This is a genomic window from Oceanobacillus caeni (assembly GCF_019037185.1).
Taxonomy (GTDB): Bacteria; Bacillota; Bacilli; order Bacillales; family Amphibacillaceae; genus Oceanobacillus; species Oceanobacillus caeni.
This window is the reverse complement of sequence record NZ_JAHHXM010000008.1, coordinates 1-57,671: the sequence shown is the minus strand read 5'-3', so window position 1 is coordinate 57,671 and position 57,671 is coordinate 1. Positions and strand designations below refer to the sequence as shown.

Genomic DNA, 57,671 nt, shown 5'->3' with positions numbered 1-57,671 from the left:
TACATGAAAAAACAACAAGCGCTATTAGTGGAAGCGGAAGAAAACTTTCAAAAGGCTTATAAGGAGTCTGTAACCATTGAGGAAAATATTAAAAAGATCAAAGACGAGAAGCAAAGAAAACAAGCATCAAAGCTAATAACGATTATGAACGAACGGAAAAAATTGATGGATACCTTTTTTAAAGACTACCATGAAAATTTAGAAATACAGAACACATTATATGAATATATTGAAGATGAAAATTTTGATTTAAAAAAACTAGATGAGCAGATTAATGATATAAATGAACATAGTCAAGAAATGGGTGAGATTATACAACAATTTAATCAATATACCAAACAGTTTGTTCAAGCAAAAAACGACTATTATCAAATGAATTAATTAAGTTGTGGGTAAAATAAAAGGGGACTAGAAAATTGCTTACTAGTCCTCTTTTATTTTAAAGTTACAAATTGCTGCTCATACTTTGCTTTTTTTATGCATCTTATATTCAATTAGCATTTCACAAACAACAGCCAATATAATAACGAATAGTGCATATATTACAGAAGTTAATAGCCATATTAAACCGAAAAGGCCCAAAGCTCCAACCCAAAGAGCGCCGGAGAGCAAGCCTCTTTTTGCAGTTAGTTCAGGATCACTATATCTTTGATAATAATCTTCCATTATGATTCTTTGTTCTTCCACAACCCAAGGTTTATAGCGCTTTTTCTCCGTAAGAAGTAAGAATGCAAGGATAGCCAGTGCTGGGATAGCAAACGGAATTAATATGCCAAGTATTTCAACCCAAGTATTTCCATCTAGATAATATTGAGATGTAGAAATAGTAATACCAAATAAAATAGATCCAACCGCCAATGCGTAAATCAGTGCACGTATCCATGACATTGGGTAATTTCTTGCTGTTTCCTGAGTAAGTCCAAGGAAAACAAAAGCAGCTCCTGTTGGAACAACAAAAGGTAATAGGGCGGAGATTCCATAAAATATATTATTAGTGGAGAAGTAGGTGATAAGGCTTGTTATTAATCCAAATAAGAGAACACTTCCCGCAACTGTATAACCAATTGCATGTTTTACCCCCACTTTATTGCCTTGTTGTATATACATTTCCCCGATCAATTCATTTCGTTTCTGCTTGCTAATCTCATCGGCAATTGTTGTAATATCGCCTAGTTCAGCCACGGCCTTTGTGAAAGCGTCATTTGACTGCATGCCCTTTTCCTCAAGATTAGAAATTCTAGCATGTAAGTTAGAAGTAATCTCTTCTTTAAAATCTCTAAGCTCGGGCGTTTCTTCATATCCGTGGAATAGGTCATCTACATACTTCTTAATAGTTATATTCATTTTACTCCTCCTCCAATAACTGATTTAGTATTTGTTGAGTAAATTCCCAATCTACTTTATTTTGACGGTAACGGTTTTTTCCTTTGTCAGTGATTCTATAATATTTACGTCGCCCACCTTGTGTCTCATCTCCCCAATAGCCGATAATGCATTCTTCCTTTTCCAGTCTTTTATAACTTGAATAAAGAGTAGCTTCTTTTAACTGATAGAGCCCTCCCGTTTTTTCCAAAATAGTATTATATATTTCATACCCATAGCTATCGCTCTTCATTAAAATACCGAGGACAATTGTATCTGTATGACCACGAAGTAAATCAGCGGATACTTTTCCTTTCATCGTGATACCTCCACTCACAATACTGTTATAAATAAATTACTGTAAATATAAATTACTATATCTGTCATAGTAAGTCAAGATCTAGGACAGTATTTTATCTTACTTCCTATTTTTTTCAATTTGTTGTACCCTTTTTATACAGCAACCTATCGAACGAAAGTCCCTGTCCTTTATATTAGAAAATAAAATATTTAGCTACCTTGACAATAGAGCTGATTATTACGGACTTTAACATTTGCAGGGAAGAGACTGAATGATAGGATGTCATTTAATTATTTTGGATGGAAGGGAATGATTGCTTAGAATATTTTCGGATTTAAAGGTAAAGGCAATGCCAACAAGAAAATCCATTGAAGGATGACATAATCTGCTATTTTCCTGTCTAAATTAAGTATTATTTATTTTCTTTGAATGAAGAATACTAGCAAAAGGAAGACAGAAGTCCGGATCATGGAGAGTTTTACAACAAGAGAAATAGTTGGAAAGAGGAATGAAATGAGTACAATTACGAAGCAAAAAAAGACCAATAAACTTAGAATGGTATTACGAGGATTATCAATTATTATCGGGGCATTTATAACTGCATATGGTTTAGAGGCAATATTAATTCCAAACAACGTATCAGATGGCGGTGTTACAGGTCTAAGTATCGTTGGTTCACAATTGATTGGATTACCTTTAGGGGTTCTAATTGCACTACTAAATATCCCATTTGTATTTTTAGGATATAAACAGATTGGGAAAAGTTTCGCTATTTATTCCGTTATAGGTATTGCTTCACTAGCATTTGGGACTAGCATTATGCACCATATACCAACCATTATTCAAGGAGATACGTTACTAGTAACCGTTATTGGTGGTATTATTATTGGTTTTGGTATGGGGTTGGCATTAAGAAATGGCGGAGCATTAGACGGTATTGATATGTTAGCCGTATTACTATCCCGGAAATTGCCTTTTGGAACGAGTGATTTAATTTTATTCTTAAACTTGTTTGTGTTTATTGTTGTTTCAACGGTCTTTGGTCTACAAGGAGCTTTCTTATCGGGAATCGCTTATTTTATCGCCTCAAAAGTAATTCATACCGTTGAAGAGGGTTTAAGTGGCTCGAAAACCTTTAAAATCATAACCAATCAACCTGAATTAATGGTAGAAACCATACGTGATCGCCTAGGTCGAAGCGCTACGTTTAATGAAGTTGAAGGCGGTTATTCAAATGAGAAATTCAAGGAAATAACTTGTGTTATTAACCGTTTAGAGGACAGTAAAATGAAAGAAATCATTTATGAAATTGACAAATTTGCTTTTGTTACGGTATATGATGTGGCAGAAGTTAAAGGTGGTAATTTTAAAAAGCACAATATTCATTAATTTGACTTATGAGGATTATTAAAAAATGACACATTCGATGAGACTATGTTTTCCAACTTTGAACTAGTAATTAAATACGTTTAAAGGGAGGAAACGGGATCGGCCTGTCCTTTTTTAATAATCTTCATCTCGTATTTACCCCTCCATATAACTAGCTTTTCACCTTCCTTATATAGTGCAAAAAAGTAACCCTTTCTAAAGAGAAAGGATTACTTAGGTATGTTTCTGATTTCAGTGCTGAATAGTTGCTATGATTAAGTTAATCCAATTAATTTCGATTGCTTTTTAAATCTTCTACTTCCTCTATGCTTAATTCCGTAACTTCAGCAATGTCTGCTAATGACATTCCTTTTAATAGCAGATGTTCAGCTACTTTGATTGCCTTTTCTTTGTTACCTTTCTCTATCCCTTTCTCTATTCCTCTTTCCATCCCTTTTTTTAAACCCCTAGCCTGAGCTTCATCGTAAAACCGCTTTAAGTCTTCTCCTAAGTTCGAAATCATTTGGTTAACCTCCTTTGGATTTGCTTGATCAATTGTTTGTTCCATTTTCCTATGCTGATCAACGGGGAAACGTTTCATAACAATCTGTTTAAACCAATTTTGAAATAATGTGAATTCCTTTTGCGTTAAGTTTTGTAATGCGCCAGTTAGCGCTTTTAGTTTTTTGTAAAGTTCGTTAGGATTCTTGTTTTTTTGATCCAAATAAAATATAGAAGAAATTAAATTAGATAACTCAAGTAATTCAATATCAGTATATCGATTCACGTCGAGTAGAATGTATTTAAAATTAAGTGTTTGGTCTCCAAACATAGTTGCTTTGCCGAGTGTTTGTTTGAACTCCAGTGGAACCGTCCAATTTCCCGCACCATTGTATAGTACAATTGGTACGATAACAGGAAGATGAAAATCCTTTTGTTTCACTTTACGGTCATCACTACTTTTTACAATTTCGCGCCAGACTTCAACCATGTAAAGTAATAAGCGATAGGGCATTTGATGATCTACGGTTGATTGTAATTCCATTAGCGTGTAAAAAATGACTTCTTGCTCTTTAAGTTTCATTTTATATACCAAATCAGCTTCTTTTTCCTGAAAATCTGGTAATATAAACGATTTGTCTATCAGTTCCGTATTTGCTTCATCAATTTGGTCTACCCAATCTTTGTCTACAAACGATTGGAGCAACTGGATAAATACTTGTTTTGTGGTTAATAAGTATTTATATCCGACATCATGTTCGTTATTAATCTTTCCCGATTTATTTACTTTTGACACACCAAATACCTCTTTTCTTTATTATATTCGATTAATCTGCAATTTCCATCATTATTGTTGAATTTTCAAAAATAAACAACTAGTTAAATTTGAAAATGGAGGATATGGTATTGGTCAGAAATGGAGTTTTACTTAAAGGAAAAAGGTATTTTGGTGAGGATAAATTGAACTGAAACGCAAATTTAGCATATATGGGCGACACAAGGGCAGTTTATTCTCCTAGTCTAAGTATAAACCATGTGGAGAGATACCTATCCTTGTGTCTCTTGTCCGCTTATTTCTCAGGTTTGATATAAGGAATCCTTTATAAAACTGGAAATTACTTTGCAGCAAAAAGTTCTACAAGACTTCCTTTTTCATAATTTGTCCTCCCTATACTTATACAACGAGTAAGTAATCATAAATGTATACACCTAAATAAAATTTTTTTCCCATCTATAGTAGAGTTTAACTTATAATAAATGAAGAAAATATTGAAACTTCAACGTGATTTTTTCGTAAGTATAAGTAGTTATACTTGATCACTCAGAATGGAGCGTTTTATGGACAAACTTGTTGAACTTGAAAATATTAGTAAAATCTATACGAATAAAAATGTTTTACGTAATATTTCATTATCGATAAATGAGAATCAAGCCATTGCAATTTTAGGTGGAAATGGGACGGGAAAAAGCACTTTACTACGGATCCTAGCGGGTATTGAACGACCAAGTTCTGGAAAGGTCCATTACCTTAACAAAAACATCAAAATCGGATATGTGCCCGAAAGATTTCCTAAAAATATTCGATTCACCCCAAGTGAATATTTACGTTACATGGGGGAGATGAGTGGAATCTCAAAGGATTACTTAACGAAAAGAATCAAGAACTTATTACACCGATTTCAGCTAGAAGGACTGGATAACCATCGAATCATGGAACTATCAAAAGGTAATATTCAAAAAGTTGGACTTATCCAGGCAATTATGCAGAAGCCCAACCTATTAATTTTGGATGAGCCATTATCCGGTCTTGATTTCGAATCGCAGGAAGAATTAGTGAAAATCATAGGGGAATTGAAAAGGCAAGGAACCACCGTATTGATAACGTATCATGAGTCTCATATTTTTGAGTCAATAGTAGATAACACTTTTTTATTACATAATGGAAGTATTTCAGTAACGGAATCTATTGAAAAACAATCTATAAAATTATTGGTAGTTCGAAATGTAGACAAATCATTTGTTAAAGAGTGGGGCGAGATACTTGAGTTGGAAGAAAAGGACCAACAATTATATCTTTATGTTCCAGTAAAAGAGAGCGATGTTATTTTATCTAGAGTTCTTCAATTAAATGGAAGTATTGAGGCGGTATCAACGGTAACATTAAATGATATGGAGAGATCGTTATGAAAGCATTAATAAAATATACTTTACACGATTATCTTCGTTCCCATAAGTATTTTCCACCTATTTCAACATTCATTATTTTGATTTTTGTCTATTATTCTTACACCCAAAATCCAGTAATTGATAGTTATGCTATATCGGCATTGATTGTATATATTATATCCGCCTGGTTATGTATGAGTGTTTTATCACTTGATTCACCTGTTCAAAGGCAAGTGATGATTCTTCATCTAGGTGGTAGGAATCGATATTATCTATCCAAATTAATTGCCGTTTGGATCATTTCTTTGATACTAATTCTCTATGCATTTATCTATCCAATTATTTTTGGTATGTTTGAGGAACCAGTAACTTTAAAAATTGGCCTAGTTTCCATTGTGAACCTTGTTTTTCTATCGATACTAGGAATAAGTGTTGCAAGTTTATTTAGTAAAGTGATAACGGAAAGCGCCGTTAATTCTTATGGGGGATTATCTCTTGCTATCGTCATATCTTTAGCAGCTTTAGGAATATATGATGCCCTTCCATTATATCTTAAGAACATAACTTGGATAATTCCCCCGGCAGCTAGTACACAACCTATATTATTTAATTGGAATGGTGAAAGTATCTTGGATCTTTCTTTATTTCCATTTTTATGGATTATCATTTATTCACTGCTTCTTTTATTTCTGTTCTTAACGTTAGCGAAGAGATTTCAAAAATGATTTGTAGCAGTGTATCAAGAGAACATTAAATTTTGAAGAAATAAACCATTATAGATAGTTCAAGGAGATTAGTTATGGAAATATCATTGATTAGACACGGAAGGTCACAACTCAATGAAAATGACAAGGTGATTTGTTCAGAGTTTAAGAAATGGGTAGAAAAATATGATTCCAATGGTGTATTTAAAGAGTTAACCTATCCTCTTGAGACGAGAGAGAAAGTAGAAAACGCCAAAATAGTTGTGACAAGTAATTTAGAAAGGGCTGTTCAGTCAGCTAAACTACTAAAACCGGAAGTTCAAACAATCTCCGACTCCTTATTTCGAGAAGCAGAATTACCAATTGCATCCATAAAATATGTGAAATTAAGACCGAGCACTTGGACGTTTTTTTTAAGATTATTATGGTTTTGTGGTTATTCTAACGGATGCGAGTCTTTAAGAGATGCAAAGATAAGGGCGGTAAAGGCTTCAGAGCAATTAATTGAGTATGTAGAAAAATATAAATCGGTAGTATTAGTGGGACATGGCTTTTTTAATATGTTAATAGCAAAGGAATTACAGAAAAAGAGATGGGAAGGGAAAAGAAAGACAGGTGCAAACATTGGAATTGTACAACCTATTCCCTGATACATTGATGAATGATTATTGGTGACAAAGGTAATCTAAGTTACCTACCTTAAGGGGTTGAGTTTTTTGAGTAATGAAGGTACTTCAAAGTTTACAAAATGGCGGGAAAAATATGGGGTGTTAGTCATTGCGTTAAGTTGTTTGTTAAGTGCAATTACAAGTTGGGGTAAAAGTTGGATTCTTACAGGTATTTTAGTATTAGGTGTATTGGTTTGTGGAACGATAGGGATCTTTAATATAAAGAATGAACGGAAGAAAAGTAAAAAGGAGCAGGCGTATGAAAAATTCATTAGAGATTGGGACTGATACATCTTTTGCTTTGAACTTTTTGATTTACATACAAAACATTTATCTAAATCAAGATCAAAATGAAGAAAAATTAAGGTTTCCTTATTTACCAATAACAGTGGTGTTTAAAGATGACTTTGAAATAAAGTTTAAAGAACTATGGAATGAAATATTTCAACAAATAGCCGAAGACAATAAAAACGGTGTCATTCCATTTTATGAAGATAAAGATTTGTATTATGAAAAGCTATTTGTGATTAATGAAAATAGTTCAAAGGCATTTAATCAAATATATAAAACATTCAACGTATGGTGGCATAGCTTCGCAGGTCACATTTCAGTAGAAAAGTCTGTCGATGAAATGGGGCAACAATTATATACAGAATTGGCCAATTTGCTCATTCAAAAAGGAGTAAAACCACAAAGGAGATTGAATATTAGTTTAATTTATGATAATTGTCTATTGGCAGATTCCCAAATCACTTCTTATTTTTCTGTTATTCCGATTAAGGACTTTTTTGCTAAATACAAAGAATTGGTTTCAAAATTAGAAGCTTGTATGGATTAAGTTATACTAAAAGGTGTGGAGAAGAAAATGCTGGATAGAAGAATAACAGAATTAGTTAATCTAACGAAAACGAAATTCGGCCTAGATAATTACTTCTTAAAAAGTCATAGTCTCAGAAGAAATGTAAATATTTTTAACGAGACGATTTTTACATTATCGATGGAGTGGTTCCCAAACCATGTCACCGTACCTGAAGATGATGATTCCAATCCAGAAGGTACAGCGGTAATTGATATAAATGTAACTACTCGAAAATACGAAAGTGTTATCTTTGTCATGGGTAAGACGTACGTAAATAATGGGGTTACATTCGCAGGCTTGGATAGAAACGACATGATAAAATGGATTGAGCGGGAAACCGGATTAACCTATGGTAAACAATTTCAGTTACATAAAGAAGAGGAAGGCAGACTTCTTTTCAATGAATGTATGGATGGTATCGCAGTATCACCTTCAGGGTCCATTGAAATTAAATTAGATAATGAAGGTAGGTTAACCTTTTTCTCCGTACTTGGTCAATTTCCTTCTAAAGAAATGGTAAAGGATGAAAAATATACACTTACTTTTGAAAGTGTCGAACATCTAGCAAAGGAACAACTGAAATTGGTTGAATTTCCTTCATTTGAACAGGAGAAGTTATTTCCTGTTTATGCCGTTGAAGAGGTCTATGTTACAAATGAGAATACATCTTTAATATCCTTTGAATTTATTGAAGATGTAAGGTCGTATCAAAAAATAGGAGAAACCATTCATTGGGATGAACCGGTTGATAAACCTTTTGATCGGAAAGAGGTTCATTGGTTGGAGGAAGCCACGGTAGAACAAGCCTTTACCTTGGAGCCGTCTCCTGATTCTTTTCCAATTACAAAGGTGGAAAAAGAGAAATGCCTATTAACAGTACGGGAATTATTGCGACAAGACTATCCAAAAGATACAGGAAAATGGATTCTTAAAATACTTCATCGTGAAAACGGATATATAAACGCCATATTAAGAATGAGTAATCAGACTAACCGTGTGTTTAAAAGAAAACTTGTCATCATCATTGATCCAAAATCATTCCAAGCAGTAAATTATGTGGATAACAAACCGATGCTGGAGATGTTTGATCATTTTTCCCCACCAGAAGAGGTTACTATAACAAGAGAAGAAGCGTATGAGAAAATAAAAGATAAATTCGAAATAAATCCCTATTATGTTTATGACTTTGATTGCGAGCAGTATGTTCTTTGCGGAAAGATTGACTGTGAATATGGAGTGAATGGATCAAACGGAGAAATTGTTGCATTAGGTGATTTGTAGTTAAATACGCAACGTTAATAATCACGCCTAATCTAATAAAGAAATGAAAGTAATTATCAAGTACGCATGCAGAGTGGATAAATTTGCATGATGAACGAAATCAATCCAAATAAAGATAAAGAGTGCTTCTTGTTGAAATTAATGTTACAGTTGGAGAGAATATTTTAAAAGTGAGTAGGTGAACAACATGATTGAAGTAAAGACATCTCCGCTAAGTGATGGAGAATTTAATAGAGGGGTATTTGCTACATGTGATTTCAAAAAAGGAGAGCTATTACATGAAGCACCTGTTATCGCTTATCCAAACGATCAGCATCAACACATTGAGAAAACGTTGCTAGCTGATTACGCCTTTGAGTATGGGATCAATCACACTGCTATCCTTCTTGGTTATGGAATGTTGTTTAACCATTCTTATGAACCAAATGCAACTTATGAGATTAACTTTGACAACCACACATTTAATTTTTATGCTTACACAGATATAAAAGCAGGGGACGAGATTCTAATCAATTATAACGGTGAAGTTGATAACAATGATCCACTTTGGTTTAATCAAGACTAAAAAGGTTTATATAAGTTGTTGCTTTATAATAAAAAGTATCCAATTTTGATGGTAGTTACTGTTGAGGAAAAATTTCAAAAAATGCATATTAGCCAATGATTAGTATAAAGAGGTTGGGACAAAAATGTTTATCAAAAGGGAAATCCGAACTTTGCAGAAGTTTGGAGTGGATAAACTGCTCCGGAAATTCTGCGGGATTGTTCGTCTTTTGAGTTAAACATTTCGTTATGTTCCAACCTCTTTTTGGTCTCTAGTATTTCTAATCTTGAATGGTCATTCATTAGACAAATGGGTGAATGTTCTCTAAGATTTCTGCGTTTAATATTACGCATAGATAGAGAGGGCGTTTTATCAGCACCCGGGCGTGAGATATCAGTAAAAGAAAGTTGAAGCTATATCAGCACATGGCATGGGATATCAGCAAAAATTGGAGCTATATCAGCGCTCGGGCGTGAGATATCAGTAAAAGTTGAAGCCATATCAGCACATGGCATGGGATATCAGCAAAAGTTGGAGCTATATCAGTATTCGGTAGAGATATCAGTAAAAGTAGGAGCTATATCAGCACATGGCATGGGATATCAGCAAAAGTTGGAGCTATATCAGTATTCGGTAGAGATATCAGTAAAAGTAGGAGCTATATCAGCACGGGCGTGAGATATCAGTAAAAGTAGGAGCTATATCAGCACACGGCGTGAGATATCAGTAAAATTTGATACTATATCAGCACACGGCGAGGGATATCAGCAAAAGCTGGTATTATATCAGCACTCGACGTTTATATTAGAGGCCAGACGCAAGTTCTCATCATATTTAAACAAAAAATAAGACTGATCATGGATACAGCCTTATTCTTTGTCGGTTGCTAATTTATTTCTATTTTTAGTTCCTGGTGGTTGTTCTAACCAATTGTTTGCAATCATGATGTCGGCTCCACTTTTGGCAAAGCGAGACACTTCTAGGGACAAACGTTCATAGTTTACCACTAAGTCACTGCGTTGGCTTTTGGCTGTAGAAGTGACGTAATTTCCTATTCCGGAAGACATGAGAAGAGACATTTGAAACATCGTTAATCTGTCTGAGAATGTTTGCGTTGTTGAGTCGCTGATTCCTACATCAGGTACCTGTGCTGCTTCAATATCGTCCTTCATTAATGTATCTACAAAAATCTTAATGTGTTTTTTCGAAATATCTCTTCCTCGTATCATAAAATCCTGTACTTCTTTTAATGGCGACGTTTGAGCAAAAGAAAGGCATAGTTTCATACCTACGGAGTTAGTTGTAACATTTTGATACAAATAAGTAATTTCAACAGCATTTAGAGGCCTTTTTTCACTAAAAGGATTTAACCCACTAAAATACTTCTTACTATCGATGTAGTCAACTTCTTTTGGAACTTGAATATACGGATGTCTAGCATTTAATCCTTTTAAAAGACTAGTATCAATCGATTGTTCGAAGAGAGTAGTGATTTCTGATAATGCCTTTATAAAATAATTACGTATGTCCTTTCTATAACTCAAGGAAATAAAATCACTATAAGCCTTCATGCCCACTTTTGCCATATGGTTCACGTAGCTTAAACAAAATAAACCAGTATAGAGCCAAGGAGCATCCATGTTAACGTCCTTTTCTTCGGTAAAACCATTAGGAAGAGCATATTCTTCTTTATTAAAAATGGTAACTAGCTGTTTTAAATGACTCGATGATATATCATAAGCATATTGAACAACAGGTTTTATATCTGGATCTTCTATATGCTTTAGCATAAATCCTAAAATACATTTTTCCATGCTATCATTCATGTACCCAGTCCAAAGTGAAGCAATTTCGGCAGAGGTTAGCTTTGCATTCATTTCACCATTCATTTAAATCCTCCTGTAAGCGTTAGGATATGTTTACTATCTACTATAATGAAGTAAATTATGAGTGTATTTTTACGAAACACTTATTTTCCCATTCGATAATTAGACAATGCCTCCATTACTTCCGATTGTCTCCGTTTCGCCAAATTAATATTGGCACCGTACACACTAGGTGATTGTGGTAAACCTGCCAAGAAAGTTGCTTCATCATAATCAAGTTCAACAGGTAATTTACCAAAATAGTAGGTACTTGCTTCTTTTATTCCGTAATTACCTTCTCCATAATAGATGATATTAACGTATAGTTCTAAAATATCATCCTTGCTATAGATTCTTTCTAGGTCAAAAGCAACAAAAAGTTCCGCTACTTTACGGATAAAATGTTGTTCATTACTAAAGTAAAGATTCTTAGCAACTTGCTGTGTTAATGAGCTACCACCCTCTTTAATTTCCTTTGCTTTTAAATTGACAAGGGCTGCGCGAACGAGTGAAATAAAATCAAAGGCACCATGTTCATAGAAACGATGATCCTCTACAGCGACAACCGCATCTGTGAAATCAGGAGAAATTTCACCCAATGGTACAAAGCTGTCAACTTTTTTAACCGATTCTACTTTTTCTGAGATAGGTATTTCGGAAATAGCTTCTTTGTATTGAAAGTAACCTATTAAACCGATTGCTATTACAAAAAGAATGACAAGGGCGATTCCTAGTTTGAATAGTTTTTTTATCCATTTCACTATCATTACCTCAACTTATTTTGATATATAATTTTAGTATAACCAACGTTCTGAAACTTGATAAATGATACGGTCGGAATGACTTAACTTATTCTCTAACAAAAAGTAGTGAAGATTGTAAACTCTTATAATAACATTGTTTTTGGTAAACTTAACTAATGGAGTTGAATGTCGAAACAAAGGAGTGAACGATAAATGAATCATATCAATTGGATGGAAGAAGTGCTAAAAAGAAAAGAAGATTTTATAAAGGATTTACAAGGACTTTTACGAATCAAAAGTGTGTTTAATGAAAACGATAAAAACCCTGAAGCTCCTTTAGGGCAAGGGATTAAGGATGCTTTGGAATATATGCTAAATATGGGGAGTAAAGATGGATTTATAACAAAAAATGTTGGCAATCTGGCAGGTCATCTTGAAATGGGACAAGGAGATAAACTTATCGGTATTTTAGGGCATGTTGATGTTGTACCAGAAGGAGATGGCTGGAGTGTCGATCCGTATGGTGCAGTAATAAAAGATGGAAAGATTTATGCTCGAGGTTCTAGTGATGATAAAGGCCCAACGATCGCAGCATATTATGGAATGAAAATTGTAAAAGAATTAGGTCTGCCACTAAACAAAAGAGTTCGTTTAATTGTTGGAACGGATGAGGAAAGTGACTGGAGATGTGTGGAACATTATTTTGCAGAAGAAGAAATGCCAGATATGGGCTTTGTGCCTGATGCGGATTTTCCTATCATATTTGCGGAAAAGGGAATTTCCGACTATGACATCGTCCAAGATATCGGTGCTAGTACAGCAAATGCCGACTTTAAATTGCTATCATTTCAATCAGGTCGAAGATACAATATGGTACCAGATTTTGCAGAGGTTCATGTACAAATAAACTCTGAGTTAGAAAAAATGGATCAGGAATATCGAAACTATCTTAAGGAGTGGGAATTAGAAGGAGACGTTTCAGCGAATGGGAATGAACTCACTTTGACATTAGTTGGTAAAAGTGCCCACGGTGCTGAACCACGAAATGGGAAAAATGCTGGTATTTTCTTGGCTAAATTTTTACAAAGCTTAGGGTTGGATGCACAAGGGCAAAAGTTTGTAGAAACTATTTCTTCCTTCTTTAATCAATCACGTGGGGAAGTCTTTGACATTTCTTATCAAGATGAAGAATCGGGAGAGTTGACCATCAATGTTGGAATCATAAATTATACAAAAGAAAAGGGCGGCCATATTGGATTAAATATGCGTTATCCTGTAACATTTGATATAGAAAAAGGAAAAGCGAAAATAGAAGAAACCTTAAAGAAGAATGAACTAAAAATGGAAAACTTTACTGATTCCAAGCCAACTTATGTGAAGAAGGATGATCCACTTATTCAAACATTACAGAGGGTATACGAGGAACAAACAGGGGAAAAAGCAGAACTTCTTGCTATTGGTGGAGGAACTTATTCACGTGCCCTGGATCATGGCGTTGCCTTTGGTGCATTATTTCCTGGACGTGAAGATGTGATGCACCAAAAAGATGAATATGCCATCGTGGATGATTTATTAAAAGCAACAGCTATTTATGCACAGGCTATTTATGAACTGGCAAAGGTATAAGACGAAAGGAGAGAAAAAAATGAAATACGCAGATACATGGGATTTGGAAAGTATTTTTCCCGGTGGTACCAAATCTGAAGAATTACAGAAAAAAATAAAATCGGTGAAAACTGATATTCAAGCATATCAAACATTATTAAGGGAATGGAATTTTCAAGAAGATTCGTCCGTTGCAACCTTTAAAAATATTTTAAATAAACGTGAAACGATTGCTAAGGGATTAGGTCAATCTTCTACTTTTGTACAAATGACACATGACGCATACATGGATGATGAATATGCTAATGTGGTAATGGGACAAATCATGGATTTGTATAGTGAAGTGCAAAAGTTATCCACTACCTTTACGAAAAAGCTTGTAAAGATTTCAGACGACGAATGGCAAAAACTCTTGAATGATAAAGAATTAAAGGAAATATCCTTTACCTTAAATGAAATGCGTGATGAAGGAAAACGCCTTTTATCAGAAGAAGAGGAAAAAATCATTGCTGAATTAAATAAAGATGGTTTAGCAGCTTGGAGTCGTCTTTATGATACGACCGTGTCTATTATGACAATTCCCTATAAAGATGAAGATGAAGATGGAAAAGTAACGGAATTATCTGTTGGACAAGCTATGAATCGAATGTATGCAGATCCCGATCCTCAAGTAAGAAAGCAGATTTTCGAGGAATGGGAACTTGCTTGGACGAAGTATGCTCCAATTTTTGCGGATACGATTAATCATTTGGATGGTTATCGAATAACGTTACAAAAAGCACATGGGCGAAAGGATCATCTAGAGGAGCCATTAGAGTATAATCGGATGTCTAAAGAAACCTTAGACGCGATGTGGTCTGCTGTTGCTAATAATAAACAACCGTTCCTCGACTTTTTAAACCAAAAGGCAACTCTGTTCGGGATGGACAAATTAGGATGGCAGGATGTGGATGCACCGGTTACGCTTGAAGATGCGAAACCAACTCGTTTTACGTATGATGAGGCATGTGAGTTTGTTATTACTAACTTTGCATCCTTTGGTCCTAAGCTATCTCGTTTTGCGAAACATGCTTTAGAAAGCCGTTGGGTAGAAGCAGAGGATAGGCCAAATAAACGTCCTGGAGGTTATTGCACGAGTCTTCCAGAGTTTGAAGAGTCTCGGATTTTTATGACATTCTCAGGGACTCCAGCAGATACGAGCACCCTTGCTCATGAATTAGGACATGCCTTCCACAGTGATGTCATGAAGGATATTCCAAGTTTAAATCGTCAATATGCGATGAATGTGGCAGAAACGGCAAGTACATTTGCGGAAACCATCATTGGGAATGCGACGATAAAGAATGCCAAAAATGATGTAGAAAAGATTTCCCTGTTAAATTCTAAGTTAGAAAATGCTACGGCAATGTTTTTGAATATCCATGCTAGGTTCCTGTTTGAAAATGCGTTCTATGAGGAGCGCTCCAAAGGAATTGTTTCTGAAAAAAGACTAAATGAATTAATGGTTCAAGCACAAAAAGAAGCGTATGGTGATCGTTTATCAAGTTATCATCCCCATTTTTGGTGTAGTAAGCTTCACTTCTTTATTGATGACGTACCTTTTTACAATTTTCCGTATACATTTGGTTATCTATTTAGTTTGGGAATTTATGCGAAATACTTAGAACAACCAGAAGGATTTGAGGATAAATATATCGCCTTATTAAGGGATACAGGATCGATGAAGGTGGAAGATTTGGCGGAAAAACATTTGGGTGTTGACCTAACCAAACGGGATTTCTGGGAAGCAGGAATTCAGCTAGCAGCAAAAGATGTTGAGGAATTTATTGAATTGACAAATGAAGTAAAAAATAAGTAGAGGATTAAGGTGCTACTCCCGTTGGAGAGCACCTTAATTTGAGTAACATATAGAAGGCAAGCAGCGGGTAGACAATTTAGGGAATCTATTTGGTAAATTAGATTGTATAAGAAGAGGGTATTTACAAAACTAGAATAAACGTTTACTATGAAACATGCATTTAAAGAATTAAACATGTAGGTAAGGAGATTAAACATGGAATTTATTGAACTACTAAAAGCCATCATACTTGGGTTGGTGGAAGGATTAACAGAATTTGCCCCAGTGTCCTCTACCGGTCATATGATTTTAGTGGATGATATGTGGTTAAAGTCTACCGATTTTTTAGGGAAATATGCAGCTAATACATTTAAAATTGTTATCCAGCTCGGTTCCATTTTAGCCGTGGTGGTTGTATTTAAAGATAGATTTATTGATTTACTTGGACTCAATCGGGTTTTTAATAAAAAAGAACAGGCTAAAAGTGGTCCACATTTAAAACTTACACACATTATAGTTGGTTTGTTACCTGCAGGAATTTTTGGATTACTATTTGAAGATTACATTGATGAGTATTTATTTACGACGAAAACGGTTTTAGTTGGTTTACTTATCGGTGCGATTTTTATGATTGTAGCGGATTTATTTCGTTCTAAAAATCCAAAGGTCGTTTCCGTCGATCAAATTAGTTATAAGCAAGCCTTTTCAGTAGGGTTGATTCAATGTTTATCATTGTGGCCTGGATTTTCTAGATCAGGTGCAACGATTTCTGGTGGGGTATTATTAGGTATGAATCACCGTACGGCATCTGATTTTACTTTTATTATGGCTGTTCCGATTATGGCTGGAGCAAGTTTCTTGTCATTATTAAAAAACTGGGAATACTTTACACTGGAGGCATTACCATTTTTCATCGTTGGGTTTATTAGTGCATTTGTGTTCGCCTTAGTATCCATTCGCTTTTTCTTAAAATTAATTAATAAAGTTAAATTAGTTCCGTTTGCGATTTATCGAATTATTTTAGTAATTGTTATTTACTTTTTATATTTCTAATAGACTGACCCTGATTTCGTTCATCATTTTTGTGCGGAGTTAGGGTCTGTTTTGTGTAGTAATATAATGGAATAAACGCTGTATTACGTTTTCCATCAAAGGGTAGAAGTTCAAATAATAAGGAGCAACGTATTCGTTGCTCCTATTTGTTTTTCTAATAAGACTTACATTTTAATCGCAACTTTTCTCGTCAATAAACGAATGATCCAGACGGTGAAAACAATTAATAACAATAATCCTAGGACGGTCACCCCTTGTGGAAGAGAGTCCAACGTTGAAAAACGATCAGACAAAGGTAAACCTAGTGAAATTCTAAGGAAATAATCTTTTAACAAGTTAATCATAATAGCTACTAGAATAAACAGTAGACCAGTAACGGTACCAAATCGGTAGAAACTTGCACTAATGAACCAACCAATTAGGTAAAAGATAAAGAGTTGCAAACTGAAAACACCTATAGCCAAAATCCAGTTACTTCCGGGATCTACATATGGGGTTAAAATAACAGACAGCACCAAATCCCCAATAATATTACCATCTACATCCGATACAACTTCATTAATAATATCTATTCCACGGAAGTTTATGTTTAGTAAAGTCGTTACAATAAACTGTTCAACTATAGATATAATTGCTGTGATAATCGGAATTGCAAGAGATAATCCAACGGAAGCGAGAAGCGCCCCTTTAAAATAATCCTTTCTAGTAACCCCGTTTTCTACATAATAAGGAAGAAAGTATATGGCTAGCAGTCCAATGATAATCATAAAAATATTAGAAGCAATTAACACGGATGCATAATAGCCGTCCGCTTCAGTTCCCCGGACAAGATTAATTACGATTTTAACAATGTTAATGATAAACATGACACCTAAAAATCCGAATGTCCATATCATTTGCGCCCAAAACATGTCACGTGCCACTTTAGGAAAGTTTTTCATCGATGTTTTCCTCCTCTGTTAAATGAATGAACAAATCTTGCAGGGATATTGGTCCAACTTCAAGACCTTGTTCCATTGCCATTTTTCTCTCCTGGTTAGTTAGTTCACCATATATCATGACGGACTTTGTATGACCTAATTGTTCTTCGTTAAGTTGCATTTTCGATTGGACAAATGTCTCCACTAAATCCCTATCTCCGGTAATCGTAGCCCCTTTTGAAAGGAGTGAGTCATAATCCTCTTGTAATAAAATTTTTCCTTTGTTTATGAAAATCACTTCATCAAATAAGTAATCCATTTCAGAGACAAGGTGTGTAGATAGGATAATAATTCTTGGATGATTTTCCTGGTCTTTTAATAATTCCTTATAAAAGATATCTCTTGCCGGAGCATCCATACCAAGGTAGACTTCATCAAATATCGTTATTGGAGTTCTACTTGCTAACCCGACGACGACATTAACAGCAGATTGCATACCTTTGGAAAACTTGTTAATAGGCTTTTTCGTATCAAGTTTAAATTGTTGGATTAAATACTCTGCATATTGCATATCAAAATTAGGTCGGTATCGCTGTATACCTTGTAACAACTCTTTTATATTGTCTGATTCATCTTTATAATCCTTATCATAAAGAAAGGCAACATGCTGCATGATTTTGGCATTTTCAAAAGGAACTTCCCCATTGATTGTAACCGATCCCGATGTTGGTTCACGAAAGGAAGCAATAATAGATAGAAGAGATGTTTTACCTGCACCATTTCGACCAAGTAATCCGTATAATTTCTTTTCATTTATTTCAAATGTTATATCCTCCAATGCCTTATGATTTTCAAAATGTAAACTTAATTGATCCACTTTTATATTCATTCCGCCTCACGCTCCTTTACATTTTTTATAAATTGAATGATTTCATTTTCTGTGATTTCCAATTTATTCGCTTCATGAACTAACTTCACCACATAATCTTCCATAAAAGATTCTTTTCGTTTTTGGATAAGCATTTCTCTCGCTCCTTCTGCTACAAACATACCGATTCCTCTCTTTTTATAAAGAATACCTTCATCAACTAACTGGTTCACACCTTTTGATACGGTAACGTGGTTAATTTTGTAAAAGTTAACGAGTTGATTGGTTGAAGGTGCTTGTTCTCCTTCTTTTAGTTGATGTTTCAGAATTTGATCTTCAATTTGTTCACGCACTTGTAAATAAATTGGTTTGTCTTGATTAAACGTTTTTCTCAAGATTATCGCCTACTATTCCTTCTTATTGTTTACGATAATATGGTTATATAGTTATGTATATAACTATATCGGTATTTATTTCCCTGGTCAAGAATAATTTGTACGTCAATTAAATTGGTTAGGCTTATCCAGTTTCGTAAGCAGCTACAGAATAAGAAAAGTCTTTGAGCTCTCCACTACGAATATTTGAGTTGGGGATCGAAAGAATACTCCCACCTCAAGCTTCTGAGGAAACAAAGAAGGTAGGTAGGAGTCTTATTGCCTGTAAAGGTCCGATAACCATCAGTGGGAGTGAAGGAATAAATCCCCACTAATGGAAATCTTCTTTTATGAGCATATATGTTGAATTAAGTATTTATGAAATGATAATATGTTAATTAAAGATAACGAAAGCGTATCTGATTATAGGTAGGATGGTGTAAATATGGGATTTTTAGATAAATTTCTCAGAAAAAATGATAAGGAGATGGAAAATATGTCAAATGTTAAGTTAGCAGTAGTATTTTATTCAATGGGTGGAACAAACTTTCAAATGGCGAAATGGGCTAAAGAGGAAGCAGAAGCAACAGGTGCAGAAGTTCGTTTATTAAAAGTTGAAGAGTTAGCACCAGATTCTGTAGTGGAAGCAAATGAAGGTTGGAAAGCTACAGTAGAAGCTACAAAAGATGTGCCAGTAGCAACTTCAGAAGACTTGGAATGGGCAGATGCAATCATCTTTAGTGTACCTACACGATTTGGAAATATGGCATCTCAAATGAAACAATTCATTGATCTTCAAGGCGGACTTTGGGCAAACGGGAAGACAGTAAATAAAGTGGTAAGTGCGATGACTTCTGCACAGAACCCACATGGTGGTCAAGAAGCAACCTTGCTATCTCTTTACACTTCTATGATGCATTGGGGAGCTATTATAGCGACACCTGGATATACAGATCCTGTATTGTTTGGTGCTGGTGGTAATCCATACGGAACAAGCGTAACAGTCGATCAAGATGGTAAAATGGTGGAAGATGTAGAAGCTGCTGTTAAACATCAAGCGAAGCGTACGGTAACTATTGCAGAATGGGTTAAAAAAGGAAATCAATAAAGAATAAAAAAAGGTGTTAGCTGATATAAAAGCTAATACCTTTTTTTATTCCAATGTCGACATTTCCCGGGAAATGTCGACAATATTTTTCATGATACAATAGGCTATGCGTTTAATCTAATAATGCCCGTATTTCTTTTTTCTCCATAAAAAATAGGGGATAAGACTTAATAAAATACCCAATATTATAGCAATAGTGCCTATAAGGACAGTATCCGTCATCATTATTTCCACGATATCCCAAAAGGTTATGTCTTTAACGAAAACTTGGTACGGGTTATCCACGTTATAAATGATTGGTATAGAATCTGTATATCTGTTATAAGTGGGCCAAGTAACTCCCTTAGCGATAAATATGCTTTCATCCTGATTAGCTGGTCGATACATTAACGAAATGTAATATTCATGGTCTCCATGTAAAGACGAATTTAAATCAACATCTTTATCCAATATAAGTGCATTAGCTTCTGCATGATTGTCTCCGAAAAATCTTTCGTAGCCATTTTCCAATGCATCTTTTCCTTCAGTAAAGGAGAAGTAAAACAAAGTTGCAACGATTCCTCCAAATATAACAAAGGTTATTATAAAATTTCCAACCTTTTCTAAGTGTAATACTTTAGCTATTATCCCGAATCCTTCTCGAATGGGCTTAATTTTCATCATCCAATATAGAATATAGCCAGCTGGATAAAGGCTAAAGATCATTAATAAAATGTAAAATATATGAATCTCTTCTTTTAAATGGCTTTCTAAATAAAACTCCCCATCCGCTTCAAAGCCAGCAATGGAATCGCCAACCTCTGCTCTTTCAAAAAAATCCTGACTTACTCTTATCATGGAGGAATTGTATTTTGTGGGAACATGGCTTTCAGGGATTGCTTCTATTTGAATGGAAAATTCTGGCCCCTCTAAAAGATTAACTACTGCAAATTTTCGTATGACCTTCACTTCAACGATGTTGTTATTTGCTTCTTCCATGAATTCCTTATGTTCTAACCAGTTTCCGTAAATCGTAATTAATAAGAATATAAATGCGAGAAAGGCAAATAACCTTGACCATATAAACCCCTTTTTGTTGTTCTTCATATTTGTCTCCTTTAACTATTAAATTCTCTTATATGTATATTACTTATTTTATAACTATTGTAAATAGTATTCCAAAAAGTATTATAATAGGTACAATATGGAAAATAGGAAGTGAAACGTTTGAAGATCATCGATGCTCATATTCACTTAGATTTCTATAATCAATATGAAATAAATCAAATACTTAATCTAGAGTTTTTAGAGGCATTGGTATCCGTATCTACTAATCTTAACTCATGTAAGAAAAATCTCCAGTTATCTTTGAATAATCGGAAAGTGAAAGCTGCATTTGGGTTTCATCCAGAGCAACGGCCACCAAATGAGCAAGAATTGGAGAGCTTAATTAAATGGATGAAGAAGCATAAAGATGTAATGATTGCAATTGGTGAGGTAGGCCTGCCATATTACTTGAGTAAGGAAGGAAAAGTTTCCGAAAAAGAATTTCAGTTATATGCTGAATTGCTTGAAGTATTTGTTAAACTGGCAAAAGAGTGGGATAAGCCAATGGTTATACATGCTGTTTACGACGACGCTCCGATTGTTTGTGATCTTTTAGAGAAGTATTCTGTAACCAAAGCACATTTTCATTGGTTTAAAGGGGATGAAGCTACTATTGCTAGAATGATTGAAAATGGCTACTATATCTCCGTTACTCCAGAGGTCGTATATAAAGAAAAAATTCAGAGGCTAGTTCAAATTTATCCCATTGATCAAATGATGGTGGAGACAGATGGTCCTTGGAAATTCGAAGGCCCATTCGTAGATAAGAAAACAGAGCCAACTATGATCAAACAATCTATATCCACTATAGCAAGATTAAAAAGTCTTTCAGAAATAGAAGTTGCAGAAAAAGTATTAAATAACACAAAGCAATATTATGGATTCTAAGGGGGAAGCATGTTGAAGCCAATCTTTTCAATCATTTTTATATCCTTTTTATCATTAATGGGATGCAGCTCACAACATGATGAGACGATGACTTTATTAGATGAAAAAGTTGTAGAAGTTAAGGTCTCAGAATCAAAAGGGTTAGGTGGTATGAACGAGGATATTATATATTCGTTTAAGGATCAAAAATCTTTGAATATCTTTGAAACGGCTATTCGAACTGCAGTAGAGCAGCCGGGAGAGAAGGTTGTTTCTGAACCTGAGTATGATGTAATGGTTGAATATAAGTCATCTAACGGTGAATTCCCAACTCATGGTTTGCATTTATGGTTAGGAAAGGAAGATGAAGTAAGCACGTTCGTTTACATAGCAGATGATGTTGTGTATCATACTTCTCCTAAGATGACGAATAAGTTTAGAATGTTGTTAGTGGAGAGTGAATAAAGAATTATATGAATGGGATGAATGAAATGAGCAAAAACAAAGAGATAGTTGTAAGGTTTCATTTTGGTTTTCTGATTAGGCTTGCCTTCCATTGGAATTTAAAACATATTAATCAAGATTAATACTGGGAAGTTAGATAAGGGAGGATATGATTGTTTAAAATAATCATTTGCACCTTAAAAAGAGATGATCGGAAGTGATGTGCATGATGGATACTTTACTAGTCATCCATATTCTAACTGGTATTCTTTGTTTAATAACGGGTGTATTCGCCATGATTGCTAAAAAAAGAAGAGGAAAACATACGAGATTTGGACAAATTTATCATTTGTCCTACATCGGTGTATTTTTAACAGCTATTTTCATGTCTATAATAAACTGGGAAGAGAGCCAGTATCTATTCTACATTGCTTTGTTTTCTTATAGTTTAGCTTTAATGGGTTTCCTGTCTGTTAAAAAGAAGAAATCGAAAAAATGGTTATCGATACATTTAGGTGGAATGCTAGGTTCTTATATTGGAATAGTTACAGCAACGTTAGTAGTTAATATACATAAGATTCCATACTTAAATGAATTTCCTGTTCTTATTTTCTGGTTTTTACCGACCATCATTGGAACACCTTTTATAGTTATGGTAGGTAAGAAATATGGGCCAAAGCCTAGAAAAATGATCAAATAACTGAAACTTTTCTTCATGAAACCCGTAAGGATGGTAACAAGTATTATTCTGTAATAAAGGAGGAACGTCACTTGGTCTTATTTTTAGAACTGATATTTTTTCTAGCAATCGGATACTATATTTATCAATTTGTTCAAGTGTTATTTCGATTAGGTCATCACGTTGTTTTACCTATATCGGAAAAGGAACTATTAGGGATTCGAAAACATCCAGATAAGCTAATTTATCATCCAATATTTTCTCGGCAAAAAAGAGGAATTATTTTCTATTCTTGTTTGCTTCTTTTTATTGTTACCATGTTTTTCTTATTATTTTTTTTCCGAGAAGAAGATAGTATAAATTGGCTGTTAAATGTCATGTTTTTACTTCCTTTGACATACTCCGATGATATTTTGAATTTATTCGCAATCGTGGATGACGGCATATTATCAGGAAACCGGTTTATTTCCTGGAATAAAATAAAAGATGTTCAATTCATTCCGATTGATATGAATCATAGATTTTATGGATTTAATAAGGAAGTGAATAACGGGTATGAATTAAAGGTAAAGGGTAGGTTCAGATCAACAAGTTGTGTTGTCATGTCAGATGAAATGAAAGATAAGTTAACAGAAATAATTAGTGAAAAAGCTAATATACAGGTAAATGAAGCGATGAAAGAAGTATCTATAAAATGATGGAGAAGCTAGAAAAAAAATATTAGTCTGAAAAAATCCGAACTATGATCAAAAATCTTCCATTAGAATTTGAGTTAGTTCGGATTTCTCTTTAAATACTGATATCCCATTCACGCAATGCGGATTCTAAATGTTAATCCACGTTATTTTTCGTTCTCCATAGTTGTTCAATAATGATGACTAAACCTGTTCCGACAATTAATCCGTTACCCATTACGTTTTGCACGATCATTGGTAAATCAGCAAATACTTCAGTTGGTAAGAACATAATTCCCATTCCGATTAAATAGGAGACCCCAAGTATAGTTATTTTTCTTGAGTCCAATTTTACTGATGTTAAATTTTTCACTGCTAACCCAACTAATTGAACGAAAGAGGCCATTATTGCTGCATTCGCAATCGGACCCGGAAGGCTAGATATAAGTGAAATGACCGGTGGGAAAAACGTAAAGATAATTAACAGTATCGTAGCGTAAACAAAAGGTTTCCTACGTTTTTGACCGGTTAAAGCCATAAAGCCAGAAGTAGTAGCTAATGGCACATTTGCGATTCCGGCAAACCCTCCAGCTAATCCATGACTAATACCAGAAAACATTGTTCCTTTGTTTATTTCTGTATTACTGTCTTTCGGTTGTCGACCTAGTATTTGATTGGCTGCCACAATGGAAGCAACTGTATTAGAAATAACAATGACTGCTGTAAAAAAGGCGATTGGAATTAGACTTATATCGAAAATTGGTGTTCCAAAGGCAAATAGTTCAGGGAATGAAAACCATGAGACATTTCCCGGATGGTTTTCTGTTCCGATAACTATGGCATAGCCTACCCAACCAATAACAATTCCAATGAAAACTGCATAACTGCTTAACCAACCTTTAGCGAAGGTTGATAATCCTAGAATGGTAAAGAAGGTAATAAATGCAAGGATTGCTTCTGTTAACTGAATGGTATTGGAATCCCCTTGTAGGCCTAACATCCCGCCCAAAAAGGTACCACTTAATTGAACCGTTAATAGTAGGAAAAAGGTTCCTGTAACTAACGGTGTGAAAACAGGTAAGATTTTCTGTGCGAGTTTTAAGAAACCGAATAAAAATAAAAAGAGCCCTGTTAAGAGCATAAGGGTTTCTAATGAACGTAATGTATCGGCTAAAGAGTTTCCATTTTGTAACCCCGTTACGGCCATGACAGAAAAAATACTAATCCAAATTCCCGCTGGACCCTCCATAATTGGAAGTTTATGGCCAAATAAAACTTGAAGTAAAGAAGCAACGCCTATGGCAAAAAAGGAACGCTGCATTAACCCAGATACTTCGATAAAATCCATCTGGTAAATGGCTCCAATTACAATGGGCATAGCAACAGAGCTTGCAAGTAAGAAAACGAACCATTGAACGGTTTCCATGGTTGTGCTTGCAAAGTTAGATTTATTCAATTCAAACACTCCTATTTCTGTAAAGAAACTATTAATAGTAATATTTTATCATTAGTTTTCTATATTTGGAGAAAAAAGTATACGAACCATTTGATTCACGTTCCAAAATTAATCTTAATATGTCATAATTCTGCATGATTTGCTATAAAAAGAGTATGCTTTGTTTTCATTTTGCGTATTTAGTAGTATGATAAAATAGTAATGGAAAATTATATACGAAATGGAATTAGGTGTCTAATATAGACTGAAAGTGAGTGTTCAAAAAGGGAGATGAAAAGGACCGAGGTCGGCTAACTGCGCAACGTCCTTTTGCAACGCCGATACTAGCACGTCCTGTGCGTCGCAGTTCGAGGCGGTGTAGCTTTCGTTACCGGAACGTATGCAGTAAATACGTGAGGAACGGAAAAGCAAGCATTCATGCGAAATGCGAAGTGTCATTTTCACCGGACTTTTTGAACAACCTCTTAAAAGGGAAGTTGGTGCAAACCCAACGCGGTCCCGCCACTGTAAATGGGAGCGAACTACAAATACCACTATACGTTATGTATGGGAAGGTGTAGTAAGCAATGATCATGAGCCAGGATACCTGCCTAATTCAACGCACTAGTACCTACGAGGATGGGAGGAAGGTGGTGACAGGATTATACTATCTGGAATTATCTGCATCTTTACGTTCATCTGTAGAGATGTTTTTTGTTTTACAAAAGTATTTAGCAGTTAGGAAAGCATAAAAATCTTTTCCATCTGGGGATCCGATTACTCGCCCCACCGTAAAGATTTTCATGAGTGCAACTAAGGCATTCATCCAAAAGTATGGAGAATGCCAAGTTTTCTAAGGGGGATTTGTAAAGAATGAAAAAGTTAATGTCGCTTTTATTTTTAATGTTTTTCGCAATTGGAATGATTGCTGGTTGTGGTAGTGAAGAACCAAAGGATGCAAACACTGATAATAATGCTGAAAATACAGAACAAGCGGAACAAGCAGGAGATCAAGCATTCCCAGTAACCATTACGGATGCAACAGACCAAGAAGTAACGATTGAGAAAGAGCCTGAAAAAATCGTTTCTCTAATTCCAAGTAATACAGAAATTGCCTTTGCATTAGGCTTAGGTGATAAGGTAGTTGGAGTATCTGACAACGATAATTATCCGGAAGAAGTTGCGGATATTGAAAAAATTGGTGGAATGGAATTTAATATTGAAAAAATTATATCTTTAGAGCCTGATTTAGTATTAGCACATGCTTCTAGTATGGGAAGTTCTGAAGAGGGATTTCAACAATTAAGAGATTCTGGTATCCCAGTTCTTGTTGTAAATGATGCAACAAATTTCAATCAAGTATATGATACGATTCAAATGATTGGTCAAGTAACTGGTACCGAGGAAGAAGCGGAAACAATCATAACCGATATGAAGAATGAATTTGATGATATTCAAGCAAAAGCAGAAGAAGTGGCAGATAAGAAATCTGTTATTTTTGAAATTTCCCCTGCGCCAGAAATTTATGTAGGTGGAAAAAATACATTTATGGATGAGATATTAGCCACAATAAATGCAGATAACGCTATAGAGGAGGAAGGTTGGCCTAAAGTAGATGAAGAAACATTGTTAGGCTATAATCCTGATGTCATCATTACGACGTATGGTGAGTATACAGAAGATGCTATAGACCAAGTGAAGGAAAGAAAAGGTTGGGAAGATGTCACTGCAGTTAAGGAAGACCAAGTATTTGATGTCCAAACTGATCTTGTAAGTCGTCCAGGCCCAAGACTTGTTGAAGGAGTTAAAGAAGTTGCGAAAGCAGTTTACCCTGAAATATTTAGCGAAGAATAAGATTCTTGCCTATACATTAGCAACTATATTTACGATTCTTTCTTTATTATTGGGGATATCTATCGGTACGGTTTCTGTACCAATAGTAGACATCGTTCAAATTATTGGTGCAGAAATCTTTCATTATTCTATTGATCATATTGACCCGATGTATCAAAGTATTGTATTAAATATTCGATTGCCAAGAGTCATCTTAGCAGGACTTGTTGGGGCGGCACTAGCCATTGCTGGTGCTGCCTTTCAAGGTCTACTTAGAAACCCATTAGCAGATCCTTATACATTAGGGGTTTCTTCAGGTGCCTCAGTGGGTGCAGTTGTCACCATCTTTTTTGGTATTTCCCTGCCATATATTGGAGCATTCACCTTACCATTTTTAAGCGTTGTTTTTGCCTTTATTACTATTTTTCTCGTTTTAACATTTGCTCGTAAAATTGATCGTTCGATGAGAGTGGAAACGATTATATTAACAGGTGTTATTTTTAGTTCCTTTTTAGGTGCCTTTATTTCGCTCATGATATCACTCACTGGTAATGAATTAAAGCAAATTATTGGCTGGCTTTTAGGGAGTGTCTCCATGCGGGGATGGGATTATATTAAAATTATTTTGCCATTTTTTGTACTAGGTTCTGTGTTATTAATGGCGAATGGTAGAGAATTAAATGCGATGTCATTCGGTGAGGATCGAGCACAATATCTAGGGGTAGATGTAAAGAAAAGAAAACTAGTAATTTTAACGGCTGGATCGATTTTAACAGGAGCAGCAGTTGCCGTATCAGGAACAATTGGTTTTGTAGGGTTAGTCATTCCACATTTAACTCGGAGCTTATGGGGACCTGATCATACGCATTTACTTCCATTATCCATGTTAACAGGAAGCGGCTTTCTAATTTTGACAGATTTGATTGCAAGGACCATCATTTCCCCGACGGAATTACCAATAGGGGTCATAACAGCATTAATTGGCGCTCCAGCGTTTGCTGTTATTTTAATCAAACGACGTGTTCAAAAAGGAGGATGAAAAGGACCGAGTAGTTCGAGGCGGCTTAGCTTTGAGGAACGGAACGTATGCAGTTAATACGTGAGTACCGGAAAAGCAAGCCAACGAAGAAATGCGAAGTGTCATTTTCACCGGACTTTTTGAACAACTTCTCAAACGGAGACAACGATAGAAAGAAGGGTTACAATGCTTGAAGTACAGCAAATATCAGGTGGATATTCGAGTGAATCGGTTTTAAAAGATATATCTTTTCATGTTGCTAAAGGGGAGCTCTTTGGCATCTTAGGACCGAATGGAAGTGGAAAAACGACTTTACTTAAAATGATTAGTGGATTACTACCTTTTAAAGAAGGTAGTATTTTTATAAAGGATAAGAAACTATCACAGTATTCGCAAAAGGAATTGGCTAAAATTGTTGCTGTTCTTCCACAGCATTCTGAACATGCCTTTTCTTATACGGTTAAAGAGACAGTTTCTCTAGGGCGCTATGCACACCAAAGTGGTTTTCTTCAAATGTGGACAGAGACCGATGAGAAAATTGTTCAAGAAGTAATGAAGCAAACAGGGGTAGATGTTTTGCAAAACAAAAATCTTGGGCAACTTTCAGGGGGGGAGCGTCAAAGGGTCAATCTTGCTCAGGCTCTTGCGCAAGAACCAGAAATTTTATTATTAGATGAGCCGACGAACCATCTAGACCTTTCTTATCAAAAAGAATTATTAGATATTTTGAAAACATGGACAAGGGATGGAATGCTTACGGTTATTTCCATTTTCCACGATTTAAATCTAGCTGGGCTTTATTGTGATCGTCTTTTGCTGCTTGAAAAAGGGATGATTAATATTCAGAATAAGACAAATGAAGTGTTGAAAGAGGATCGAATCCAAGATGTGTATCAAACAGATATTAAAAAATTCGCCCACCCAAGAGTACCAGCTCCACAAATTACATTACTCCCTAAATGGGAAAAGGAAGAAGTAGAAGCAGTGAACATTACTGCTGACATGCTACAACATCGTAAACATCATATAGTACTCCGGTCACCAATTCCCCTAAAAACCATGTCATCTGGTGTAGTTGGATCAGGATTAGGATGGAATCAGACATTTGTTAATCGTCATGTGGACAAAGGTTACAGTTGTAGTAATCACCGAGAAGAAATGATGAATTATTTACGTGAAAAAGGTTTTGATCCGCTTGAAACAGTAGGGATGATGACTGCTGTTGTTTTAGATGACGTGTCTTATAAATGGATGGAACACGGTGGGCTATCCATTTTTGTCGTTGTCACTGCTGGTGTTGGTAATGCGGTGGATGCTACACATAGTGAAAGCCATTCATCCGAGTTTATTCCTGGAACGATTAATACATGGATTTTTATTAACGCAAAAATAACGGAAGAAGCCTTTATTCAAGGGATGGTAACGGCAACGGAAGCAAAGGTTAGGGCCCTTGAGGATCAAAAAGTAATCGATTCTGTTACGGGAACCTATGCAACCGGAACGTCCACAGATAGTATTTTAATAGCTGCAACCCAAAGAGGGGAACAGCATGACTTTGCAGGTACCATCACCGCATTAGGTAAGTTAATTAGTAAAGCAGTTTATTGGTGTACAAGAGAATCTATTCAAAAAAGTCAAAAGAGGAAATAGGAATGATTGTGTATCATTTGATAGCCATAACATTAGCAATTCTTATCGATTCCATTATAGGTGATCCACCCTCATGGCCACATCCTGTGAAATGGATGGGAAGTGGAATTTCTAGAATGGAGAAGAAATGGAACCGGGGGAAGTCACGAAAATTAAAAGGAATCATCATGGTATTCATGATGATAACAGTGACTTTCTTTATAACGTTTCTACTAGTTTGGGGCTTCTATCATATTCACGTTATTGCCGGTATTTTGTTAGAAAGTATTCTTATTTCCACAACAATTGCTCGAAAGGGGTTGAAAGATGCGGCTTTAGAAGTCTATGTACCTCTTAAAATGGGCAATTTTAAGGAAGCAAGATTAAAATTATCGTACATTGTTGGTAGAGACACGGAAACTTTGGGAGAAGAAGAAATGGTTAGAGGTACCGTGGAGACGGTAGCAGAAAACATAAGTGATGGGGTGACTGCACCATTGTTCTGGGCATTAATTGGCGGTGCACCACTCGCTCTAGTTTACCGTGCTATCAATACATGTGATTCTATGGTAGGTTATAAAAATGAAAAATACGGGGAGTTCGGTTGGGCGTCAGCAAAACTAGATGATGTGGTAAATTGGATACCAAGTCGGTTGACCGGTTTTCTTATATTGATTGCTCACCAACCAGCACATATGAAAGTAACAAAAGCATGGGAAATACTATTTCGTGATTCAAGAAAACACCCAAGTCCAAATAGTGGATGGCTTGAGGCCTCGGTAGCTGCGTTATTGGGTGTGCAACTTGGCGGCATCAATTATTATAAGGGTGTCATTTCTAATAGAGCGAAAATGGGAGAGCCGATTATCCCTTTGCATAAAGATCATATTATAGAAACCAATAAAATCTTAACTCGAACGACTATTGTTTTTTTAGTTGTTTTATGGATTGGAGGGGGCGTCATTGAACTTACCGCAACATGGTTCTAATCCCCAATATGTATATCAAGAAATGGGAATAGAAAAACCGGATCAAATCATGGATTTAAGCGCAAATATTAATCCGTTAGGTCCACCTAAGCATTTGGAGCAAAATTGGATGAGTTTTTTTCAAAAGATTAATGATTACCCAGATCCTTACTCTCTTTCATTGAAGACGATGATTTCGGAAAAAAATGAGATAAATATGGACTCCGTTTTAATAGGAAATGGCGGAGCTGAATTGATTTCTCTAGTGGGTAGATTGTTATTGGAAAAAAACGTTCTTATTACCGAGCCAGGATTTTCTGAATATGAAAAGGCTTGTCAGGCCAATGATTGTCGAATTTATTACCACTACTTAAAAGAGCCTCATTGGGAATTACATATCCATGAAATAAAGGAAAAGCTAGAGGCAATAGATGCTGTATTCTTATGTAATCCGACGAACCCAACTGGTGTTTTTTATTCTTATGACACCATTGTCCAATTATTAGAAGAATGCAAGAAGGCGAATGCGTTACTTATAGTCGATGAGGCATTTTACGATTTTGTGGAGGAATATACTCCAATTGCGGCTCTGATTAATGATTATAAAAATTTAGTCATTCTTCGCTCCATGACAAAAATGTTTGCCATTCCGGGCCTGAGATTAGGATATATGATGGCTCATCCATCGGTTGTGGAGGAAATATCGGTTTACCAATCCCACTGGAATGTTAATGCATTAGCGATGACAGCAGGGGAATTATGTTTACAAGACGAATCATTTGTACATAGAACGGTTCAGTATATAAAGAAAGAGCGAACAAGACTATTTGCGTTTTTTGACAAGGAAAGCTTTGTATATTCACCTTCTAAGGTTAACTTTTATTTATTGAAAGAACCGAAGAAGGATTATATGGGGGAATTATTTGCTTACCTTTTAAAAAAGGGGATTGTACCTAGACATACATGCAATTTTCCTGGAATAGAGGGAAAATGGCTAAGATTTGCGATTAAAAGTATAGAGGAAAATAATCAACTTATGGAGGCGCTAAAAGAATGGAAACAACAACTTCCATAACGTTTATTACCGGTGGCGTTCGAAGTGGCAAAAGCAGTTTTGCAGAAAGAATAGCCATTCAAAAGGCAGAGGAAATAGGCGGTTCCTTACATTATATCGCTACCGGTAGAGCAACAGATTCTGAAATGAGACTAAGAATTAAACGACATCAGGAAGATAGAAATAAAAGTGGTCATTCATGGAAAACGTGGGAAAAGGAAACAAATATTTCCACCCTAGCTACAGAATTTAATAAGAAAGATGTCATTTTGTTAGATTGTTTGACGACGATGTTATCGAATGAATTATTTGCTCATGAAGCTGATTGGGTGGAGCAGCGTTTGGAGAAAAAAGAGGTTTTCCAAAGAATTTGGCAAGGGATAAAGGAAATAGCAGATTATAGCAATCAAGTGGTCCTTGTTAGTAATGAAGTATTAAATGAGCCTATCCTTCCCAATGAATTATTGGTGACCTATAGTGAACTACTCGGGAAATTACATCAAAAAATAGTTCGTTACGCAGAAAGTGCTTATTTAGTAGAAGCAGGAGTACCTTTACTAATGAAAATGCATGTTCAAAAGGGAGGATAATAACGGACTTTTTAAACAACCATTGAAAGGAGAAAAAGGTATGAAAGGAATCATGATACAAGGAACCGCTTCGGATGTTGGAAAAAGCCTCATTACTACTGCTCTCTGCCGTTTATTTGCACAAGAGGGTTTGAAGGTTGCACCATTTAAATCTCAAAACATGTCTAATTATTCCTATATACTTCCGGGTGGAAAGGAAATAGGACTTGCTCAAGGTGTTCAAGCAGAGGCTGCAAGGACAGAGGCTTCCATTTGGATGAATCCAATATTATTAAAACCTAACTCTGATACACAATCAGAAATCATATTACTTGGAGAAACAGTAGAAACACTTTCCGGAAAGGATTACCGAAATCAATTTTATGATAGGGGATTAGAAGCGGTTCGAACCTCTTTAAGCCATTTACAAGGGGAATTTGATGTTGTCGTAATTGAAGGTGCAGGAAGTCCGGTGGAAATAAACTTGAATGATCGAGAATTAGTTAATATGAAGATTGCGGAATTAGCTGATGTCCCCGTACTTTTAATAGCAGACATTGAACGTGGTGGAGTCTTTGCTAATATTGTAGGAACATTAGAGCTACTTTCCCCTATGGAAAGGAAACGTATACAAGGGATTATGATTAATAAATTTCGCGGGGACATTTCACTTTTTGAAGATGGTGTACAATGGTTAGAAGAGAAGACTGGGGTTCCCGTTCTTGGTGTCCTTCCATACATGATGGATCATGGCATTCCTAAAGAAGATTCATTAGCTTCACAAAGGCTGGACCAAGCGGTGCGGGTTAAGGAAGAACAATATGATTCTCTAGCATTCGAAGTAAAAAGACATCTTAATTGGGAAAAAGTAAAAGACATTTTGAACGGATGGAACGGGGAATGAGGAAATTTATTACAGGTTTTCTTATAACGATTCAATTTTTAACAGCTCTACCAATAAAGAAATCATTACCGATGGAGAAGGATTATATTGAAAAAAGTATTCAGTCCTTCCCATTGCTAGGGTTATTTCAAGGAATCCTTTATAGTGCTCTATTATATTTTCTTTTGGAATGGACTCCTTTTTCAACATTAGCAATTGCCTTTATTATTTGGCTTGCTACCATCCTCATCACTGGTGGTATTCATTTAGATGGTTGGATGGACATGAGTGATGCCTATTTCTCTTATCAAGATAAAGAAAAAAGACTAGAGATAATGAAAGATCCAAGGACTGGTGCATTTGGAGTCATGTCTCTACTAGTTTTACTAAGCAGTCGACTTTTATTTATTTATGAAGTGATCCAATTTGCAAAGCTATACACATTCCTTCTCATCATTCTTATTCCTTTTCTAAGTAAAATAGTGATGGGATTGGTGTTACTGCTTATTCCAGCAGCGAAGAAGGAAGGTTTGGCTTCTTTTTTTAAAAATGCGGCAAAGAAAAATACATTATATATATATCCCATTTATATCATTGTCTTATTTGCACTTATATGTATGATTGATCTTACGTTTATTCTCCCGGTACTTTTATTTGTCCTAGTTACGGTGGGATGTTATTTCTTTATTCGCCAAAAGACAGTAAAACATTTTGGGGGAATTACAGGTGATATTCTTGGTGCTTCAGGAGAAGGGACTGAAAATATATTATGGATGACGTTGTGGCTATTACATTATTTCGCCATGGTTTAACGGAAGAAAATAAGCGACAAGCTTACGTAGGTTGGACCGATTCCGTGCTAACAGAAGAAGCGAGACTGGCACTATCTTCCATTAGACTTCAGGCAAAGGACTATGATTTATTTATTTCCAGTGACCTTAATCGTTGTGTAACTACCATGAATCTATTATTTCCAAACATAAAGCCTATCAAATTAGCCGAATTAAGAGAAATGAATTTTGGTATCTTTGAAGGGAAAACATATGCGGATTTAAAGGATGACATGAATTATCAGCGATGGATAAATCAACCGTTTAAGGAAGTCATTCCTGGTGGGGAGTCATTTCAATGGTTTACATATAGAGTGGATAAAGGATGGAATCGAGTTGTGGACATGATATTCAGAAATCATGCTAAAAATGTATTTATCGTTACACATGGTGGGGTCATTCGATATTTACTGACTCGTTATAGTGAAGAAAAGAAGGAATTTTGGGATTGGAAAATAGAACATGGGACCGGATATGTTTTGAAGTTTCGTAAAACAGATTTAAGGAGGGGAGAACCATGCATTTCGTTACAGGAGGTGCCTTTAACGGGAAAAAGGCTTGGGTAAAAGATAATTATGCTTGCGCTAAATGGATATCCTTCTATGATGGAGACAAGTTACCAAAGACTTTGGAAAATTCTTCTAGCCAACGTATTGTGTTTGAAGGAGTGGAACGTTGGACAAAAGAAAGCTTGGAGAAAATGACTATCGATGAAGCCCGAGCGCATTTAAGAAATTGTCTTGATCAATGGTTGGAATGGGAAAATGCTAAGGCCAATAGAAGCATGATTATAATTGGAGCAGACATCATGAAGGGAATCGTTCCAATGCAAAAGGAAGAAAGAGATTGGCGTGATTTGACAGGTTGGTTTTATCAAGATTTAGCGAGAAGAAGTAAACGGGTGGATGTTATTTGGTATGGAATAAATCAAACTATTAAAATGGGGGAGTGAGGGAAATGAATATAAGAAAAATGAGCTTAATTGCCTTATTTATTGCCCTATCTGTTATCGGAGCGGCTATTAAAATCCCCGCTATTATCGGAAGTATTGCATTAGATGTCTTTCCCGCGATACTTGCCGGAGCATTTTTTGGAGCGGTACCAGGGGCAATAGTAGGTGGTTTTGGTCATATGGTATCCGCACTTATTGGAGGAATGCCTCTTGGTCCCCTTCACTTTATCGTGGCAATTAGCATGGCTTTGCTCATTTATATATTCGCCAAATTGTTTCAACATGGGAAAAGAACATTGGCATATATCGTATTCGTTCTAGGTAATACATTCATTGCTCCATTACCTTTTATATTTATTCTTGATATAGCATTCTACATCGCATTAGTCCCTTCCTTATTTGTCGGATCTTTATTGAATGTCCTAATTGCCTGGTTGATGATTCCACGCTTAGTTACTGTTTTTCAAGGGGCATATCAGAGAGGAGAAGCGAAGGGATGAGAGATGCGCTAATTATTCCGTTTAATGAACAAGAAGAATTAGTTATGACGACTGACAATAGTGGTGCAATCGGATTAAAAGAAGCGGATGCTGTAAAAGTTCCATACGAAATCGTAAGTTACTATTCTTTTCGCGTCGCTATAGTAGAAGCCTTATCCTCAGGTGCAATACCAGTCTCCATCGTCCTGCAAAACTTTTGTGGGGACGAAGCATGGAGTAATTTAAACACTGGAATTCAGAGAGGATTAGCTGAACTTGGAATGGAAAATATTACACTAATGGGAAGTACGGAAAGTAATTTTTCTTTAAGTCAATCTGCAATTGGAGTTACCATTATTAGTAAGAGGCAAATCTTGAGTGAAATGAACATGAAGACTTCCGATTCCAATCGTGTTGCTTTAATCGGTTTGCCATTAGTTGGTGAAGAAGTTATAACACAAGAAGATGATGTTGTTCCCCTTTCTGTAGTGAAAGATATTTGCAGAATGAGAGATGTCCAAGTTTGGCCTGTTGGTTCAAAGGGAGTATTGCATGAATTAAGAAGAATGGTACCTTCCTTAGATAATGGCATGGTAAAAAATTGCACTAAACTAGATTTAGAAAAGTCAGGTGGGCCATCTACATCTATTTTAGTGAAGTACTCTAAGGGGAAGGAATCCGAATTACGAAAGGTAGCAGATAAGAATTTCCATAGGCTTTGGGAGGGAGAAGTTTGAAGTTATTTGTTGTAAGACATGGTGAAACAGAATGGAACGCACAAAAGAGATTACAAGGACATTTAGATTCCCCTTTAACAGTTAATGGAATCCATCATGCAGAATTATTGAGTAAGAGACTTAAATCTACTTGTTTTGCTTCCATTATTTCTAGTCCAAGTGAAAGGGCTATGCACACTGCTAGAATAATAAGAGGAAACCAAACGCTTGCGATTGAAACGGATAAGCGGTTGAAAGAAATAAATCTAGGAAGTTGGCAAGGGAAAACGTTTGAGGAAATTAAGGAAATGGACCCAGATAGGTTTGAAAATTATGCAAAACATCCTAATCAATATTATCGTGAAGAAAAAGAGGCTGAAAATTTAACAGACGTTGTGACAAGGGTAAAAGATTTTTTGAAAGATACAGAGGAAAAATATCAAACTGGGAATCACCTCATCATCACACATGGCGTTGTTATAAAAGTTTTACAGTTGATTTGTAAAAACTATTCTATCGATAAAATATGGGAACCACCAGAAATTGAAGGGACGAGCCTTACCATCATAGAAATAAAAGATGGAGAAAGAAAGCTGTTAGTTGAAGGGGACATTTCTCATAAGGAGTAATGTGGAAAAGAACTACATACTGTATGCTATACATTGTACTTTATATTTCTAAAAAAAGTCCAAAAAGAAGACCACCCGAGAATGCTCGACCAAAAGCAAGGGTAGTTCTTCTCACAAACTATAAGAGCAACTCTCGTTTCGAGCGATGAAGTTACCGTAAGGAAATGTGTGTTCAGCACACCATCCTTTTATTCTATAAAACGTTTTAACATGGAATATTCAAACACGCGAAAAATTATATAGTACAAAAAATGAAATCAATGAATGATGTAACGTCCTGCGATTGAAAAGCAGGACGTTTTTTAATGTGTGTAAGTAGTTGAAATGGATTGGTGGCAGGTAAGTTTAATTATCCGTTCCTTGCCTCGAAACAAGAAATCGATTAATTGCTACAATCAATATAACGGTTAATATAATAATAACAATAGTGGTTAAAAGAATGAAAACCGAATTTAATATAGTATTCGTTTCTATTCCATATTTATCAAATACAGATGCTACCAGATAACTTACGACAAACGCATACAATGCAACACTTAAAGTAGTAAGCAGTCTATTGATCATGGATACACCCCCTTACATTTTCTTTTTATTTAATAGAAGATGATAATAGTAGTAACAAATACAAATAAGATAAAGCCCTGCAAGAAAGAAAAAGGATACCTTATTCATATAACCAAGCATAACGAATGTTAGAAGACCTAAAGGTATAATGGTGGTCATTAGATCAAATGCTTTCGATTTTGAATTTTCATAGATATGGATCACTCGTTCATCTTTTTCTTCAATTTGTTGTTCTCTTGTCTTGTTTTTTTCGTAACCAATTGCAGAACTGGCAACTAGAAATAATAAAACTCCAAGAAATCCAACCGTAATGGGGACTAGATCCGGTCTAATAAATGCTACTTTTAGAAATTCAACACCAATGAAACCTAGGGAAAAACCTAATAGTAGAAGTAAGATTCCAACCACTTCTAAAGATCGTAGTAACCTAATTTTCCCTTTCATTATTCTCCTCCTCATAAATGAAAATATCTTCAATGTTCATATCAAAATATCTTGCAATCTTAAATGCCAAAATGATGGATGGATTATATCTCCCATTTTCGAGGGAGCCAATGGTTTGCCTCGTTACCTCTAATGCATTGGCTAGTTCTTCTTGCTTAATTCCATGTTTTTTTCGTATTTCTTCTAATCTATTTTTCACTTTTTATGTTTCTCCTTGATGGAAAGTTTACTTTCCATTATTATATACTATGCTAATAAGTATGTAAAGTTAACTTTCCATACTAAAATGAATAGGTATAAATTTACTGAAGTGATATACTTAAATACTAAGGAAACACCATAAGGGGCGGGGTGGATTTGATGTTTAAAATTTTATTAATTGAGGATGACAAAACATTATTTAACGAGATAAAGGATCGACTTTCACAGTGGTCCTATGATGTATATGGTATTCATGATTTTAATAAAGTGATGGAAGAATATACACAAGTCATGCCAGATTTAGTTGTGATTGATATACAATTACCGAAGTTTGATGGGTTTCATTGGTGCAGATTGATTCGTTCGCATTCCAATGTTCCAATTGTTTTTCTTTCCTCTCGTGATCACCCGATGGATATGGTTATGTCCATGCAACTAGGGGCTGATGATTTCATTCAAAAGCCATTTCACTTTGAGGTGTTAATAGCTAAAATCCATGCGATATTAAGACGGGTTTATGATTATAGTACGGAACAACAAACCAATATTCTAGTGTGGAACGGGGCGACAATTGACTTTTTAAAAAACACCGTTAGTACCAAGACTGGTGAAGTGGAACTGACGAAAAATGAAATGTTCATATTAAAGACTTTAGTTGAAAATAAAAATCAAATTGTTAGTCGTGAGAAAATGATGAGAAGTCTTTGGGATGATGAACGTTTTGTAAGTGATAATACGTTAACAGTTAATGTTAATCGTTTAAGAAAAAGTCTAGGAGAACTAGATTTAGGAAAGTGGATTGAAACAAAGGTTGGACAAGGTTATGTGGCGAAGGAAGAACTCCATGATTAGGGAATACTTACGCGAAAGGCAAAGTTGGATTTATTTATTCATCATTTTACAATTTTTGGTATTATTTGTTGCCTATCTTGATGCTTCTATTAATTTTCAATCCGTTTTATATGTTACATTTCTATCCTTTGTGATTTTTATTCTTTTTATAATCATTCGATATCAAAAAGAGTCGGCATATTATAGAGTGTTGAAGAACTGGAACCCGAGTGATGACCTTGGATACTTAAAAGAAGCGGACAAACCGTTTGAAAAGATTTCTGAAAAAGTGGTTAGGGAACAAGTAGAGCATTATAAAAGGGAATTAAATGATAATATAAAACAGTTAGAACAGGAAAAGGATGATTTGCTTTCATGGATTCATGAAGTAAAAACACCACTCACCGCTATGCAACTTATGATAGAAAGGCTTGAAGATGATCAATTAAAATCCCAGTTGCAGTACGAATGGTTGAGAATTCATTTACTTCTTGACCAACAATTACATCAAAGGCGTATGGCCTCTATGAAAAATGACCTCTATATTGAAAAAGTAGCTCTTAAGCCTTTAATCTATAGGGAAATAAAGGACCTACGAACGTGGTGTATGCAAAAGGGAATCGGATTTGATGTGAATTTAGAAATAACAGAAGTTCTTACAGATGCAAAGTGGTTCAGTTTTATTATTCGTCAGCTATTAACAAACGCTGTAAAGTACAGTGAAAACTCAGATGTAGTCATAAGTAGTATTGATGATGATGGTGTCGTCCAACTGATCATAAAGGATTCGGGTAGAGGAATTCCTACGAAAGATTTATCTCGTATTTTTGATAAAGGTTTTACATCAACGAGAAACCACCAAGACTATAAAGCAACAGGAATGGGACTTTATTTAACGAAAAAAGTGGCTAACGCGTTAAAAATTAATATCGATGTAGAATCAAAGGTTGGAAAGGGCACGACTTTTACATTAACATTTGCCAAAAAGAATACTTTTCTACAACTAACGAGCATGTGACAAGATTGTCACGTGCTTATTGATTTTGTTAGGAAATTCGAAGGAAAAATAGAACGATATTTTTTATACTGTAGGAAACTAGAAGAAAGATTTTAAGTTCTAAATGAAATTTAATAGAAAAAGGGGTTGAACGGATATGAGCATTTTAGAAGCACGAAAAATTCATAAAAGATACGGCAATAAATGGAATAAACAAGAAGTATTAAGAGGGATTGATATTGAAGTAGAAAAAGGTGAATTTGTCGGTATCATGGGTCCTTCTGGCTCTGGGAAAACAACGTTATTAAATGTATTATCTTCTATTGATAAAGTTACTAATGGGTCCATTAAAATTGAGGGTCAAGAATTTACCAAGATGAAAGAAAAACAGTTGGCAGAGTTTCGAAAAAATCATTTAGGTTTTATTTTTCAGGAGTATAACTTATTAGATACATTGAGCGTTAAGGAAAATATCCTACTGCCACTTACTATCAAAAAAGTAACAAAAAAAGAAGCCCAAAATAAATTTGCCGCAGTAGCAAAGGAATTAGGTATCTTAGAAGTGAAAGATAAATATCCTGGGGAAATATCTGGTGGTCAGAAACAGCGTACATCTGCAGCCCGTGCATTTATCCATGATCCAAGCATTATCTTTGCAGACGAACCTACAGGAGCATTAGATTCGAAATCTGCTTCGGATTTATTAAATAAACTAGGGGATCTAAATGAAAAAAGAAAAGCAACGATTGTAATGGTAACACATGACCCGTTAGCGGCAAGCTATTGTAGTAGGGTTATCTTTATAAAAGATGGTCAAATCTTTACTCAGTTAAATAAAGGTGATGAAAGCAGACAAACATTTTTTAATGACATTATTAAAACGCAAGGTGTTTTAGGTGGGGTGCAACATGAGCTTTAAACAACTTATTTTTCGTAATTTGAAAAAGAATCTATCGAATTATTATCTTTATGTTTTTGCATTAGTCTTTAGTGTTGCTTTATATTTTGCTTTTGTCACCCTACAATATGATCCTTCTATGGATGAGGTAGAAGGATCCATTAAGGGTGCTGCAGCATTACGTGCCGGGGCAGTTATGTTAATAGCCATTATTATTGTGTTTTTGATTTATGCGAATAACTTATTTATTAAACGCAGAAGTAAAGAAATTGGTTTACTCCAACTAGTTGGTTTAACAAAGGGGAAAATCTTTCAAATTCTCAGCGTTGAAAATATGATGTTGTATTTTGGTTCCATGTTAATTGGGATTTTTGTTGGATTTTCTGTATCCAAATTGCTTATGATGATTTTAATTAAGATTATGGGTATTAATGAAGTAGCAACTTTACGTTTTTCTGTTGAAGCACTTATCCAAACTGCAGTTGTATTTGTATGTATCTATGTAGTGATTATGGCAATGAATGCCTTGTTTATTAAGAGGCAACGAATTCTTCATTTGTTTCAGGTAACATCCAAAACAGAAGGTAAAGTAAATCGAGTTTCCGTTATTGGGATGTTGATAGGAGTTTTGGGGATAGGATTAATTGCCTTTGGATATTACTTATCCACTAGATTGTTTAGTGGAGACTTTACAGAATTGAATGCATTATATTTTGCAATGCTTACCATTCTAGGTTCTGTCATTGTGGGAACATATTTGTTTTATAAAGGTTCTGTTAGTTTTATCTTTAATATGATTCGTAAAAAGGACAATGGCTACCTTTCGATAAATAAAGTGCTTTCCCTGTCATCCATCATGTTTCGTATGAAGTCGAATTCCATCTTGTTAACGATTATTACAACCGTATCCGCATTAGCCATTGGTTTGTTGTCTTTAACTTATATATCTTATTATTCAACAGAAAAGACGGCTGAAGAATCGCTTCCAAATCATTTTTCGATTCCAAATGAAGCAGATGCGGCTCGCTTCATGGATGAATTGGAAGCAGCAAAAATTGAATATACAGAGAAAAAAGTCGACTTTCATCAAGTGCATGCTGATTTATCTAGGATTATGGAGACGTATGATGAAGAAAATGGGAGTTTTAATCCCGGAGATGCAACAATGGTTGTGATTAGTGATGAAGCAGTAGAAGGGATTGATTTGTCCCGTAATGAAAGTATTATCGTGAATTTCCCAGACACATTGCAGCAATTTATGTCTCTGAAAGAAACTGGTCAGATTTCATTAAAAGGCCAAGCTCAAACGGTTACTTTAAATTATAAAGGACTTGAAGACAGGAATGTTTTACCGTCACTTCTGACGTTAGGCGGTTTTCCTGTAGCAGTTGTTGACCAGGGTGTCTACCAGCAATTAAAAGAGGATATGGATGAATCGATTCAAAAAGAATCTACTGTTTATGTGGGAGTCGATGTGAAGGATAAAGGGGAAATAGAGGAAGCGGACAAAATTTTTCAAGAATTAGGTTTCCAAGAGAACTTCGGATATAGTTCACGGCTTTATGTAAGTTCTACCGGTAAAATAACGATGGGGCTAGCCATGTTCCTTGTTGGATTTTTTGGTCTCACCTTTTTGATCACTTCAGGATGTATTCTCTATTTTAAACAAATGGATGAAAGCGAAGAAGAAAAAGGAACTTATAAAATTTTACGAAAACTGGGCTTTACCAATAAGGATTTGTTAAATGGGATTAGAGTGAAGCAACTGTTTAACTTTGGAATTCCGTTAGTGGTAGGTTTATGTCACAGTTATTTTGCAGTGAAATCTGGTTGGTTTTTCTTTGGAACGGAACTTTGGACACCGATGATTATTGTGATGGTATTGTATACATTGCTTTATTCTATATTTGGACTTTTATCGGTACTGTATTATAAGAAGGTAATTAAGGATTCATTATAAAATAGAAAACGCCCCAACTCGTATGAGATGGGACGTTTTTTATTTATTTATCACACTACAAAGCACGAGAATTTCCTGGTACTTTTGATAGGTTTTTTGATTTTTTCGGTTTATCCCCCATTGGGGTTGCTCTTTTTATAAATAAGGCTAATGCTAACGCAAGAATGATGAAAAATGTGGAGATTAAAAAGGCATCATTAATTCCACCAAGCATTGCTTCTAAAGTTATATGTTGTTTTGCTTCCGCCGTCGGTTGACCGATAACTTGTGCCGTTAATTGTTTTTCGTACATTGCTTCGCGAGTTGACATGATTGTGATAATAAAAGCTGTTCCAATCGCACCGGAAACTTGGTTTAACGTATTGTTCATTGCAGTTCCATGTGGATAAAGCTGTTTAGGTAATTGATTTAATCCATTCGTTGTGATTGGCATCATGACCATGGATAAACCAAACATGCGAACAGCATGGATAAACATTAAATAATAGTAGGTTGTTTCAAATGATAAATGACTTAATTGGAAAGTAGTCCCTGTTACAATAATCAGTCCAATAACTGCAAGTATGCGACCACCATATTTATCAAATAAACGACCAGTTATAGGGGACATAAAGGCATTGACAATCGCCCCTGGAAGTAGCATTAGACCTGCTTTCATTGGAGAAATTCCTAAAATGGTTTGAGCATAAATAGGAAGTAACATAAATCCAGAGAAAAGCGCCATATTTACGACCATAGTAATAACAGATGCTAATGAAAACATAGGATATCGATAAACATTGAAATTAAGCATAGGGTCGTTTAACTTCGATTGTCTTACAATAAAAGTGATTAGGGAAAGAACACCAATGATAATGGTCATATAGACGGATGGACTATTCCAACCATTACTTCCAGCAGAGCTAAACCCGTAAAGTAGGCCTCCGAAGCCTATACTTGATAATAAAACAGATATAGCATCAAGATGGATATCGACTTTTTCCTTTTTATCTTTTAATAAAATAAATCCAAGAATCCATACGACAATAGCAATTGGAGTAATGAAATGGAAAAGCATTCTCCATTCATAATGTTCTAATATCCAGCCAGATAAAGTTGGTCCGATTGCTGGTGCAAACATTAGAATGAGACCAAATACTCCCATTGCTGTACCACGTTTGGCAACCGGAAAGCTTACAAGCATTACGTTCATAAGAAGTGGCATCATAATCGCAGAACCTGATGCTTGAACCATTCTCGCCCCTAATAAAACTGGAAATATCGTTGCTGTTCCTGCAATAATAGTTCCTATCGAAAATAATCCCATTGCGATTAAAAATAAACGACGAACAGAAAATTTCTGAATGAGAAAAGCTGTTGTTGGGATAAGAATACCATTCACTAGCATATACCCCGTAGTTAACCATTGGACGGTTGCTGTATCAACCTGTAGATTTGCCATTATAGAAGGAAGGGCTACATTTAATAATGTATTGTTTAAGAAAGAAATAAAAGCACCGATCATTAATATTGCAATAATTCCATATGGTGGACGTACTTCATGATTAAACTCTTGGTTCATTTTTATCCTCCAATCTAGACTAGTAGTTCATTTACATATCATAAATAAAATCATAGCACTGAAATAGCTTACATTGCAATATGAAAATTTAACTATAAAGAAGACTTCCATCAGTGGGGGTTTTCCTTCATCTCCTAACTAATGGTTATTGCATTTATCGGACCTTAATTGGCAGTTGATCTCCCACTTACCTTTTTGTTTTACAAGAAGCTTGAGGTGGGATAAAAATTAAAGAATTACAGATAGTATACTGCTAGTCTAATTGGAAGACTTGGAAGTGGTCAGTGAATTATTTGTTTTTCTAATGGGGCTTCGAGTATTTGATACTGTCACACTTTTTGGTTGGATAATCAGAAAATTTGTGCTAATCTATACTTATGTATTTAATAAAACGCTTACATTACGTGTGTATGAAAGTTGGCGCGACTTTCGTATGTGGAATCGAAGGTAATTAGGAAGGGGTAGATAGAGTTGGAAAGGTTTGCTACATTTAGTACCCCACAAACCATTCATTATGGTAGAGGGGCGTTTAGAGAAGTAGGAAAGGAAACGGAAAGTCGAGGAAGTAAAGCTCTTATCATTAGTGATCAAATCATGAATGACCTTGGTTACGTAAGTGAGTGTCGTGATGTATTACAAAAGGAAAATATAGAAAGTACTGTCTATTTAGGGGTTAAGTCTGAGCCTACAGATCAATATGTTGCAGAGGCGCTTGAGATTTTCCAAAAAGAACAATGTAATGTTGTTATTTCTCTTGGTGGGGGAAGCTGTATAGACACTGCTAAAGCAATCGCTGTCGTCGCAACAAATGGTGGTTATATTGGAGAATATATGGGAGGCAAAAAAATAGCAGAGAAAAAACCTATTCCCCATATTGCAATCCCAACAACAGCAGGCACAGGTTCTGAGGCTACAGATGCTACGGTTATTAATAATACAAGTAATGATGTCAAAATGATGATAAAACAACCTTCATTTATGCCTGATGTTGCTATTATTGATCCGTTATTGACAGTATCTTCACCAAAATCAGTGACAGCTGCTACTGGTGTGGATGCACTAAGTCATGCAATAGAAGCCTATATTTCAAGAAAGAAGCAACCGATGACAGATATGCTAGCTCTATCAGCGATGGAGAAGATAGTTGGGAATTTAAAACCAGCATATGAAGATGGTAATAATATGGATGCAAGAGAAGAAATGGCAGTGGGGGCTTTACAAGCTGGAATGGCATTTACGAATGCTTCTGTATGTTTAGTGCATGGAATGTCTAGACCAATCGGCGCATTATTTCATGTTCCGCATGGATTCTCCAATGCTATGTTACTACCTGCCGTCCTTGAATTTAGTAAAGAGGCATGCATCGAGAGATTAGCAGACCTTGGAAGATTATTTAACAAGGACGCTAACAGTCTATCAAATGAAGAAGCCGCAGAAATGGCTGTATCTTCCGTGAAAAAACTTTGTTTAGATTTAAATATACCTAACTTAAAAGGGTTTGGGATTGATGAAAACAAATTTGAGCAAGCAATTAGCAAAATGGCTGATGATGCCTTAAATAGCGGAAGCCCACAAAATAATCCAAGAGTTCCTTCTAAGAAAGAGATAGAGGAATTATATCGGGTTTGCTATAGCTATGATTTTTCATCTGAGAAATCAATTTATTCTTAAACTAAAAAAGGGGGGAGAAAATAGTGGCATTTCCTGGGATGATTGGTCTGTTAGGGTCACTTATTTTATTAATTTACCTTACGATGAAGGGCGTTAATATTATTATCGCGGCCCTACTTAGTTCCATTGTTGTTGCTATTACTGGGGGACTACGGTTAGATACAGCATTAATGGACAATTATATGACAGGGTTTACGGGGTATTTTGCTTCATGGTTCTTGGTATTCTTGCTAGGGGCTATCTTTGGAAAAGTGATGCAAGAAACAAAGTCTGCAGATAGTATTGCAAATTGGATTAAAAATAAGTTTGGGGCTAAACGTGCTGTATTTGCGGTAGTGGCAGCTGCAGCAATTATGACTTATGGTGGTGTAAGTTTATTCGTAGTTGGTTTTGCTGTTTATCCAATCGCAGTTTCCTTATTCCGTTCTGCTAATTTACCACACCGATTCATCCCGGCAGCATTAGTATTCGGATCTATTTCTTTTACCATGACTTCACCTGGTTCACCAGAAATTCAAAACATTATTCCAACAGAGTTCTTTGGGACAACTCCAACTGCAGGTGGTTGGATTGGAGTTTTAAGTGCATTATTGATTATGATTGTTGGTGGATTATGGTTAGGTTCAATGGTAAGAAAAGCTTCTGCTAATGGTGAAGTTTTCTCCTTACCGAAGCAAGGAAATGAGGAAACGGCAGCTAGTTTAGTTGCAGAAGAACAGCCAGAACAAAGTAAAGGTGATCTTCCCAATACCCTTTTAGCTATTCTTCCTCTTGTATTAGTTATCGTGATACTTAATATTCTTGGTCAGTTTTTGACCCCTACTGTAGCACTCTTAATTGCTTTGACTATTGGGATTGCTGTTGCATGTTTAAGCATGTTGAGATTTCTTAAGGAGTTTTGGGATGCACTTGCAACTGGTGCGCAAAATGCACTTGTAGCATTAGCTAATACGTGTGCAGTAGTTGGTTTTGGAAGTGTAGCGGCACAGGTTTCCGCTTTCGATTCACTAATTAATGGTCTTGTAAATATACCAGGACCCCCTTTAATAGGGTTGGCAATTGGAGTAACCGTTATTTGTGGTATTACAGGGTCTGCATCAGGTGGACTTGGAATTGCACTACCAATTCTTGCACCCATTTATTTAGCGCAAGGAGTAGATCCAGGAGCAATGCACCGTGTTTCAGCATTAGCTTCAGGTGGTTTGGATTCTTTACCGCATAATGGTTATATTGTAACGACCGTTCGTGCTATCTGTGGTGAAACCCATAAGAGAGCATACAAACCTATATTAATGCTAAGTGTTATCTTACCAACAGCAGTACTTGCATTAGCAGTTATTTTGTATAGTATTTTTTAATTAGAAACATTACCCTTCCAATAGGTTGTGGAAGTATTTTAATAATAAAAATAAGAGCAGGAAATCTGCTCTTGTTAAACTTATTTATTCAACATAGTATAAACCTGATCTACGTCTTTATCGCCTCTACCGGAAAGGTTAACAATAATGACATCTTCTTTGTTTAGTTCTTTTGCTAGTTTCATAGCATGTGCAACAGCGTGCGAACTTTCTAATGCCGGAATAATTCCTTCCACCCTAGATAACTCTTGGAATGCCTCAAGTGCTTCCCCGCCAGAAGCTTGAACATATTCTCCACGACCGGAAGCATATAGGTAACCATGTTCTGGTCCAACACCTTGATAGTCAAGACCTGCTGCAATCGAATTGGTTGGCTTTAATTCGTTATTCTCATCGAATAATGTATAAGACTTAAATCCATGGAATACTGCCGGAATACCTTCTGAAATAGATGGAGCTTCGGAAGGTTCTACACCAATTAACCGAACGTCTTTATCATCTAAGTAACTAGCAAAGGAACCAATCGCATTACTTCCACCACCTACACAAGCAACGATGGCTGTTGGTAGTTTATTTTCCTTTTCTAAAATTTGTCTTTTGGATTCTTCACTGATGATAGATTGGAAGTATTTCACCATTTCTGGGTATGGATATGGCCCAACAGCAGAACCGATTAGATAAAACGTATCTTGATGATTTTTTACTAGGTCTTCAAACGCTGCATCTACCGCTTCTTTTAGCCGACCACGGCCATCTTCCACGGCAACTACTTCAGCACCTAAAAGTTGCATACGGAATACATTTAAGGCTTGTCTTTCTGTATCGACTTTTCCCATGTACACGGTGCAAGGTAAACCAACCATTGCCGCTGCAGTTGCGGTGGCAACTCCATGCTGACCTGCACCAGTTTCCGCAATAATGCGTTTGGCACCCATACGTTTTGCTAGAAGTATTTGACCTAAGGCGTTGTTAATTTTATGTGCACCTGTATGATTCAAATCCTCACGTTTTAAATAGATTTTGGCCCCACCTATTTTTTCTGTAAGGTTTTTAGCAAATGTTAGCGGATTTTCACGCCCAACATATTCTTTTAAATAGTAACGATATTCCTCTAGAAATTTAGGATCATCTTTATATTTATCGAACTGGTCTCCAATATTATCCAAAATCACCTTTAAATCCTCGGGAATAAAACTGCCACCAAATTCACCAAAATAACCTTTCTCAGATACAACTTCTTCACTCATTCTCTGCTCAGCTCCTATTCTAGTAATACTATGTTTCATTCTCTTATTATATATGAAATGTTAGATAATTTTAAGAAAATTATAAAGAAGACTTCCATTAGTGGGGTTTTCAATCATCCTCCACTGATGGTTAGTCGCATTTACTACCCGTTTTAGGTGGGATAAAAAAAGGACGCTGGTTTCCTGCGTCCGAATGATTGTTATTTCGTTAAAAAGTTCTCCGTATAAAATGGTTGCGAATTCTGGTTAAAATCGACACCAACGGCTAAAGACTCAAATTCCTTTTTCAATATATTTTCTCGGTGGCCCAAGGAGTTCATTAACCCTTCATGAGCAAAAATGCTACTAGGTTGCCCGGTTGCAAGATTTTCCCCGGCTATTCGGAATACAATATCATCTTCCTGCATCCGGTCAAATGGTGATTGTCCTTGCAAGTTCGTATGACTAAAGTAATTATGTTCAGCCATGTCTGTACTGTGATCACGAGCAGTTTTTCTAAGTGGTTCCTCCCAATTTAATACTGGCAAACCATGAACGACCCGGGCTGCATTGGTTAAATCAAAAAGTTGATATTCTAGTCCTGCTTTTAAATCAGGGGTCGGTTCTCCGAAGTATTCCTTTTTCTGTTGTTCTAGCTTGTCGCTAATAATTTGAATGGCGGTAACCGTATTATTTTCATGTTTATCATAAAAAATCGTCACATAGTTATGATCAATGAAAAATGTATCATTTTCATCATCATTTTGTATTTGATAACGGACTAGTCCTTTGCGAATAGCTGATAATGGTTCGTCTAAAGTTGATAAAACAGTCTCTCGTGAACTATTTAAATCAATGCCAAGTGTAGAACTTAATAAATCCTGGTTCGTATATAGACCAGCGACTTTGTCTTCCTTATCATATGCTACCATAAAAAAGTTTTGGTAATTTTCATGATAAGTATTCCATTCTACTCCATATTCGTTCAGACTTGAACGTTTGGGGGTTCCGACTTGTTGCTCTACATCTGATCGTTTATCACCAATTTCAATATTATGGATGGAAAAGCTTTGATTGGTCGGTTCGTTTAGTTTTGGTTTTTCTATAGTCGGTTCGGTTTTTATATCATGATTTTCCTGAGTCCCGTTTAGCCTTGACAATAATATTTGAAACTCTTGTTTTATTGTATTTACTGTCGAAGTGAAGATTGGATTTTCTATAAACTCATTTACATCTTCTTTTATCTCATGAAAAACACCTTGAAAACCAGAATGCTCATATGTCTCCCCATAAAAGTGCCATAAAGCTCCGGCGACAAGCAATAAAACTATCCAATTTCTTAAGCGTAACATGTCCCCACATCCAGTCTTCATTTATGTTTTTTTATCATATCAAGTATCAACATTATGAACAAATGTGAAGAAGCCTAGAATAGGTGGTATAAAGTGCTAAATTTGGAAGGGAAAAGTGGAGAGCACATTTGGTTAGTAAAAAATAAGAAATCCCTAACTAATTTTTTAGCAGGGATTTCTTATTTTATTTCAATGAATCGATAAATCTTCCCATACGCTTCATTGCTTCTTGCAATTGTTCGATAGATGTAGCATAGGAACAACGAATATATCCTTCTCCGGATTCACCAAAAGCATTGCCCGGAACGACTGCCACTTTTTCTTGTTGGAGGAGTTCGCTTGCAAATTCTTCCGAAGAGAGTCCAGTTTGCTTAATCGATGGGAAAACATAAAATGCGCCACCTGGTATATGGCAGCTGAGCCCAATATTATTTAAGGCTTGAACGATATAATTCCTTCTTCGCCAGTAACTTTCTCTCATATGTTCAACTTGATCTGTACTATTTTGTAAAGCCTCTATGGCAGCTCTCTGTAACATATGTGGCGCACACATGGTTGTATACTGATAAATTTTTACCATTAGGTCTACCATTTCTTTAGGGGCTGCTACAAAACCCAGCCTCCATCCCGTCATTGCAAACCCTTTGGAGAAACCGTTAATTAAAATCGTTCGCTCATACATTCCTGGGATGGAAGCCATACTCGTAAATCCATCATCATCATATGTAAGTTCTGCATAAATTTCATCTGTGAGACAAATGAGGTCATGCTTTTGAATGACGTTAGCGATTTGTGTTAACTCCTCTTTATTTAAACAAGTACCGGTTGGATTATTTGGTGTACAAATTAAAACAGCTTTCGTTTTATCTGTTATCGCTGCTTCAATTTGCTCCGGTGTTACCTTAAATCCATTATCGGAGTAGGTGGAGATTGGAACCGGAACCCCTCCAGCCAATAATACTAGTGAAGCGTAAGATACAAAAGCAGGCTCCACAATTAACACTTCATCACCTGGGTTTACAATGGCGCGAAAGGCTAAATCAAGAGACTGGCTTGCTCCGACAGTGACAATGATTTGATTCTCAGGATCATAGTGAACATCAAATCTTCTTTGTACGTAATTTGATATTTCTTGGCGTAATTCGATTAACCCAGCATTTGCTGTATAGGATGTGTATCCATCCTGTAGGGCGTTGATAGCCTCATCGCGAATGTTCCATGGAGTAATAAAATCAGGTTCTCCAACCCCAAGTGAGACGACACCCTCCATACTTGCTGCCAAATCAAAAAACCTTCTTATCCCAGATGGTTTTAGGTCTATTGCTGTTTTTGATAAGTATTGTTCATAATCCATGCTCATGGGGTAACCACCATTCTTTTATCATCATCGTCGTTCCCTTCGATGACGACACCATCATGTTTGTATTTTTTTAATATAAAATGTGTGGTTGTGGAGATAACATTATCAATTGTTGATAATTTATTCGAAACAAATTTCGAAACCTCTTGCAATGTTTTTCCTTCTAATGTAACTGATAAGTCATAAGTACCTGACATTAAATAGACGGAATTAACTTCTGGATAACGATAAATTCGCTCGGCGATTTCATCAAATCCTACGCCATGTTGTGGTGTAACCTTAACGTCTATCATTGCTACGACAGTTTCTTTACCTTCAATTTGATTCCAATCAATAAGGGTTGGATAACTAACAATTATTTTATCTTCTTCTAATTTTTTAATCGTCCTATGAACGTTTTCTTCCGTCATATTTAATTGCATTGCAATAGTTTCTGTGGAGATTCTATGATTTTCTTCTAGAATTGCTAATATATTCAATTCATCATTAGATAATTTCATTGCTTTTCCTCCATCCATTTTCTAAACGATAAACTGTATTAAATTTATATCACTTTACAGAATTTATCAACAAATAAAGTCAAACTAATGTTGGTTTTTGGTGAAAGTTAAAGGTTTTTGTCGAAGTTTTTACTGAAGTGACATGTGTCATTTAGTAATATTATAATAAAAAGAAAAAATTAAATGGAAAAGGAAAAAACTAATGAATAAAGAAATTATATTATCATTTGAATTTGCTTCATCAACAGGGGAGATTTGTCCACATACGTTTACGAATCCAGTTCGAGTTATTTCGACTAATGCAGTGGAAGAAGTGATCCCGTGTTTAAGAATGGTACAGGATGCGGTTGAAGAAGGGTATTATGCTGCAGGATATTTGGCTTATGAGAGTGCACCTGCTTTTAATGAAAAATTTAAAGTAAATCCCAATAACAAAATGCCTTTATTATGGTTTGGAATTTTTAAGGAAGTTAGTGAAAAATCTGTAGAAAGTGATGGATACTATCAGGTGGGTCCATGGAATATTTCTACACCTAAAGATGAATATAGTAAATCTATTAAAACGATTAAAAAGGCTATAAAAAATGGAGTTACCTACCAAACGAATTATACCACTCGATTGTATTCTAAATTTCAAGGTGATGATGTAGCTTTTTTTGAAAAACTAAAAAGAGCGCAAACATCCAACTATTCTGCCTACCTTAATATAGGAGATTATCAGATTTTATCAGCTTCACCGGAACTTTTCTTTCATATGAAGGACGAAACCATTACAACCCGTCCAATGAAGGGAACGATTAATAGGGGAAAAACAGTAGAGGAAGATAAGGAAAATGCAAAATGGTTGTACAAATCGGAGAAAAATCGTGCTGAAAACATCATGATTGTGGACTTATTACGAAATGATTTAAGTGTTATTGCACAACCAACATCCGTTCATGTACCGAAATTATTTGAAATCGAGCAATATCCAACCGTTCACCAAATGACATCAACTGTACAAGCAAAGGTAAAGAAACAAACTGATTTAGTAGATGTTTTTCGGGCGATTTTCCCTTGTGGATCCATTACCGGTGCCCCAAAGATAAGTACGATGGAAGTTATTTCAGAATTGGAAACAACTCCTCGAGAAGTGTATTGTGGTGCAATTGGTTTTATTACACCGGAAAAGGAAGCAATGTTTAACGTGCCGATTCGTACGGTTGTTATTGAAGGAAAAACAGGGGTTGCCACTTATGGAGTAGGAGGTGGAATCACTTGGGATTCTACAACTAAAGGGGAGTATCACGAAATGCTTGATAAAGCTAGATTGTTGGAGGAAGAGAGACCTAATTTTCAATTGTTAGAGAGCTTACTATTAGAAGATGGGGAGTATTTTCTGTTGGAAGAGCATATCCATCGTCTTAGCAATAGCGCTAATTACTTTGGAATACCAATGAATAAAGAGAAGGTTAAAACAGCTTTACTTTCTTTTGCTAAAAGTTATGAAAATGGTCCGTATAAAGTCCGTTTGCTTTTTTCAAAAAAAGAAAAAATCGAGTTAGAAGCCAAGTCCATTACTGACCCAGATGTTCCAGTAAAAGTAATGCTTGCAAACGAGCCAATCGATTTGGAAAATCCATTTTATTACCATAAAACGACGAATCGTACCATGTATCAATGCTTTGAAAAAAAAGAGGGAATCTATGATTTGCTTTTATGGAATAAGAACAGAGAATTAACGGAATTTACGATTGGTAATGTTGTGTTAAAGATTGATGGAAAGCTATGGACGCCACCAATAAAATGCGGGCTACTTGCAGGAACTTATCGTCAATTCCTGATTACAACAGGAAAAATAAGGGAGAAAGTATTATATGTAGAAGACTTAGATAGGCATGAGGGTATTTGGTTAATCAATAGTGTACGTAAATGGCTTCCCGTTGACTTTTCTACTACTTAACTAAGTCTTCTAATATGAACCATATAGAACCAATATGTGTATACTTAATTTTTTATTGCTAGAAAGACAAGGGTGTAGACAAAAACTTTCGGGAAAATCACGGCTCTTTTCCCATAATCTTTAGGAGTTAAGTATCAAATGTAGGCATTTATCTATAACAATTCGTACGCCTTAACATATAGTAATTATGTACGTGAATGAGGAGGTGTTAATTTATGAGTGCACCCGAAAAAGGCTTTGGCTATGGTGGAGGTTTTGCCTTAATTGTAGTTCTATTCATACTGTTAATTATTATTGGAACCTCTTATGTAGGTTATGGATACTAATCTTTAAAAAGTGTTGGAAAATTCGTAGGGCACCGTTTCATTTGGTGCCTTATTTTCTTTTGTACTAGACAAGAAAAGAAAAAATGTATATAGTTACCTAGGTAACTAATTGTTCAAGTGGAGGTTTAATGTGGATTCTTTTTTTCATCATCAGTTACAGTTTACCCGGGCATTTACGAAAAAGATAAATGAACAACTAGCAAAAGTTGGTTTATATCATTCGCAATGGTTGATAGTTTTCTATTTGAAGCATTTTAATACAGCTACTCTTGTTGAAATAAGTAATTATTATGATGTAGAAAAACCAACTATAACTCGTACCGTGAATCGTTTAGAAGAAATAGGGTTAATTAAAAAAATTCCTAGTACAGATAAACGGGAGAGAAAAATCCATTTAACGGAAAAAGGGATGCAAGTTTATGACGATGCAAAGCTGATTATAGACACCGTTGAAGAAAATCTAGTAAACGAAATTTCAGATGAGGATCTAATGGTGACTTTACATACAATCCATAAGCTAAAAGAAAAAATTAAATAAGGGAGGAATAAGTTTGAGTAGAAAACCTAAGTTATGGACGAAAGACTTCATCATGGTATCCACCTCAAACTTTTTATTATTTATTTCGTTTTATATGTTAATCGTAACGTTAACGGTTTATTCGATAAAAAGTTTCCATGCATCAGAAAGTTTGGCTGGGCTTGCTTCAAGTATTTTCGTACTTGGCGCAGTGCTTGTGAGACCAATAGCGGGAAAAGCACTTGCGACGGTAGGTAAGAAAAAATTATTATTATTAGGTTCGGTACTTTTTCTAGCTATGATGCTATTATATTTTCTTGTTAATAATTTACCTTTATTGTTAACACTAAGATTCATCCATGGTTTTTCATTTGGGATATGTACCACTGCAACGGGAACAATCGCAGCGGAAATTATTCCGGTGGTAAGACGTGGAGAGGGAATGGGTTATTTTGCTACAAGTATGAACTTAGCCATGGCCATTGGTCCTTTTTTAGGATTATTTATAAGCCAACATTTCGACTATACAGTGATATTTGTAACTACTACTACCTTTGCTCTAGTATCCTTGATAGCTGCTTTAACGTTGAGAGTACCAGAAGTAGCTCGGGTACCAAAGGAGACTGCGAAAAAGTCCTTTCAAATTAGTGATTACTTTGAAAAGACAACTGTACCGATTGCGATTTTTATAGCAATCCTTGGATTTGTATACTCCAGCATTTTATCGTTTATGACGTCTTATGCGACAGAAATAAATTTAGTTGATACAGCAAGTTTCTTTTTCGTCATGTATGCGGCGTTTTTATTAATATCTAGACCGTTTACTGGTCAATTATTTGATTTAAAGGGAGAAAACTCCGTTATTTATCCATGCCTTGTCATATTTGGTTTTGGACTAATTTTGCTTAGTCAAGCTTCACATGGTTTGATTTTACTTATTGCGGGAGGCGTTATTGGAATTGGATTTGGTACCGTACAATCAAGTGCTCAAACTATTGCAGTTAACAGAGCTCCGTCACATAGAATTGGACTTGCAACCTCTACCTTTTTTGTATTCTTTGACACAGGAGTAGGCGTTGGTCCATTTTTATTAGGGTTTACTTTACCTTTAACGGGTTATAGAGGAATGTATGTTGGAATGGCATGTATCGTTTTTGTTTCCATTTTTGTATATTATTTCGTACATGGGAAAAAGACATCCCGCTCAAGGAAACAACATAGAATGATTCATGAAGAGGTAGAGAAACAGCTAGGACAATAGTTCCTAGCTGTTTGTATTCAAACGTAATTTTATAAAAACTTAAGGCATACCGGTTCAGGAGCATGTATGTCCTTTTGTAATAACGATAATTTGCCTGTTTCGGTATCACGGGAGAATAAAGTAAGATTATCTGATTCTTGGTTGGAAGCAATTAAGAACTTTTCACTAGGATCGAGAACGAAATCTCTTGGCCACTCACCTTCTGTTGGTGTATTCTCAATAAAAGATAATTTTCCAGTTTCCGTATCTACTTTAAAAACAGCGATACTATTATGTCCTCGATTTCCAGAGTATACGAATCTTCCGTCAGAAGAAACGTGAATCGCACTACCTTGATTATTTTCCTTGAAATCTTCTGGAATGGTTTTAATCGATTGAACAATGGAGAAGCTTCCATTTTCTTGATCGTATGATAGGACAAAAACTTCCCCACTGAATTCCGTTACAAGATACGCAATAGTAGAAAGTTTAGGATGAAAAGCTAGGTGTCTAGGTCCACTACCAGCTGGAACAACTAAACGATTTACCTCAGTTAGCTCACCATTGTCACTAACTTGGTAAGTAAGAAGTAAATCACTGCCTAAGTCAGTGACAACTAAGTAATTTTCATCCGGAGTCATGCCAGCATAATGGATATGCGATTTTTCTTGCCTAGGATCGGGTCCACTACCAGTATGTTGAATAGTTGATATAGCTTGGCTAACTTCACCAGTATTTTGATTTATTTTATAAGAATCTACCGTACCTTTATGATAATTAGCACTGAATAAAAATTGATAATCTTTATCCGTGTTGATATGACAAGGGTTCGCACCGGGTTCTACCTGATTATTAACTGCTGTTAGTTCACCGGTTCTATCATTAACTTTGAAAGAGGCAACTCCACCATTATCTCCGTCTTTTGCGACAGAAAAAAGAAATTTATTATCAATAGTAAGCTTCAAGTAAGTAGGGCTGTCAACTTTAGCTGCAATTTTAACGTTCGATATTTTCTTTTCTTCCGTATCTAATTCAAATGAATAGATTCCTTCACTGCTTTTTTTTGTATATGTGCCAATGTATCCGATGTATTTCATGTTCTGAGAATCCCCTTTCTACTTAAATCAGTGTCTACCTAAGTATATCGATAACATGAGCACTTGTCACTTCCTTGCTTTTACGAGTCTAGCCTTGGAAAAGACTTCTTAAAATGCGTGTTTAAAAAGGTGAATGAAACGGACTGAGGTCGCCAACGTTCTGGGACTACGATTACTCGTCCCACTAAAGATTTGTTGCAACGCCTCCTTAGTATCGAAGTGTCATTTTACCGGACTTTTGAACAAACTCTTAAAAAGAAAAAGGTAGAAATTGAGTTTTTTTGGGGCATGATAATCTTGAGGTGACTTTATTATGAAAGCAACTGAAATAGAAAGTAAACGATTTGATAAAGCATTAGATGAAATACTGGATTTGTTTAATAATCTTGAAAGTGATGAGCCGATTATAAAATATAATGATGAGGTTTTAAGTTTTATTGAAAAGGCGAAGAAAAAATATGGGGAAGATATTGTAAATGAAAAAGTAAATATAGTTGTGGGAGAAATGTTATCTTGGCTTGATCTAGAAGATGTGAACTTGGATAAGGATGAAAAAGAAGAAGAGGAATCCTAGTATATAGTTTCTCTTCTTTCAATATTGTGTATAATTATAACAAGCGTCATTTTGGGGGCGTTTTTGTCGATTGTTAAAATTAAAAAACAAAATTTATTATTTTTTTAAGTTTACCTAAAAATAAAGATTGACTTCCAACAAAAAACAGGCATTGAAAAGTTCAACCTAATAAATGGACTT

The 57,671-nt window shown here is 35.5% G+C and carries 61 protein-coding genes and 1 riboswitch (1 of these 62 running past the window's edge); of the genes, 42 read left to right on the top strand and 19 right to left on the bottom strand.

All coding sequences use genetic code 11. The annotated features are described in order from the left end of the window. On the top strand, window positions 1-381 hold the 3' portion of the coding sequence (locus KM885_RS06945) for a YkyA family protein (RefSeq protein WP_204798340.1). 255 nt of this gene lie to the left of the window's left edge; only the last 381 of its 636 coding nucleotides appear in the window; its start codon lies off the left edge, out of view; it ends in the stop codon at window positions 379-381. A gap of 78 nt (window positions 382-459) precedes the next feature. On the opposite strand, the gene KM885_RS06940 is transcribed toward KM885_RS06945, so the two are convergent. Next, window positions 460-1,344, bottom strand: coding sequence for a permease prefix domain 1-containing protein (locus KM885_RS06940; protein ID WP_047184376.1), 885 nt, complete (start codon window positions 1,342-1,344; stop codon window positions 460-462). Window position 1,345: 1 nt separating this feature from the next. Then, entirely contained in the window at window positions 1,346-1,681 is a 336-nt protein-coding gene (locus tag KM885_RS06935) for a PadR family transcriptional regulator (protein WP_047184375.1), read from the bottom strand. 495 nt (window positions 1,682-2,176) lie between these two features. On the opposite strand from KM885_RS06935, the gene KM885_RS06930 reads away from it, so the two are divergent. Further along, window positions 2,177-3,052 (top strand): YitT family protein, encoded by an 876-nt coding sequence (locus tag KM885_RS06930; protein ID WP_060669145.1) that lies wholly within the window; start codon window positions 2,177-2,179, stop codon window positions 3,050-3,052. Between the two features lie 268 nt (window positions 3,053-3,320). Here the strand turns inward: KM885_RS06930 and KM885_RS06920 are convergent, their stop codons facing one another. After that, window positions 3,321-4,328 (bottom strand): Rpn family recombination-promoting nuclease/putative transposase, encoded by a 1,008-nt coding sequence (locus KM885_RS06920; protein WP_204798347.1) that lies wholly within the window; start codon window positions 4,326-4,328, stop codon window positions 3,321-3,323. A 542-nt stretch (window positions 4,329-4,870) separates the two neighbouring features. Here KM885_RS06920 and KM885_RS06915 point away from each other — a divergent pair. From KM885_RS06915 to KM885_RS06880, 8 genes are all read left to right on the top strand, one after another. Then, complete coding sequence (locus tag KM885_RS06915) at window positions 4,871-5,719, top strand: ABC transporter ATP-binding protein (RefSeq protein ID WP_204798348.1); 849 nt, start codon at window positions 4,871-4,873, stop codon at window positions 5,717-5,719. Beyond that, entirely contained in the window at window positions 5,716-6,423 is a 708-nt protein-coding gene (locus KM885_RS06910) for a hypothetical protein (RefSeq protein ID WP_204798350.1), read from the top strand. The genes KM885_RS06915 and KM885_RS06910 overlap by 4 nt, the downstream gene beginning before the upstream one ends. Window positions 6,424-6,497: 74 nt before the next feature. Continuing rightward, on the top strand, window positions 6,498-7,052 hold the full coding sequence (locus tag KM885_RS06905) for a histidine phosphatase family protein (protein WP_244986933.1): 555 nt from the start codon (window positions 6,498-6,500) through the stop codon (window positions 7,050-7,052). A gap of 66 nt (window positions 7,053-7,118) precedes the next feature. Further along, complete coding sequence (locus KM885_RS06900; RefSeq protein ID WP_047184372.1) at window positions 7,119-7,358, top strand: hypothetical protein; 240 nt, start codon at window positions 7,119-7,121, stop codon at window positions 7,356-7,358. Next, window positions 7,330-7,908, top strand: coding sequence for a hypothetical protein (locus KM885_RS06895; protein ID WP_216883715.1), 579 nt, complete (start codon window positions 7,330-7,332; stop codon window positions 7,906-7,908). The genes KM885_RS06900 and KM885_RS06895 overlap by 29 nt, the downstream gene beginning before the upstream one ends. Window positions 7,909-7,935: 27 nt before the next feature. Beyond that, complete coding sequence (locus KM885_RS06890) at window positions 7,936-9,210, top strand: hypothetical protein (protein WP_244986932.1); 1,275 nt, start codon at window positions 7,936-7,938, stop codon at window positions 9,208-9,210. Window positions 9,211-9,397: 187 nt separating this feature from the next. Continuing rightward, on the top strand, window positions 9,398-9,775 hold the full coding sequence (locus tag KM885_RS06885; protein WP_047184369.1) for an SET domain-containing protein: 378 nt from the start codon (window positions 9,398-9,400) through the stop codon (window positions 9,773-9,775). 510 nt (window positions 9,776-10,285) lie between these two features. Further along, on the top strand, window positions 10,286-10,432 hold the full coding sequence (locus tag KM885_RS06880; protein WP_204798354.1) for a hypothetical protein: 147 nt from the start codon (window positions 10,286-10,288) through the stop codon (window positions 10,430-10,432). Between the two features lie 191 nt (window positions 10,433-10,623). Here KM885_RS06880 and KM885_RS06875 read toward each other — a convergent pair whose 3' ends face one another. Together KM885_RS06875 and KM885_RS06870 are read right to left on the bottom strand one after the other, a co-directional pair. Continuing rightward, window positions 10,624-11,643, bottom strand: coding sequence for a DUF3231 family protein (locus KM885_RS06875; RefSeq protein WP_145523722.1), 1,020 nt, complete (start codon window positions 11,641-11,643; stop codon window positions 10,624-10,626). An 80-nt stretch (window positions 11,644-11,723) separates the two neighbouring features. Beyond that, window positions 11,724-12,386, bottom strand: a complete 663-nt coding sequence (locus tag KM885_RS06870) for a biosynthetic peptidoglycan transglycosylase (protein ID WP_047184367.1) — start codon at window positions 12,384-12,386, stop codon at window positions 11,724-11,726. A 189-nt stretch (window positions 12,387-12,575) separates the two neighbouring features. On the opposite strand from KM885_RS06870, the gene pepV reads away from it, so the two are divergent. The 3 genes from pepV (at window position 12,576) to KM885_RS06855 (ending at window position 16,857) form a co-directional block, all read left to right on the top strand. Continuing rightward, window positions 12,576-13,988, top strand: coding sequence for a dipeptidase PepV (gene pepV / locus KM885_RS06865; RefSeq protein ID WP_216883714.1), 1,413 nt, complete (start codon window positions 12,576-12,578; stop codon window positions 13,986-13,988). Window positions 13,989-14,007: 19 nt separating this feature from the next. Then, window positions 14,008-15,825: a M3 family oligoendopeptidase gene (locus tag KM885_RS06860; protein ID WP_216883713.1), complete on the top strand. Its 1,818-nt coding sequence runs from the start codon at window positions 14,008-14,010 to the stop codon at window positions 15,823-15,825. A gap of 195 nt (window positions 15,826-16,020) precedes the next feature. Then, on the top strand, window positions 16,021-16,857 hold the full coding sequence (locus KM885_RS06855; protein ID WP_047184364.1) for an undecaprenyl-diphosphate phosphatase: 837 nt from the start codon (window positions 16,021-16,023) through the stop codon (window positions 16,855-16,857). 164 nt (window positions 16,858-17,021) lie between these two features. Here the strand turns inward: KM885_RS06855 and KM885_RS06850 are convergent, their stop codons facing one another. Genes KM885_RS06850 through KM885_RS06840 form a run of 3 tightly spaced genes read right to left on the bottom strand, consistent with a single transcriptional unit; the run spans window position 17,022 to window position 19,040 of the window. Further along, on the bottom strand, window positions 17,022-17,798 hold the full coding sequence (locus KM885_RS06850; RefSeq protein ID WP_047184363.1) for a hypothetical protein: 777 nt from the start codon (window positions 17,796-17,798) through the stop codon (window positions 17,022-17,024). Next, a complete protein-coding gene (locus KM885_RS06845) occupies window positions 17,782-18,666 on the bottom strand; it encodes an ATP-binding cassette domain-containing protein (protein ID WP_204798355.1) in 885 nt (294 codons plus the stop codon). Before KM885_RS06845 ends, KM885_RS06850 begins: the two co-directional genes overlap by 17 nt. Continuing rightward, window positions 18,663-19,040, bottom strand: a complete 378-nt coding sequence (locus KM885_RS06840) for a GntR family transcriptional regulator (RefSeq protein ID WP_047184361.1) — start codon at window positions 19,038-19,040, stop codon at window positions 18,663-18,665. Before KM885_RS06840 ends, KM885_RS06845 begins: the two co-directional genes overlap by 4 nt. A 475-nt stretch (window positions 19,041-19,515) precedes the next feature. Here KM885_RS06840 and wrbA point away from each other — a divergent pair, with 475 nt between their 5' ends. Further along, window positions 19,516-20,127, top strand: coding sequence for an NAD(P)H:quinone oxidoreductase type IV (gene wrbA / locus KM885_RS06835; RefSeq protein ID WP_047184397.1), 612 nt, complete (start codon window positions 19,516-19,518; stop codon window positions 20,125-20,127). 117 nt (window positions 20,128-20,244) lie between these two features. Here wrbA and KM885_RS06830 read toward each other — a convergent pair whose 3' ends face one another. Further along, window positions 20,245-21,213, bottom strand: a complete 969-nt coding sequence (locus KM885_RS06830) for a hypothetical protein (protein ID WP_047184360.1) — start codon at window positions 21,211-21,213, stop codon at window positions 20,245-20,247. A gap of 111 nt (window positions 21,214-21,324) precedes the next feature. On the opposite strand from KM885_RS06830, the gene KM885_RS06825 reads away from it, so the two are divergent. The 4 genes from KM885_RS06825 to KM885_RS06810 all read left to right on the top strand — a co-directional run bounded on the left by KM885_RS06825 (window position 21,325) and on the right by KM885_RS06810 (window position 23,901). After that, window positions 21,325-22,101: a TatD family hydrolase gene (locus KM885_RS06825; RefSeq protein WP_111014464.1), complete on the top strand. Its 777-nt coding sequence runs from the start codon at window positions 21,325-21,327 to the stop codon at window positions 22,099-22,101. Between the two features lie 12 nt (window positions 22,102-22,113). Continuing rightward, complete coding sequence (locus KM885_RS06820) at window positions 22,114-22,545, top strand: YhfM domain-containing protein (RefSeq protein ID WP_047184358.1); 432 nt, start codon at window positions 22,114-22,116, stop codon at window positions 22,543-22,545. A 199-nt stretch (window positions 22,546-22,744) separates the two neighbouring features. Continuing rightward, entirely contained in the window at window positions 22,745-23,224 is a 480-nt protein-coding gene (locus KM885_RS06815) for a DUF2306 domain-containing protein (RefSeq protein ID WP_047184357.1), read from the top strand. Window positions 23,225-23,295: 71 nt separating this feature from the next. Then, window positions 23,296-23,901 (top strand): hypothetical protein, encoded by a 606-nt coding sequence (locus tag KM885_RS06810; protein WP_060668766.1) that lies wholly within the window; start codon window positions 23,296-23,298, stop codon window positions 23,899-23,901. A gap of 133 nt (window positions 23,902-24,034) precedes the next feature. Here the strand turns inward: KM885_RS06810 and KM885_RS06805 are convergent, their stop codons facing one another. Continuing rightward, window positions 24,035-25,333, bottom strand: coding sequence for a purine/pyrimidine permease (locus KM885_RS06805; RefSeq protein WP_047184355.1), 1,299 nt, complete (start codon window positions 25,331-25,333; stop codon window positions 24,035-24,037). 412 nt (window positions 25,334-25,745) lie between these two features. Next, window positions 25,746-25,941, top strand: a riboswitch (cobalamin riboswitch). 244 nt (window positions 25,942-26,185) lie between these two features. On the opposite strand from KM885_RS06805, the gene KM885_RS06800 reads away from it, so the two are divergent. From KM885_RS06800 to KM885_RS06740, 13 genes are all read left to right on the top strand, one after another. Next, complete coding sequence (locus KM885_RS06800) at window positions 26,186-27,166, top strand: ABC transporter substrate-binding protein (protein WP_047184354.1); 981 nt, start codon at window positions 26,186-26,188, stop codon at window positions 27,164-27,166. Continuing rightward, a complete protein-coding gene (locus KM885_RS06795; protein WP_047184353.1) occupies window positions 27,126-28,184 on the top strand; it encodes a FecCD family ABC transporter permease in 1,059 nt (352 codons plus the stop codon). Before KM885_RS06800 ends, KM885_RS06795 begins: the two co-directional genes overlap by 41 nt. A 165-nt stretch (window positions 28,185-28,349) precedes the next feature. Further along, on the top strand, window positions 28,350-29,813 hold the full coding sequence (locus KM885_RS06790; protein ID WP_047184352.1) for an adenosylcobinamide amidohydrolase: 1,464 nt from the start codon (window positions 28,350-28,352) through the stop codon (window positions 29,811-29,813). A 2-nt stretch (window positions 29,814-29,815) separates the two neighbouring features. Then, window positions 29,816-30,781, top strand: a complete 966-nt coding sequence (gene cbiB, locus KM885_RS06785) for an adenosylcobinamide-phosphate synthase CbiB (RefSeq protein WP_216883712.1) — start codon at window positions 29,816-29,818, stop codon at window positions 30,779-30,781. Further along, complete coding sequence (gene cobD / locus KM885_RS06780) at window positions 30,756-31,835, top strand: threonine-phosphate decarboxylase CobD (protein ID WP_083452582.1); 1,080 nt, start codon at window positions 30,756-30,758, stop codon at window positions 31,833-31,835. Before cbiB ends, cobD begins: the two co-directional genes overlap by 26 nt. After that, window positions 31,814-32,404 carry a bifunctional adenosylcobinamide kinase/adenosylcobinamide-phosphate guanylyltransferase gene (locus KM885_RS06775; RefSeq protein ID WP_047184350.1) on the top strand — a complete coding sequence of 197 codons (591 nt, stop codon included), beginning with the start codon at window positions 31,814-31,816 and terminating at the stop codon, window positions 32,402-32,404. Before cobD ends, KM885_RS06775 begins: the two co-directional genes overlap by 22 nt. Before the next feature lie 40 nt (window positions 32,405-32,444). Next, window positions 32,445-33,287 (top strand): cobyric acid synthase, encoded by an 843-nt coding sequence (locus KM885_RS06770; protein WP_083452585.1) that lies wholly within the window; start codon window positions 32,445-32,447, stop codon window positions 33,285-33,287. Further along, on the top strand, window positions 33,284-34,078 hold the full coding sequence (cobS, locus tag KM885_RS06765) for an adenosylcobinamide-GDP ribazoletransferase (protein ID WP_047184349.1): 795 nt from the start codon (window positions 33,284-33,286) through the stop codon (window positions 34,076-34,078). Before KM885_RS06770 ends, cobS begins: the two co-directional genes overlap by 4 nt. Next, window positions 34,048-34,662 carry a histidine phosphatase family protein gene (locus tag KM885_RS06760; RefSeq protein WP_240473257.1) on the top strand — a complete coding sequence of 205 codons (615 nt, stop codon included), beginning with the start codon at window positions 34,048-34,050 and terminating at the stop codon, window positions 34,660-34,662. Before cobS ends, KM885_RS06760 begins: the two co-directional genes overlap by 31 nt. Further along, the gene (locus tag KM885_RS06755; RefSeq protein WP_047184347.1) at window positions 34,614-35,048 is read left to right on the top strand and encodes a bifunctional adenosylcobinamide kinase/adenosylcobinamide-phosphate guanylyltransferase; all 435 of its coding nucleotides are present in this window, start codon (window positions 34,614-34,616) and stop codon (window positions 35,046-35,048) included. The genes KM885_RS06760 and KM885_RS06755 overlap by 49 nt, the downstream gene beginning before the upstream one ends. 5 nt (window positions 35,049-35,053) lie before the next feature. Continuing rightward, window positions 35,054-35,548: an ECF transporter S component gene (locus KM885_RS06750; RefSeq protein WP_047184346.1), complete on the top strand. Its 495-nt coding sequence runs from the start codon at window positions 35,054-35,056 to the stop codon at window positions 35,546-35,548. Continuing rightward, window positions 35,545-36,264 carry a hypothetical protein gene (locus KM885_RS06745; RefSeq protein ID WP_060668772.1) on the top strand — a complete coding sequence of 240 codons (720 nt, stop codon included), beginning with the start codon at window positions 35,545-35,547 and terminating at the stop codon, window positions 36,262-36,264. The genes KM885_RS06750 and KM885_RS06745 overlap by 4 nt, the downstream gene beginning before the upstream one ends. Next, complete coding sequence (locus tag KM885_RS06740) at window positions 36,261-36,872, top strand: histidine phosphatase family protein (RefSeq protein ID WP_047184344.1); 612 nt, start codon at window positions 36,261-36,263, stop codon at window positions 36,870-36,872. The genes KM885_RS06745 and KM885_RS06740 overlap by 4 nt, the downstream gene beginning before the upstream one ends. A gap of 345 nt (window positions 36,873-37,217) precedes the next feature. Here KM885_RS06740 and KM885_RS06735 read toward each other — a convergent pair whose 3' ends face one another. From KM885_RS06735 to KM885_RS06725, 3 genes are read right to left on the bottom strand one after another with little or no spacing between them, the layout of a single operon-like run. Then, window positions 37,218-37,436 carry a hypothetical protein gene (locus KM885_RS06735; RefSeq protein WP_047184343.1) on the bottom strand — a complete coding sequence of 73 codons (219 nt, stop codon included), beginning with the start codon at window positions 37,434-37,436 and terminating at the stop codon, window positions 37,218-37,220. A 12-nt stretch (window positions 37,437-37,448) separates the two neighbouring features. Beyond that, window positions 37,449-37,880 carry a hypothetical protein gene (locus KM885_RS06730; protein WP_052771653.1) on the bottom strand — a complete coding sequence of 144 codons (432 nt, stop codon included), beginning with the start codon at window positions 37,878-37,880 and terminating at the stop codon, window positions 37,449-37,451. Next, window positions 37,864-38,079: a helix-turn-helix transcriptional regulator gene (locus KM885_RS06725; RefSeq protein ID WP_047184342.1), complete on the bottom strand. Its 216-nt coding sequence runs from the start codon at window positions 38,077-38,079 to the stop codon at window positions 37,864-37,866. Before KM885_RS06725 ends, KM885_RS06730 begins: the two co-directional genes overlap by 17 nt. Before the next feature lie 161 nt (window positions 38,080-38,240). On the opposite strand from KM885_RS06725, the gene KM885_RS06720 reads away from it, so the two are divergent. The 4 genes from KM885_RS06720 (at window position 38,241) to KM885_RS06705 (ending at window position 42,767) form a co-directional block, all read left to right on the top strand. Continuing rightward, window positions 38,241-38,933: a response regulator transcription factor gene (locus tag KM885_RS06720; protein ID WP_047184341.1), complete on the top strand. Its 693-nt coding sequence runs from the start codon at window positions 38,241-38,243 to the stop codon at window positions 38,931-38,933. After that, a complete protein-coding gene (locus tag KM885_RS06715) occupies window positions 38,926-39,930 on the top strand; it encodes a sensor histidine kinase (protein ID WP_145523726.1) in 1,005 nt (334 codons plus the stop codon). The genes KM885_RS06720 and KM885_RS06715 overlap by 8 nt, the downstream gene beginning before the upstream one ends. A 136-nt stretch (window positions 39,931-40,066) precedes the next feature. Continuing rightward, entirely contained in the window at window positions 40,067-40,828 is a 762-nt protein-coding gene (locus KM885_RS06710) for an ABC transporter ATP-binding protein (protein ID WP_204798362.1), read from the top strand. Next, window positions 40,818-42,767: an ABC transporter permease gene (locus KM885_RS06705; protein ID WP_216883711.1), complete on the top strand. Its 1,950-nt coding sequence runs from the start codon at window positions 40,818-40,820 to the stop codon at window positions 42,765-42,767. Before KM885_RS06710 ends, KM885_RS06705 begins: the two co-directional genes overlap by 11 nt. A gap of 55 nt (window positions 42,768-42,822) precedes the next feature. On the opposite strand, the gene KM885_RS06700 is transcribed toward KM885_RS06705, so the two are convergent. Further along, entirely contained in the window at window positions 42,823-44,328 is a 1,506-nt protein-coding gene (locus KM885_RS06700; protein WP_060668924.1) for a DHA2 family efflux MFS transporter permease subunit, read from the bottom strand. Between the two features lie 471 nt (window positions 44,329-44,799). Between KM885_RS06700 and KM885_RS06695 the strand changes: the two genes are divergently transcribed. Together KM885_RS06695 and KM885_RS06690 are read left to right on the top strand one after the other, a co-directional pair. Continuing rightward, window positions 44,800-45,999 (top strand): iron-containing alcohol dehydrogenase, encoded by a 1,200-nt coding sequence (locus KM885_RS06695; protein ID WP_216883710.1) that lies wholly within the window; start codon window positions 44,800-44,802, stop codon window positions 45,997-45,999. Window positions 46,000-46,037: 38 nt separating this feature from the next. Further along, a complete protein-coding gene (locus KM885_RS06690) occupies window positions 46,038-47,357 on the top strand; it encodes a GntP family permease (RefSeq protein WP_216883726.1) in 1,320 nt (439 codons plus the stop codon). 80 nt (window positions 47,358-47,437) lie between these two features. Here the strand turns inward: KM885_RS06690 and trpB are convergent, their stop codons facing one another. The 4 genes from trpB to KM885_RS06670 all read right to left on the bottom strand — a co-directional run bounded on the left by trpB (window position 47,438) and on the right by KM885_RS06670 (window position 51,795). Continuing rightward, complete coding sequence (trpB, locus tag KM885_RS06685) at window positions 47,438-48,604, bottom strand: tryptophan synthase subunit beta (protein WP_047184335.1); 1,167 nt, start codon at window positions 48,602-48,604, stop codon at window positions 47,438-47,440. A gap of 200 nt (window positions 48,605-48,804) precedes the next feature. Further along, window positions 48,805-49,935 carry a CAP domain-containing protein gene (locus KM885_RS06680; protein ID WP_216883709.1) on the bottom strand — a complete coding sequence of 377 codons (1,131 nt, stop codon included), beginning with the start codon at window positions 49,933-49,935 and terminating at the stop codon, window positions 48,805-48,807. A gap of 184 nt (window positions 49,936-50,119) precedes the next feature. Next, window positions 50,120-51,295 (bottom strand): aminotransferase, encoded by a 1,176-nt coding sequence (locus KM885_RS06675; RefSeq protein WP_216883708.1) that lies wholly within the window; start codon window positions 51,293-51,295, stop codon window positions 50,120-50,122. After that, entirely contained in the window at window positions 51,292-51,795 is a 504-nt protein-coding gene (locus KM885_RS06670; protein ID WP_216883707.1) for an Lrp/AsnC family transcriptional regulator, read from the bottom strand. The genes KM885_RS06675 and KM885_RS06670 overlap by 4 nt, the downstream gene beginning before the upstream one ends. A gap of 202 nt (window positions 51,796-51,997) precedes the next feature. Here KM885_RS06670 and pabB point away from each other — a divergent pair, with 202 nt between their 5' ends. The 4 genes from pabB to KM885_RS06650 all read left to right on the top strand — a co-directional run bounded on the left by pabB (window position 51,998) and on the right by KM885_RS06650 (window position 55,841). Beyond that, window positions 51,998-53,737, top strand: coding sequence for an aminodeoxychorismate synthase component I (gene pabB / locus KM885_RS06665; protein WP_047184331.1), 1,740 nt, complete (start codon window positions 51,998-52,000; stop codon window positions 53,735-53,737). Window positions 53,738-53,952: 215 nt separating this feature from the next. After that, on the top strand, window positions 53,953-54,063 hold the full coding sequence (locus KM885_RS06660; protein ID WP_083452606.1) for a YjcZ family sporulation protein: 111 nt from the start codon (window positions 53,953-53,955) through the stop codon (window positions 54,061-54,063). A 130-nt stretch (window positions 54,064-54,193) separates the two neighbouring features. After that, complete coding sequence (locus KM885_RS06655) at window positions 54,194-54,601, top strand: MarR family winged helix-turn-helix transcriptional regulator (RefSeq protein ID WP_216883706.1); 408 nt, start codon at window positions 54,194-54,196, stop codon at window positions 54,599-54,601. A 13-nt stretch (window positions 54,602-54,614) separates the two neighbouring features. Continuing rightward, on the top strand, window positions 54,615-55,841 hold the full coding sequence (locus KM885_RS06650) for an MFS transporter (RefSeq protein WP_244986931.1): 1,227 nt from the start codon (window positions 54,615-54,617) through the stop codon (window positions 55,839-55,841). A gap of 29 nt (window positions 55,842-55,870) precedes the next feature. Here the strand turns inward: KM885_RS06650 and KM885_RS06645 are convergent, their stop codons facing one another. Beyond that, window positions 55,871-56,917: a lactonase family protein gene (locus KM885_RS06645; protein ID WP_216883705.1), complete on the bottom strand. Its 1,047-nt coding sequence runs from the start codon at window positions 56,915-56,917 to the stop codon at window positions 55,871-55,873. A 313-nt stretch (window positions 56,918-57,230) separates the two neighbouring features. On the opposite strand from KM885_RS06645, the gene KM885_RS06640 reads away from it, so the two are divergent. Further along, window positions 57,231-57,491, top strand: a complete 261-nt coding sequence (locus KM885_RS06640; protein ID WP_047184328.1) for a hypothetical protein — start codon at window positions 57,231-57,233, stop codon at window positions 57,489-57,491. Window positions 57,492-57,671 lie beyond the last annotated feature (180 nt).

Bases quoted from the DNA above. Each gene is read 5' to 3' on its own strand.
- KM885_RS06745 (WP_060668772.1), top strand. From the start codon at position 35,545: ATGAGAGATGCGCTAATTATTCCGTTTAATGAACAAGAAGAATTAGTT.
- KM885_RS06930 (WP_060669145.1), top strand. From the start codon at position 2,177: ATGAGTACAATTACGAAGCAAAAAAAGACCAATAAACTTAGAATGGTA.
- KM885_RS06750 (WP_047184346.1), top strand. From the start codon at position 35,054: ATGAATATAAGAAAAATGAGCTTAATTGCCTTATTTATTGCCCTATCT.
- KM885_RS06850 (WP_047184363.1), bottom strand. From the start codon at position 17,798: ATGAAAAACTTTCCTAAAGTGGCACGTGACATGTTTTGGGCGCAAATG.
- KM885_RS06895 (WP_216883715.1), top strand. From the start codon at position 7,330: ATGAAAAATTCATTAGAGATTGGGACTGATACATCTTTTGCTTTGAAC.
- KM885_RS06770 (WP_083452585.1), top strand. From the start codon at position 32,445: ATGAAAGGAATCATGATACAAGGAACCGCTTCGGATGTTGGAAAAAGC.
- KM885_RS06815 (WP_047184357.1), top strand. From the start codon at position 22,745: ATGTGCATGATGGATACTTTACTAGTCATCCATATTCTAACTGGTATT.
- KM885_RS06710 (WP_204798362.1), top strand. From the start codon at position 40,067: ATGAGCATTTTAGAAGCACGAAAAATTCATAAAAGATACGGCAATAAA.
- KM885_RS06890 (WP_244986932.1), top strand. From the start codon at position 7,936: ATGCTGGATAGAAGAATAACAGAATTAGTTAATCTAACGAAAACGAAA.
- KM885_RS06640 (WP_047184328.1), top strand. From the start codon at position 57,231: ATGAAAGCAACTGAAATAGAAAGTAAACGATTTGATAAAGCATTAGAT.
- pabB (WP_047184331.1), top strand. From the start codon at position 51,998: ATGAATAAAGAAATTATATTATCATTTGAATTTGCTTCATCAACAGGG.
- wrbA (WP_047184397.1), top strand. From the start codon at position 19,516: ATGTCAAATGTTAAGTTAGCAGTAGTATTTTATTCAATGGGTGGAACA.
- KM885_RS06845 (WP_204798355.1), bottom strand. From the start codon at position 18,666: ATGAATATAAAAGTGGATCAATTAAGTTTACATTTTGAAAATCATAAG.
- KM885_RS06910 (WP_204798350.1), top strand. From the start codon at position 5,716: ATGAAAGCATTAATAAAATATACTTTACACGATTATCTTCGTTCCCAT.
- KM885_RS06690 (WP_216883726.1), top strand. From the start codon at position 46,038: ATGATTGGTCTGTTAGGGTCACTTATTTTATTAATTTACCTTACGATG.
- KM885_RS06905 (WP_244986933.1), top strand. From the start codon at position 6,498: ATGGAAATATCATTGATTAGACACGGAAGGTCACAACTCAATGAAAAT.
- KM885_RS06790 (WP_047184352.1), top strand. From the start codon at position 28,350: ATGCTTGAAGTACAGCAAATATCAGGTGGATATTCGAGTGAATCGGTT.
- KM885_RS06670 (WP_216883707.1), bottom strand. From the start codon at position 51,795: ATGAAATTATCTAATGATGAATTGAATATATTAGCAATTCTAGAAGAA.
- KM885_RS06855 (WP_047184364.1), top strand. From the start codon at position 16,021: ATGGAATTTATTGAACTACTAAAAGCCATCATACTTGGGTTGGTGGAA.
- KM885_RS06940 (WP_047184376.1), bottom strand. From the start codon at position 1,344: ATGAATATAACTATTAAGAAGTATGTAGATGACCTATTCCACGGATAT.
- KM885_RS06705 (WP_216883711.1), top strand. From the start codon at position 40,818: ATGAGCTTTAAACAACTTATTTTTCGTAATTTGAAAAAGAATCTATCG.
- KM885_RS06755 (WP_047184347.1), top strand. From the start codon at position 34,614: ATGCATTTCGTTACAGGAGGTGCCTTTAACGGGAAAAAGGCTTGGGTA.
- KM885_RS06675 (WP_216883708.1), bottom strand. From the start codon at position 51,295: ATGAGCATGGATTATGAACAATACTTATCAAAAACAGCAATAGACCTA.
- trpB (WP_047184335.1), bottom strand. From the start codon at position 48,604: ATGAGTGAAGAAGTTGTATCTGAGAAAGGTTATTTTGGTGAATTTGGT.
- KM885_RS06645 (WP_216883705.1), bottom strand. From the start codon at position 56,917: ATGAAATACATCGGATACATTGGCACATATACAAAAAAAAGCAGTGAA.
- KM885_RS06680 (WP_216883709.1), bottom strand. From the start codon at position 49,935: ATGTTACGCTTAAGAAATTGGATAGTTTTATTGCTTGTCGCCGGAGCT.
- pepV (WP_216883714.1), top strand. From the start codon at position 12,576: ATGAATCATATCAATTGGATGGAAGAAGTGCTAAAAAGAAAAGAAGAT.
- KM885_RS06935 (WP_047184375.1), bottom strand. From the start codon at position 1,681: ATGAAAGGAAAAGTATCCGCTGATTTACTTCGTGGTCATACAGATACA.
- cbiB (WP_216883712.1), top strand. From the start codon at position 29,816: ATGATTGTGTATCATTTGATAGCCATAACATTAGCAATTCTTATCGAT.
- KM885_RS06735 (WP_047184343.1), bottom strand. From the start codon at position 37,436: ATGATCAATAGACTGCTTACTACTTTAAGTGTTGCATTGTATGCGTTT.
- KM885_RS06860 (WP_216883713.1), top strand. From the start codon at position 14,008: ATGAAATACGCAGATACATGGGATTTGGAAAGTATTTTTCCCGGTGGT.
- KM885_RS06660 (WP_083452606.1), top strand. From the start codon at position 53,953: ATGAGTGCACCCGAAAAAGGCTTTGGCTATGGTGGAGGTTTTGCCTTA.
- KM885_RS06775 (WP_047184350.1), top strand. From the start codon at position 31,814: ATGGAAACAACAACTTCCATAACGTTTATTACCGGTGGCGTTCGAAGT.
- KM885_RS06715 (WP_145523726.1), top strand. From the start codon at position 38,926: ATGATTAGGGAATACTTACGCGAAAGGCAAAGTTGGATTTATTTATTC.
- KM885_RS06720 (WP_047184341.1), top strand. From the start codon at position 38,241: ATGTTTAAAATTTTATTAATTGAGGATGACAAAACATTATTTAACGAG.
- cobS (WP_047184349.1), top strand. From the start codon at position 33,284: ATGAGGAAATTTATTACAGGTTTTCTTATAACGATTCAATTTTTAACA.
- KM885_RS06800 (WP_047184354.1), top strand. From the start codon at position 26,186: ATGAAAAAGTTAATGTCGCTTTTATTTTTAATGTTTTTCGCAATTGGA.
- KM885_RS06875 (WP_145523722.1), bottom strand. From the start codon at position 11,643: ATGAATGGTGAAATGAATGCAAAGCTAACCTCTGCCGAAATTGCTTCA.
- KM885_RS06870 (WP_047184367.1), bottom strand. From the start codon at position 12,386: ATGATAGTGAAATGGATAAAAAAACTATTCAAACTAGGAATCGCCCTT.
- KM885_RS06830 (WP_047184360.1), bottom strand. From the start codon at position 21,213: ATGAAGAACAACAAAAAGGGGTTTATATGGTCAAGGTTATTTGCCTTT.
- KM885_RS06915 (WP_204798348.1), top strand. From the start codon at position 4,871: ATGGACAAACTTGTTGAACTTGAAAATATTAGTAAAATCTATACGAAT.
- KM885_RS06730 (WP_052771653.1), bottom strand. From the start codon at position 37,880: ATGAAAGGGAAAATTAGGTTACTACGATCTTTAGAAGTGGTTGGAATC.
- KM885_RS06885 (WP_047184369.1), top strand. From the start codon at position 9,398: ATGATTGAAGTAAAGACATCTCCGCTAAGTGATGGAGAATTTAATAGA.
- KM885_RS06700 (WP_060668924.1), bottom strand. From the start codon at position 44,328: ATGAACCAAGAGTTTAATCATGAAGTACGTCCACCATATGGAATTATT.